General features: G+C 48.6%; 49 protein-coding genes (2 of these 49 cut by a window edge). 20 read left to right on the plus strand and 29 right to left on the minus strand.

Annotated features, from left to right (window positions below; translation table 11 throughout):
- On the minus strand, positions 1–626 hold the beginning of the coding sequence (locus LC084_RS07470; protein WP_226570554.1) for a YchO/YchP family invasin. It extends 763 nt beyond the left edge of the window; the window shows 626 of its 1,389 coding nt (coding positions 1–626); the start codon lies at positions 624–626; its stop codon lies beyond the left edge, outside the window.
- A gap of 185 nt (positions 627–811) precedes the next feature.
- On the opposite strand from LC084_RS07470, the gene LC084_RS07475 reads away from it, so the two are divergent.
- The 3 genes from LC084_RS07475 to LC084_RS07485 all read left to right on the plus strand — a co-directional run bounded on the left by LC084_RS07475 (position 812) and on the right by LC084_RS07485 (position 3,519).
- Positions 812–1,165, plus strand: coding sequence for a DsrE/DsrF/TusD sulfur relay family protein (locus tag LC084_RS07475; protein ID WP_226570555.1), 354 nt, complete (start codon positions 812–814; stop codon positions 1,163–1,165).
- A gap of 95 nt (positions 1,166–1,260) precedes the next feature.
- Positions 1,261–3,051, plus strand: a complete 1,791-nt coding sequence (locus tag LC084_RS07480) for a methyl-accepting chemotaxis protein (protein ID WP_226570556.1) — start codon at positions 1,261–1,263, stop codon at positions 3,049–3,051.
- Positions 3,052–3,273: 222 nt separating this feature from the next.
- Positions 3,274–3,519, plus strand: a complete 246-nt coding sequence (locus tag LC084_RS07485) for a DUF1883 domain-containing protein (protein ID WP_226570557.1) — start codon at positions 3,274–3,276, stop codon at positions 3,517–3,519.
- A 77-nt stretch (positions 3,520–3,596) separates the two neighbouring features.
- On the opposite strand, the gene LC084_RS07490 is transcribed toward LC084_RS07485, so the two are convergent.
- On the minus strand, positions 3,597–4,262 hold the full coding sequence (locus LC084_RS07490) for a gamma-glutamylcyclotransferase (RefSeq protein ID WP_226570558.1): 666 nt from the start codon (positions 4,260–4,262) through the stop codon (positions 3,597–3,599).
- A 471-nt stretch (positions 4,263–4,733) separates the two neighbouring features.
- Between LC084_RS07490 and chaA the strand changes: the two genes are divergently transcribed.
- Complete coding sequence (chaA, locus tag LC084_RS07495) at positions 4,734–5,831, plus strand: sodium-potassium/proton antiporter ChaA (protein ID WP_226570559.1); 1,098 nt, start codon at positions 4,734–4,736, stop codon at positions 5,829–5,831.
- Between the two features lie 74 nt (positions 5,832–5,905).
- On the opposite strand, the gene kdsA is transcribed toward chaA, so the two are convergent.
- Genes kdsA through hemA form a run of 6 tightly spaced genes read right to left on the minus strand, consistent with a single transcriptional unit; the run spans position 5,906 to position 11,225 of the window.
- Entirely contained in the window at positions 5,906–6,760 is an 855-nt protein-coding gene (gene kdsA / locus LC084_RS07500; RefSeq protein ID WP_226570560.1) for a 3-deoxy-8-phosphooctulonate synthase, read from the minus strand.
- A 40-nt stretch (positions 6,761–6,800) separates the two neighbouring features.
- Positions 6,801–7,610: an invasion regulator SirB1 gene (sirB1, locus tag LC084_RS07505; protein WP_226570561.1), complete on the minus strand. Its 810-nt coding sequence runs from the start codon at positions 7,608–7,610 to the stop codon at positions 6,801–6,803.
- Positions 7,607–7,999 carry a SirB2 family protein gene (locus LC084_RS07510; protein ID WP_226570562.1) on the minus strand — a complete coding sequence of 131 codons (393 nt, stop codon included), beginning with the start codon at positions 7,997–7,999 and terminating at the stop codon, positions 7,607–7,609. The genes sirB1 and LC084_RS07510 overlap by 4 nt, the downstream gene beginning before the upstream one ends.
- Before the next feature lie 2 nt (positions 8,000–8,001).
- Positions 8,002–8,844, minus strand: a complete 843-nt coding sequence (prmC, locus tag LC084_RS07515; protein WP_226570563.1) for a peptide chain release factor N(5)-glutamine methyltransferase — start codon at positions 8,842–8,844, stop codon at positions 8,002–8,004.
- Positions 8,844–9,926, minus strand: coding sequence for a peptide chain release factor 1 (gene prfA, locus LC084_RS07520; RefSeq protein ID WP_226570564.1), 1,083 nt, complete (start codon positions 9,924–9,926; stop codon positions 8,844–8,846). Before prfA ends, prmC begins: the two co-directional genes overlap by 1 nt.
- Before the next feature lie 42 nt (positions 9,927–9,968).
- Positions 9,969–11,225 carry a glutamyl-tRNA reductase gene (gene hemA, locus LC084_RS07525; protein WP_226570565.1) on the minus strand — a complete coding sequence of 419 codons (1,257 nt, stop codon included), beginning with the start codon at positions 11,223–11,225 and terminating at the stop codon, positions 9,969–9,971.
- A gap of 190 nt (positions 11,226–11,415) precedes the next feature.
- Between hemA and lolB the strand changes: the two genes are divergently transcribed.
- The 4 genes from lolB (at position 11,416) to dauA (ending at position 15,784) form a co-directional block, all read left to right on the plus strand.
- Positions 11,416–12,039 carry a lipoprotein insertase outer membrane protein LolB gene (lolB, locus tag LC084_RS07530; protein WP_226571165.1) on the plus strand — a complete coding sequence of 208 codons (624 nt, stop codon included), beginning with the start codon at positions 11,416–11,418 and terminating at the stop codon, positions 12,037–12,039.
- Complete coding sequence (gene ispE / locus LC084_RS07535; protein ID WP_226570566.1) at positions 12,036–12,893, plus strand: 4-(cytidine 5'-diphospho)-2-C-methyl-D-erythritol kinase; 858 nt, start codon at positions 12,036–12,038, stop codon at positions 12,891–12,893. Before lolB ends, ispE begins: the two co-directional genes overlap by 4 nt.
- Before the next feature lie 131 nt (positions 12,894–13,024).
- Positions 13,025–13,972, plus strand: a complete 948-nt coding sequence (gene prs / locus LC084_RS07540; protein ID WP_146211492.1) for a ribose-phosphate diphosphokinase — start codon at positions 13,025–13,027, stop codon at positions 13,970–13,972.
- Positions 13,973–14,092: 120 nt separating this feature from the next.
- Positions 14,093–15,784, plus strand: coding sequence for a C4-dicarboxylic acid transporter DauA (gene dauA, locus LC084_RS07545; protein ID WP_226570567.1), 1,692 nt, complete (start codon positions 14,093–14,095; stop codon positions 15,782–15,784).
- Positions 15,785–15,847: 63 nt separating this feature from the next.
- Here the strand turns inward: dauA and ychH are convergent, their stop codons facing one another.
- A complete protein-coding gene (ychH, locus tag LC084_RS07550) occupies positions 15,848–16,123 on the minus strand; it encodes a stress-induced protein YchH (protein WP_226570568.1) in 276 nt (91 codons plus the stop codon).
- A gap of 332 nt (positions 16,124–16,455) precedes the next feature.
- Here ychH and pth point away from each other — a divergent pair, with 332 nt between their 5' ends.
- The 3 genes from pth (at position 16,456) to LC084_RS07565 (ending at position 19,203) form a co-directional block, all read left to right on the plus strand.
- Positions 16,456–17,037, plus strand: coding sequence for an aminoacyl-tRNA hydrolase (gene pth, locus LC084_RS07555; RefSeq protein ID WP_226570569.1), 582 nt, complete (start codon positions 16,456–16,458; stop codon positions 17,035–17,037).
- Between the two features lie 155 nt (positions 17,038–17,192).
- On the plus strand, positions 17,193–18,287 hold the full coding sequence (gene ychF, locus LC084_RS07560; protein WP_226570570.1) for a redox-regulated ATPase YchF: 1,095 nt from the start codon (positions 17,193–17,195) through the stop codon (positions 18,285–18,287).
- A gap of 775 nt (positions 18,288–19,062) precedes the next feature.
- Entirely contained in the window at positions 19,063–19,203 is a 141-nt protein-coding gene (locus LC084_RS07565; RefSeq protein ID WP_226570571.1) for a hypothetical protein, read from the plus strand.
- A 217-nt stretch (positions 19,204–19,420) separates the two neighbouring features.
- Here LC084_RS07565 and LC084_RS07570 read toward each other — a convergent pair whose 3' ends face one another.
- From LC084_RS07570 to LC084_RS07640, 15 genes are all read right to left on the minus strand, one after another.
- Positions 19,421–20,785: an alpha-L-fucosidase gene (locus LC084_RS07570; protein ID WP_226570572.1), complete on the minus strand. Its 1,365-nt coding sequence runs from the start codon at positions 20,783–20,785 to the stop codon at positions 19,421–19,423.
- A gap of 66 nt (positions 20,786–20,851) precedes the next feature.
- Positions 20,852–22,462: an ABC transporter substrate-binding protein gene (locus tag LC084_RS07575; protein WP_404808338.1), complete on the minus strand. Its 1,611-nt coding sequence runs from the start codon at positions 22,460–22,462 to the stop codon at positions 20,852–20,854.
- Positions 22,463–22,474: 12 nt separating this feature from the next.
- Positions 22,475–23,542: an ABC transporter ATP-binding protein gene (locus LC084_RS07580; protein WP_226571166.1), complete on the minus strand. Its 1,068-nt coding sequence runs from the start codon at positions 23,540–23,542 to the stop codon at positions 22,475–22,477.
- A gap of 3 nt (positions 23,543–23,545) precedes the next feature.
- Positions 23,546–24,370 carry a carbohydrate ABC transporter permease gene (locus LC084_RS07585; protein ID WP_036107412.1) on the minus strand — a complete coding sequence of 275 codons (825 nt, stop codon included), beginning with the start codon at positions 24,368–24,370 and terminating at the stop codon, positions 23,546–23,548.
- A 9-nt stretch (positions 24,371–24,379) separates the two neighbouring features.
- On the minus strand, positions 24,380–25,306 hold the full coding sequence (locus LC084_RS07590; protein WP_226570574.1) for a carbohydrate ABC transporter permease: 927 nt from the start codon (positions 25,304–25,306) through the stop codon (positions 24,380–24,382).
- A 24-nt stretch (positions 25,307–25,330) separates the two neighbouring features.
- Positions 25,331–26,605 carry an ABC transporter substrate-binding protein gene (locus tag LC084_RS07595; RefSeq protein WP_226570575.1) on the minus strand — a complete coding sequence of 425 codons (1,275 nt, stop codon included), beginning with the start codon at positions 26,603–26,605 and terminating at the stop codon, positions 25,331–25,333.
- Between the two features lie 20 nt (positions 26,606–26,625).
- Positions 26,626–27,792, minus strand: coding sequence for a PLP-dependent transferase (locus LC084_RS07600; RefSeq protein ID WP_226570576.1), 1,167 nt, complete (start codon positions 27,790–27,792; stop codon positions 26,626–26,628).
- The gene (locus LC084_RS07605) at positions 27,779–28,489 is read right to left on the minus strand and encodes a FadR/GntR family transcriptional regulator (protein WP_226570577.1); all 711 of its coding nucleotides are present in this window, start codon (positions 28,487–28,489) and stop codon (positions 27,779–27,781) included. The genes LC084_RS07600 and LC084_RS07605 overlap by 14 nt, the downstream gene beginning before the upstream one ends.
- Before the next feature lie 310 nt (positions 28,490–28,799).
- Positions 28,800–29,669: a LysR family transcriptional regulator gene (locus tag LC084_RS07610; protein ID WP_226570578.1), complete on the minus strand. Its 870-nt coding sequence runs from the start codon at positions 29,667–29,669 to the stop codon at positions 28,800–28,802.
- A gap of 262 nt (positions 29,670–29,931) precedes the next feature.
- On the minus strand, positions 29,932–31,386 hold the full coding sequence (locus LC084_RS07615; RefSeq protein ID WP_226570579.1) for a CoA transferase: 1,455 nt from the start codon (positions 31,384–31,386) through the stop codon (positions 29,932–29,934).
- 76 nt (positions 31,387–31,462) lie between these two features.
- Positions 31,463–31,993, minus strand: coding sequence for a sodium:solute symporter family transporter (locus LC084_RS07620; RefSeq protein WP_264193414.1), 531 nt, complete (start codon positions 31,991–31,993; stop codon positions 31,463–31,465).
- Positions 31,994–32,282: 289 nt separating this feature from the next.
- Positions 32,283–33,731 (minus strand): alpha/beta hydrolase, encoded by a 1,449-nt coding sequence (locus LC084_RS07625; RefSeq protein WP_264193415.1) that lies wholly within the window; start codon positions 33,729–33,731, stop codon positions 32,283–32,285.
- 154 nt (positions 33,732–33,885) lie between these two features.
- Entirely contained in the window at positions 33,886–34,368 is a 483-nt protein-coding gene (locus LC084_RS07630) for a hypothetical protein (protein ID WP_226571168.1), read from the minus strand.
- A 283-nt stretch (positions 34,369–34,651) separates the two neighbouring features.
- Positions 34,652–37,339 (minus strand): cation-transporting P-type ATPase, encoded by a 2,688-nt coding sequence (locus LC084_RS07635; protein ID WP_226570581.1) that lies wholly within the window; start codon positions 37,337–37,339, stop codon positions 34,652–34,654.
- 57 nt (positions 37,340–37,396) lie between these two features.
- Positions 37,397–37,828: a universal stress protein gene (locus tag LC084_RS07640; RefSeq protein WP_226570582.1), complete on the minus strand. Its 432-nt coding sequence runs from the start codon at positions 37,826–37,828 to the stop codon at positions 37,397–37,399.
- Positions 37,829–38,394: 566 nt separating this feature from the next.
- Here LC084_RS07640 and LC084_RS07645 point away from each other — a divergent pair.
- From LC084_RS07645 to LC084_RS07655, 3 genes are read left to right on the plus strand one after another with little or no spacing between them, the layout of a single operon-like run.
- A complete protein-coding gene (locus tag LC084_RS07645; RefSeq protein ID WP_226570583.1) occupies positions 38,395–39,480 on the plus strand; it encodes an efflux RND transporter periplasmic adaptor subunit in 1,086 nt (361 codons plus the stop codon).
- On the plus strand, positions 39,480–42,542 hold the full coding sequence (locus LC084_RS07650) for an efflux RND transporter permease subunit (protein ID WP_226570584.1): 3,063 nt from the start codon (positions 39,480–39,482) through the stop codon (positions 42,540–42,542). Before LC084_RS07645 ends, LC084_RS07650 begins: the two co-directional genes overlap by 1 nt.
- Positions 42,539–43,501, plus strand: coding sequence for an acyltransferase (locus LC084_RS07655; protein WP_226570585.1), 963 nt, complete (start codon positions 42,539–42,541; stop codon positions 43,499–43,501). Before LC084_RS07650 ends, LC084_RS07655 begins: the two co-directional genes overlap by 4 nt.
- Before the next feature lie 295 nt (positions 43,502–43,796).
- Here the strand turns inward: LC084_RS07655 and dbpA are convergent, their stop codons facing one another.
- The gene (gene dbpA, locus LC084_RS07660; protein WP_226570586.1) at positions 43,797–45,170 is read right to left on the minus strand and encodes an ATP-dependent RNA helicase DbpA; all 1,374 of its coding nucleotides are present in this window, start codon (positions 45,168–45,170) and stop codon (positions 43,797–43,799) included.
- Between the two features lie 272 nt (positions 45,171–45,442).
- On the opposite strand from dbpA, the gene treA reads away from it, so the two are divergent.
- The gene (treA, locus tag LC084_RS07665; RefSeq protein ID WP_226570587.1) at positions 45,443–47,212 is read left to right on the plus strand and encodes an alpha,alpha-trehalase TreA; all 1,770 of its coding nucleotides are present in this window, start codon (positions 45,443–45,445) and stop codon (positions 47,210–47,212) included.
- Between the two features lie 215 nt (positions 47,213–47,427).
- Entirely contained in the window at positions 47,428–48,159 is a 732-nt protein-coding gene (locus tag LC084_RS07670; RefSeq protein WP_226570588.1) for a flagellar brake protein, read from the plus strand.
- 1 nt (position 48,160) lies between these two features.
- Here the strand turns inward: LC084_RS07670 and emtA are convergent, their stop codons facing one another.
- Complete coding sequence (emtA, locus tag LC084_RS07675) at positions 48,161–48,769, minus strand: membrane-bound lytic murein transglycosylase EmtA (protein WP_226571169.1); 609 nt, start codon at positions 48,767–48,769, stop codon at positions 48,161–48,163.
- A gap of 133 nt (positions 48,770–48,902) precedes the next feature.
- Between emtA and ldcA the strand changes: the two genes are divergently transcribed.
- Together ldcA and LC084_RS07685 are read left to right on the plus strand one after the other, a co-directional pair.
- On the plus strand, positions 48,903–49,820 hold the full coding sequence (gene ldcA, locus LC084_RS07680; RefSeq protein WP_226570589.1) for a muramoyltetrapeptide carboxypeptidase: 918 nt from the start codon (positions 48,903–48,905) through the stop codon (positions 49,818–49,820).
- An 87-nt stretch (positions 49,821–49,907) separates the two neighbouring features.
- Positions 49,908–51,644 (plus strand): potassium/proton antiporter, encoded by a 1,737-nt coding sequence (locus LC084_RS07685; protein ID WP_226571170.1) that lies wholly within the window; start codon positions 49,908–49,910, stop codon positions 51,642–51,644.
- Positions 51,645–51,718: 74 nt separating this feature from the next.
- Here LC084_RS07685 and dadX read toward each other — a convergent pair whose 3' ends face one another.
- Entirely contained in the window at positions 51,719–52,792 is a 1,074-nt protein-coding gene (gene dadX, locus LC084_RS07690) for a catabolic alanine racemase DadX (protein ID WP_226570590.1), read from the minus strand.
- Positions 52,789–54,105, minus strand: a complete 1,317-nt coding sequence (locus tag LC084_RS07695; protein ID WP_226570591.1) for a D-amino acid dehydrogenase — start codon at positions 54,103–54,105, stop codon at positions 52,789–52,791. The genes dadX and LC084_RS07695 overlap by 4 nt, the downstream gene beginning before the upstream one ends.
- A 322-nt stretch (positions 54,106–54,427) precedes the next feature.
- On the opposite strand from LC084_RS07695, the gene LC084_RS07700 reads away from it, so the two are divergent.
- The gene (locus LC084_RS07700; protein WP_226570592.1) at positions 54,428–55,960 is read left to right on the plus strand and encodes a SpoVR family protein; all 1,533 of its coding nucleotides are present in this window, start codon (positions 54,428–54,430) and stop codon (positions 55,958–55,960) included.
- A 352-nt stretch (positions 55,961–56,312) separates the two neighbouring features.
- Here the strand turns inward: LC084_RS07700 and fadR are convergent, their stop codons facing one another.
- Positions 56,313–57,032, minus strand: a complete 720-nt coding sequence (fadR, locus tag LC084_RS07705; RefSeq protein WP_226570593.1) for a fatty acid metabolism transcriptional regulator FadR — start codon at positions 57,030–57,032, stop codon at positions 56,313–56,315.
- Positions 57,033–57,261: 229 nt separating this feature from the next.
- Between fadR and nhaB the strand changes: the two genes are divergently transcribed.
- Positions 57,262–57,671: the 5' portion of a sodium/proton antiporter NhaB gene (gene nhaB, locus LC084_RS07710; protein WP_226570594.1), read on the plus strand. Its footprint extends 1,153 nt past the window's final position; only the first 410 of its 1,563 coding nucleotides appear in the window; the start codon lies at positions 57,262–57,264; its stop codon lies off the right edge, out of view.

Consider the following 57,671-nt stretch of genomic DNA (forward strand, 5'->3'; position numbering starts at 1 on the left):
CTGTTACTCCAGCCAGCCAAAGGATAGTAATAGTTTGCCGAAAGACGCAGTGACTGGCCCCATAGTTCAGCACCCAGCCCACCACGTTGTTCGTGCCCATGCATCAATAGATCATAAAAAGAATTATAACCAACCAGCCAGTTACCCTGGTTCCAGCGTTGCCCAATTCCGGCATTGCCCACCATCCCTTCATCCTGGTCACTGATACTCAGTTGCGTCCAGGTCAGGCCTTGCGCATCTTCATTCCAGGGGGTGAATAATGCTCCCTGAGTTCCAGCAAAGTTACCATCCTGGTCAACCAACAAACTAAAGCTCGCCTGCCCTGCAGGAGCAAGCAGGCTTTGTGCCTCTTTTGCCACACGGGAAGAAACGTAATCACGCGCATTATCAAATGCCCAGTCTTTGAACACAGCGGATGAATCATCGGTGGACGTATCGCTCGCCGAACTCAGCCCTTTCAGATATTGAGAGAGTGTTTGTTCAAATTCACTTTGAGAAGGAGTAGTACCGCCCAGGTCGGGTAAGTTTTCGCTAGCTGTAACACTCTGTGACCCCATCGAAACGGTATCAGTCGCAGCACTTGCGCCGTTTTCCCCGAAAGGAAGCCACACAAGCAAAAAAGTCATACAGAAAAAAAAATTAAAACGCATCAATCAGCTACAGCTAAAATTCAGCCTGTTATACCCATTTAAAATGTGGAAAGAGTCTTCAGTTTTACGTCTTTGCATCATGGTTACAGCATAACGTTAACCGCTATCATCATGCCATACAGATAATTCCAGAAACAATGCCTAATCCAGAGGGAAGTGTTATGCAAAGAATAACCCTGATTGCAAATGGTGCTGCCTATGGCAGTGAGTCACTGTTTAACTGCCTGCGCCTGGCAATTGCATTAAGTGAGCAGCAACCTCAACCGGTACTCAAGCTGTTTTTAATGTCTGATGCTGTAACTGCGGCACTCAGCCACCAAAGGCCCGGTGAAGGTTACAATATTCAGCAAATGCTCGAGATACTCACAGCCCAGAATATTCCAGTTCATATATGTAAAACCTGTGCTGATGGGCGTGGCGTAAGTGCATTACCGCTTATTGAAGGTATTGAGATAGGTACACTGGTTGAACTGGCTCAATGGACACTGGAAGCAGATAAAGTTCTGACATTTTGAACCTGCCCTGTCGCGAGTGAACAACTATGGTGGGCTCAAGTTTCCTGTATGGCTGGCCGATAACTGGCAACACAATGCAGTTAGGGTTAACCATAATGATAAGTTCAATTCGCGCACGTATTTTGCTGGCAGCAACAGGATGTTTGGTTATCGCACTGATATTAAATACAGTCATTAACTACCAAGTCACTCGTAAGGACAGTATTACCCAAAATAACCAAATTTTGCAGAGCACTGCAGACAGCCATGCACTGGCAATCCGTGACTGGGTCAGTAGCAAACTAACCATGATTTCATCATTGCAGTCTGTCGCACTGCAGGGCGATCCCCTGCCATTTTTTCGGCAAATTGCAACTGGCGGCGGTTTTACCAACGTGTACGTTGGGTATGCAAACAGAACGGCGAAGTTTACCGACCCAACCGGCGTGCCCGCAGACTACGACCCAACGGGGCGCCCCTGGTATAAACAAGCTGTCGCGGCTAATGCGCCAATTGTCACAGCGCCTTATGTTGACGCAGGCACGGGTAAACTGGTGGTGTCTTTCGCTGCCCCTGTTAGTGATGGCGGGCAGATAAAAGCCGTTGTTGCCGGTGATGTTTCCATGGACACTGTTGTGGACAATGTTCGCAGCATACACCCAACCAGCCACAGTTCAGGGATGCTGGTCAACCAGGATGGGACTTTAATTGCGTCCGCAAAAGCAGACCAGGCACTTAAACCCTTCGAGAACCTGGTAACAGGTATTTCCTTTGCTACATTGCGCCAGGCAAAAACACTACAGCAAGGGCGTATTGGAGAAGCAACCAAATATTTAGCGGCACAACAGGTTGGCGGCACACAATGGTACCTTGTGGTTGCTCTGGATAAACAAGATGCAACAGCAGGTATGAGATCACTCTTAAAGGCCTCTGCTTTTGCTTTGCTGGTACTGGCAGTTATCTCTGGCGGTCTGGTGCATATGCTAGTTTCAACGGTATTAAAACGGTTGTCTTCCATTCGCGATGCCATGCGCTCAATCAGTAGCGGTACGAATGATCTTTCACAACGCCTGCCGGATACCGGCAATGATGAGGTTTCTCAGATTGCCCATGCATTTAACGCATTCTGTGACAAACTGGCTGGCGCAATGGAACAAATCCGTGAATCCAGCGCATCGGTGAAAATAGCAGCTAATGAAATTGCCGCCGGTAACCAGGATCTCTCGATACGCACCGAACAGGCCGCCTCAAGTCTGCGTGAAACCGCCAGTGCTGTCGAACAAATTTCAGCATCTGTTTCTCATTCAACCGATGCTGCAGCCCAAGCCAACCAACAGGCAACATCAGCCTCGCAAGCCGCTGTCAGTGGCGGTGAGGTAGTTGCTCAGGCCATTTCCACCATGCAACAAATTGAAGATGCCTCCCAGCGTATTGGTCAAATTACCAGTGTGATTGATGGTATTGCCTTCCAGACAAATATTCTGGCATTGAATGCTGCCGTGGAAGCTGCGCGAGCCGGAGAGCAAGGTCGTGGATTTGCTGTTGTCGCGGGTGAAGTTCGCAGCCTCGCCCAGCGCAGTGCACAAGCCGCAAAAGAGATAAAATCCTTGATTGACGATACAACACAATGTGTTGAGAGCGGTGCTCACTTTGTCAGGCTGGCAGGAGACAGCATGAATGAAGTATCAGGTGGTATTTCCAATGTATCAGGGATTATGCGTGAAATTACCATTGCCACCAGCGAACAAATGCTTGGTATTCAGGAAATTAACCAGGCTGTCACCCGCCTTGATCAAATGGTGCAGCAAAATGCGGAGCTGGTTGTTGAGTCTGCCGCAGCAGCAGATGCTCTGCAAATGCAGGCTGGTGAACTGGCAGAAACAGCCAGCCTATTCCGAATTAAATAACGTTATTAAGCCAGTTGCTGGTCATATTCAGCACTGGCTGAATTGATTCAAGCATATTGTCATTAAAGTTTAAGCATTGCATTTTTTTTTGATCAAAATCAGAAATCCCCAACGTACTCTTTGGTGTTATGAGATGAGTGATTTGTGAGCAAATTCACGTACCGAGGGGGACGAATCAGACACGGAGGTCTGTTAATTTTATTCTGATGGGGTCAACTAACAATGGCTGTGGTAAAAACAACGTTAAAACTGTTTGGCGGCGATACTATCGTAGTACGTTGCTCAGACAACTGTCATATTCATCTAAGTGCAGATGATTGCGAGCAAGCCGGAATTGACGCTGAAATCAAGAGTGTTCAAAACCGCAACACGGCTTATCTTGCAGTACCTTTTAGCGGTATCTGGAATGTACTGATTGACAGTCACAGCCAGTCGCTTGAGCACGCGATTAGCTACGTACCCGCTTAATAACAGCCTGTTTCATTGGCTTGTTCTTCAGAAAATACCGGGCCGGTGCCCGGTATTTTAATGCACTACTGGAGCAATCAAGCACCAGCCTGGTGCAGCTGCTGAACCAAATTATTAAGCCTGTCCATACTCTCATCGACAATGCCTAATTCATGGCACTGTTGCGCCAGCGAAAACAGATACTGCGCGTTGGTTCCCAACGGGCCACTGGCTTCAGCTATTAGCGGAGCTATCACCTCTGGTCGGGTATCTCCTTCGAATAACGGGTGCTGTGCATCCATTATAAACACCAGCGCATCAATTTCGCGCCCATCATCCAGAGGAATATGGCACCAGGTCGGAAGATAACACCCGGTTATCATTTCCCGCTTCCAGAGCAGTGGCAGCTCGACATTCAATTCAGCTTCAGGTATTCGGAAAGCCATACCAACTGTTTCACCACCCTCTCGTAACGCCAGCATTCTGCCCGGTTTACAGGCTGTGCCCCGCCCGGCAGTGAGACGTAAACAAAATGCGCGGTGCCAACCGGTTAGTTTTCCTGCACAGGCATCATCAAATTCAAACGCGGGATTCCACATCAAAGAACCGTAACCAAAAACCCATACAGGCCCCTGGCCCGGACGACGCGCAAGTGTCTCACACAATGACGCGGCCCGCTGCTCACCTGTCCACAATAGTGTTTCTTCAATATCACCGAATGCAGTACGGCAATCGGCTTTTAATAAAAAATCTCGCGTTAACACGCCCCCTCCTGCAACCACTACACAGAACCGACAAACCGCGCCATAGTGAATCTGCCACTTCTGTTTACGTCAAATACCACCTAAATTTCATGCAAAACACATACCCGAATTGCTCTTGGCTGTATGCTGCTTACACTGGTTATATTTGATATCGGCGTTTTTTTCTGCTCCTACAGTACCCTTAATCAAAAAAACACGGATACACTAAAAACAGCAACAGAACGCCTTCCTCATGGTAGGGAAAAGTAGCGCCTCGTATTTTAATCATTGATACCATCAGGTAAAACAGAGTAAATATGGCAAGTTCTACCTGTCATTCTGCTAAGTTAGCGTTTTTCTACATTGTAGATCAGCGTTGTTAATCAACCGAAATATGAGCATCCAGACCCGACCTTTTTATGTCACCTGCAGCTGTCATGATGCCGGGTAACTGTCAGTCAATAGTCGCGCAATCACTTAAGGAAGTTAGCTATGGGAAACCAGGATGAGGTTAAAACCCGCCATAAAGAAACATCATTGCTCATGCCATTCATTGCTATTGGTGTGTTGCTTATTTGGGGAACAACAACCAACCTTAGTGCAATAATTGGCATTAATATTCTTGCCCTCGCAGGCATCCTGTTTAGCGCATTTAGTGTTGTCCGCCATGCGGATGTTCTTGCTCACCGGCTTGGGGAGCCTTTGGGCTCACTGATTCTGACTTTATCGGTGGTCATTCTTGAAGTAAGCCTGATATCCGCGTTAATGGCAACGGGCGACGCAGCGCCAACATTAATGCGCGATACCCTTTACTCAATTATCATGATTGTCACTGGAGGGCTGGTTGGTTTTTCACTACTTCTGGGCGGGAATAAATTTGCCACACAACACGTAAATTTGTATGGCATTAAGCAGTATCTGATGGCCATTCTGCCCCTCTCCGTCATTGTACTTATCTTTCCGGCAGCATTACCTGGGGGCGATTTTACAACCGGGCAGATGCTGCTAATTGCGTTAATCTCAGCAGCAATGTATGGCATTTTTTTACTGATCCAGACCCGCACGCATCAGAGTCTGTTTGTCTATGAACATGAAGATGACAGTGACGATGATGACCCCCACCACGGGAAACCTTCAGCCCACAGTAATGTTTGGCACGCATGTTGGCTGGTCATTCATCTTATTGCAGTTATATCAGTAACCAAATTGAATGCAGGGCCTTTAGAAGGGCTACTTACTCATTTAAACGCTCCAGTGGCGTTTACGGGCTTTTTGGTCGCGCTATTAATTTTGTCACCAGAAGGGCTGGGTGCTATCAAAGCGGTACTTAATAATCAGGTGCAACGTGCAATGAACCTATTTTTTGGCTCAGTGCTGGCAACCATTTCACTGACAGTGCCAACTGTTACGATTATTTCGTTACTCACAGGCCACGAGCTCACTTTTGCGCTGGGGCTACCGGAAATTGTGGTGATGTCTACAGTGCTGGTATTGTGCCATGTTTCATTCTCTACCGGGCGCACCAATGTACTGAATGGGTCTGCACATTTAGCGCTGTTTTTAACCTATTTGATGACTATTTTCGCCTGAGCATAACCAAAATAAAAACCCCGCCAGCATTGTTATTATGCTGCGGGGTTTTATTTTTAGCTTGAACGTAGAACTTAGTTGCTGGTATCAAGCTCAGGGAAACTTTTCACCAGATCGTCAATAGCTTTCATTTGTGCAAGGAACGGTTCCAGTTTATCCAACGGCAAGGCAGAAGGCCCATCACAGCGAGCATTCTCCGGGTCCGGGTGCGCTTCGATAAACAAACCAGCAATACCGGTTGCCATGCCTGCGCGGGCCAGCTCTGTTACCTGCGCACGACGGCCACTGGATGCAGCACCGAATGGGTCGCGGCATTGCAGTGAATGCGTTACGTCAAAAATTACCGGAGCATTGCCGGTAACTTTCTTCATCACACCAAAGCCCAGCATATCGACAACCAGGTTGTCATAGCCAAAGTTGCTCCCGCGGTCACACAGAATCACGTTTTCATTGCCGCCTTCACGGAATTTCTCAACGATATTTCCCATTTGCCCTGGGCTAATAAATTGTGGTTTTTTGACGTTAATAACTGCGCCCGTTTTCGCCATGGCTTCAACAAGGTCAGTCTGGCGTGCCAGAAATGCCGGAAGCTGGATCACGTCGACAACTTCAGATACTGGTTGAGCCTGCTGTGGTTCATGCACATCTGTAATAATTTTCACGCCAAAGGCAGCTTTCAGCTCCTGGAAGATTTTCATCCCTTCATCAAGCCCTGGGCCACGATATGAATTAATTGATGAACGGTTAGCTTTGTCGAATGACGCTTTAAAAACGTAAGGGATACCCAATTTTTCGGTAACCTTGACGTAGTATTCACAAATGCGCATCGCCAGGTCACGGGATTCCAGAACATTCATACCACCAAACAACACAAATGGCAGGTCATTAGCCACACTGATGTCACCAATATTAACCACTTTTTGCTTCATATCTTCGCCTTATTGAAGGTTTAAGCCACAACGTGCCACGTTAATGCAACGTAACTTGCTTGCGGGAAAGAGTATTTATTTGCACGCGAATCATCTCGCTTACCGGGTCTTCAGGGCACTGTTCGATAAAATAATTTAAATCGTTAAGAGCAATATGCTCGCAATCAAGTTGTGCGTAGATAAGCCCGCGGTCGCGTATTTCGTACGGGTCTTCCGGGTTAAACTGCAACAGCACTTCGCTGGCCCTGAGCGCCAAAATAAGTTGCTGCTCTTCCATCAACGCGGTTTTCAGCGTGTAGAGCATTTTATTGATAACCTGCACGTTATCCGCTTCAGTGAGGTCATCATCGAATAATTGAGCCACTGGGCTGATGTTACCTTTAAGCCAGACATCAAGCATGTGGCGATCGAGATGCTCCCCGTTAAAGGGGTTAATCAGCATCATTTCCCCGTCCATCCAGTCTGCGCGTAAGATAAGTTGGGTCGGGAAAACAACGGGCATTAAAGGCAAAGCCAGTTGCTCAGCAAGCCACAATAAAATAGCGCCGAGAGAAACCGCACTTCCTTGCCGATTTTTCAGGACATTATCCAGCCACAATGCATCGGACAGACGATAGACACCACTCGCATCTTTAAAACCCCACTCGCCATAAAACAGGCTGAGCAATTTCTCCATTTGCCTGTCAGCATCCCAGCCCATGCTAATTTCTTCACGCGCCTGGCTAACCAGTGCATCGAGTTGTTGCTGAACTTCCCAGGATGGAAAATCATCGCGTATTAGTTGAGAAATCAGAATCATACCATCGCATAACGAAGCATGATTAAACTCGAAATTGTCTAACAACTTCATAATATCCCCAGCAGTGGTACTTGAGTGGTAGCTATTCGAAAAATGATATAAAGCACCACCAGTGCCAGCAAAAAAGCAAACCAGCGAATCTGCGGGTTGCGTGGCCCACGGCCTAACGCGATAAACCCTAAAACAATGTAAATAATAACGCCAAATAGCTTTTCAGTCAGCCATGCGCCTTGTGGGGTAAATGGATACAGGTGCTTTAGCAGCATAAGAGCCACACCGCTTGCCAACAGTAACGTATCATTAATATGCGGGACAATGCGTACCCAACGCTTACGCATAACTGGAGCATTGTTATGCAACCACCAGTAACGTAGTACGAATAACCCGACAGAAATACACAAAGTAATAATATGCAACCGTAACACAGCAAGCTCAGCCATTATTATTCCTCCGGCATACCATAGCGCCCTAGAGTCAAGCGGTCGTTGTTCCCGTAATCTTTAACAGTCTCAATGTTGTTATAACCCGCGGCACTGAACAATGCCCGGACTGGTTCACCTTGCTTCCAGCCATGTTCGAGCAATAGCCAACCGCCGGGAATGAGCACACCACGAGCCTGCGACACCAGTTCAGCTAAATCTGCAAGCCCGTTGTCTTTTGCCACTAACGCACTGCGCGGCTCAAAGCGAACATCCCCTTGCACCAGATGCTCATCAGACTCATCAATATAGGGAGGGTTACTGACAACCAGGCTAAAACGTACAGACTTAATGGCGGAAAACCAGTTGCTCTGTAAAAACTGAGCATTAGAAATACTTGAACGCGCTGCGTTACGCCTGGCGAGTTCAACAGCCTCAGGGATAAGGTCCACCCCGGTTACCTGGCAGTCAGGGCGTTCACTGGCAATTGCCAGTGCAATCGCGCCGGTGCCCGTACCCGCGTCCAAAATTTGGCATGGCCCGGCAGGTATCCGCGCCAACGCTTGTTCAACCAGACATTCAGTATCGGGCCGTGGTATCAATGTATGCGGTGAAACATAGAGTGGTAACGACCAAAACTCACGCTCGCCAAGAATATAAGCAACTGGCTCGCCATTTATCCGGCGAGCCAGTAATGTTTCGACCTGTTGGTAGTGTTCCTGGCTAAGTTCCGTTTCACCAAATGCCAACAAGAAAGTGCGCCCTTTACCTGTTACGTGACTCAGTAATATTTCCGCGTCACGCCGCGGGCTGTCACTGCCACACAGGCGCTCAGCCGCACTGACAAGCCATTCACTAAGATCCATTATTCCTGCTCAGATAGTGCAGCAAGCTGGTCTGCCTGGTACTCTTGAATTACAGGCTCAATCAGCATATCCAGCTTACCTTCCATCACTTCGTCCAGACGATAAAGAGTGAGGTTGATACGGTGATCGGTCACCCTCCCCTGTGGAAAATTATAGGTCCGGTTGCGGTCAGAACGGTCCCCCGTTCCCAGCAGACTCCGCCGGGTCGAGGCTTCTTCTTGCTGACGTCGGGATTCTTCTTGTGCACGGATCCTCGCACCCAGCACGGATAATGCTTTCGCTTTGTTTTTGTGTTGGGAACGTTCATCCTGACATTCCACCACAATTCCCGTCGGTAAGTGAGTGATACGGATCGCGGAATCAGTGGTGTTTACGTGTTGCCCGCCCGCACCAGAAGAACGGAAGGTATCAATGCGCAAATCTCCAGGGTTAATATCTGGCATTTCCGCCTCAGGCAGTTCTGGCATAACTGCAACAGTGCAGGCCGAGGTATGAATGCGCCCCTGGGATTCCGTAGCAGGAACACGCTGAACGCGGTGCCCACCGGACTCAAACTTAAGCCGCCCATAAACGCCATCACCACTGACCCTGGCAATCACTTCTTTGTAGCCGCCATGTTCACCGTCATTGGCACTCATAATTTCAACCTGCCAACGGCGTGACTCGGCATAACGGCTATACATGCGGAACAAATCACCAGCAAAGATTGCTGCTTCATCACCACCAGTACCTGCGCGCACCTCTACAAATGCACTACGTTCATCGTCCGGGTCTTTAGGTAGCAACAGTAACTGGAGTTGTTGCTCCAGTATTTCCTGCTGCTGGCGAGCCTGGTCTAACTCTTCCTGCGCCATTTCGCGCATTTCAGGATCGCTCAGCATGCTTTCCGCTGTTTCAATATCTTCTGCGTTTTGCTGCCATTGCTGGAAACAACGCGACACATCAGCCAGTTGAGCATATTCACGCGACAGGGCCCGGAAACGATCCTGGTCCGCAATAGTAGCGGCATCGCCCAGCAACGCCTGAACTTCCTCGTGGCGCTCGTATAAGGCTTCCAGTTTGGCAACAATAGAAGGCTTCATGGATTGAAGATTACCTTTATAAAAAGAGAAATGAGAAAAGAACTAATCCAGCCCGAGGCTGTTGCGCAGGAGTTGCAGGCGTTCTTCATCGCCATCGCGGGCGGCCTGTTGTAAAGCTTTAGTTGGGGAATGGATCAGTTTTTGTGTCAGTTTACGGGCGAGGTCCTGAACCACAGCATTCGCATCTTCACCCTGAGCCAGGGCAGCGAGCGCACGTTCAGCCAGATCATCACGCACATGCTCAGCATGTGCACGGAAATCACGAATAGTTTCTGTCGCGCTTTGTGCACGCAACCACGACATAAATTCGCCAGTTTCTTGGGTAACAATAGCTTCGGCCTGCTGCGCTGCTGCCTGCCGTTGCGCCATGTTGTGCTCAATGATGGACTGGAGATCATCCACACTATAGAGATAAGCGTTGGGGACATTGCTTACTTCCGGCTCAACATCACGAGGGACGGCGATATCAACCAGCAATACCGGCTGATTTCTGCGTTTTTTCATCGCCCGCTCAACCATCCCTTTGCCGATAATGGGCAAAGGGCTGGCCGTAGAACTAATAATGATATCGGCCTGATATAACCGCTCATCCACTTCGCCAAGAGAGATAACCTCAGCCCCGACTTCCTGAGCCAGTAGCTGTGCTCTTTCCCTTGTACGGTTCGCGATTATCATCTGTTTGACTCTGTGTTCACGCAGATGCCTGGCAACCAGTTCGATGGTTTCGCCCGCGCCCACCAGCATTACAGTGACAGAAGCCAGAGACTCAAAAATTTGCCGCGCAAGCGTACAAGCAGCAAAAGCGACTGAGACAGCGCTGGCACCAATTTCTGTTTCAGTACGAACCCGTTTCGCCACAGAAAAAGACTTCTGGAACATTCTTTCCAGTTCGCCTGAAACCGAGTGTTCACGCTGAGAATCTGCGAACGCTTTTTTTACCTGGCCAAGAATTTGCGGTTCACCCAAAACCAGGGAATCCAGACCACTGGCAACTCGCATCAGGTGGCTTACCGCATCGTTATCTTTATGCCAGTAGAGGCTTTGCCGCACATCGGTTTCATTTAACTGGTGATAATCACACAGCCAGTGCACCAGTTGCTCTTGCAAGTCGCTTTGTTCTTCAACGCTCAAATACAGTTCTGTACGATTACACGTTGATAACACCACACCACCTTGTACCTTTGGCTGCGCAAGCAAACTATTGAGCGCATGATCAAGGGTCTCCGGCGTGAACGAAACACGTTCCCGCAATGAGACAGGGGCTGTTTTATGGTTAATACCTAACGCTAATAGAGTCATTTCTGGTGAGTAGTACCGACATTACTATGGCTTTCATTATGCATCATACAATATGCGTCATATCAATTAAAGTAAGCTACCGCTTTCGGAGTAATAGATAATTTCATGATTTATGACAACTTGCCCGTAGACGCTATGGCTCACTGGCGATAGCATGCGTGCAATTAACCGCAAAAGGGATGCCATTGTGATGACTTTTTCTTCTACCCGGCTGTTGCGCCTGGTCCCACTAGCCAGCCTGTTACTCACTGCCTGTGCGCTTAACGGCCCCCAAAAACCGGCGAAAAGCCCGGACTCCCCACAATGGGTTCAACGTGAAAACGCAATTAAATCTGTAACGCAATATCAAACTCGTGGTGCTTTTGCTTTTCTTACTGAACAGCAAAAAGTTTATGCGCGCTTTTTCTGGCAACAAACTGGTGCAGATAAGTACCGTCTGCTGCTTACTAACCCGCTGGGTAGTACCGAACTGGAGTTAAATGCCCAACCAGGCCAGGTGATTCTGGTTGATAACAAAGGCAAACGTTATGTTTCCGATGATGCCGAAGAGATGATTGAAAAACTGACAGGTATGTCGATTCCGTTGCAAAGCCTGCGTCAGTGGATGGTCGGTCTGCCCGGCGATGCTACCGATTATACTCTGGACAGCCAGTATCAGTTAAATTCACTTAATTACACAGTTAACGGCAAAACCTGGCACGTCACCTATTCAGGTTACAACACGAAAGTGACTCCTTCGATGCCAAACAATATGGAGTTAACGAATGGTGACCAGCGCATCAAACTGAAAATGGATAACTGGATTATTAAATGACAACATCCTGGCCTGCTCCCGCTAAACTGAATCTGTTTCTCTACATTACTGGCCGCCGCGCAGATGGTTACCACAATTTGCAAACGTTGTTCCAATTTCTGGACTATGGAGACACTGTCGGCATTACAGTAACGGATAATGGGCAGATACAGTTGCAAACACCGGTAACGGGTGTGCCTGAAGAAGAGAACCTGTTGGTGCGGGCCGGGCACTTGTTGTATGACTACGCTGTGCGCCAAAATCGAATCGCGCCTTCCTGTGGCGTGTTATTGTCCATAGACAAAAAACTCCCAATGGGTGGTGGGCTTGGCGGTGGTTCCTCCGATGCTGCCACTGTGCTGGTAGCGCTGAACGCGCTATGGCAGGCAAACCTTACTGAAGATGAATTAGCAGCGCTTGGTCTGCAACTGGGTGCCGATGTTCCTGTTTTTGTGCGCGGCCACGCAGCCTTTGCTGAAGGCATTGGTGAAAAGCTAACGCCTGCTAATCCCATAGAAAAATGGTATCTGGTTATTCACCCAGGAGTGAGCATACCCACACCAGTGATTTTCACTGATCCTGAGTTGCCCAGAAATACGCCATTAAGGTCTCTGGAAACGTTACTAAAATGTGAATTCAAGAATGATTGCGAAGTTATCGCAAGAAAACGTTTTGGCGAGGTTGATAGAGCGCTTTCCTGGCTGTTAGAATACGCGCCGTCGCGCCTGACTGGGACCGGTGCATGTGTTTATGCTGAATTTAACACAGAAACTGAGGCCCGCCAGGTTCTTGAGCAAGCCCCGCAATGGTTACAGGGTTTTGTGGCAAAAGGACAAAATCTTTCGCCACTCCTTCGCAGCCTTCGGGGAATCTGAGTGCAGGTGACAACGTCACCATTGTTCCAGACGTTGCATGCTGCGCTTAATTAATACACCGGATAGTGAAAAACTGCCCCCATAAGTTACTTTCACTGTCCCACACTGGACGCATGCCTGAGGTTCTTCTCGTGCCTGATATGAAGCTTTTTGCTGGTAACGCCACACCGGAACTAGCACAACGTATTGCCAACCGCCTGTATACTTCTCTCGGTGACGCAGCTGTAGGTCGTTTTAGCGACGGCGAAGTAAGTGTACAAATTAACGAAAATGTTCGCGGTGGTGATATTTTCATCATCCAGTCCACTTGTGCTCCCACCAACGATAATCTGATGGAGCTGGTTGTCATGGTCGACGCCCTGCGTCGTGCTTCTGCAGGTCGTATTACCGCCGTGATCCCCTACTTCGGTTATGCCCGTCAGGATCGTCGCGTGCGCTCCGCTCGTGTTCCTATCACAGCAAAAGTTGTTGCTGACTTCCTGTCCAGCGTTGGTGTTGACCGTGTTCTGACCGTCGACCTGCATGCTGAGCAAATTCAGGGTTTCTTTGATGTCCCAGTTGATAACGTTTTCGGTAGCCCAATTCTGCTCGAAGACATGCTGCAACTGGAACTGGATAACCCAATTGTGGTTTCTCCTGATATCGGTGGTGTGGTGCGTGCCCGTGCTATTGCGAAACTGCTGAACGATACCGATATGGCAATTATTGATAAACGTCGCCCGCGTGCTAACGTTTCTCAGGTAATGCACATTATTGGTGATGTTGCTGGCCGTGACTGTGTGCTGGTCGATGACATGATCGATACCGGTGGTACTCTGTGTAAAGCAGCTGAAGCGCTGAAAGAACGCGGTGCCAAACGTGTTTTCGCTTACGCCACCCATCCGATTTTCTCAGGTAACGCAGTAACGAACCTGAAAAACTCTGTCATTGATGAAGTGGTTGTGTGCGATACCATTCCTCTGGCTCCGGAAATCAAAGCATTGCCGAACGTACGTACTCTTACCTTGTCAGGCATGTTGGCTGAAGCTATTCGCCGTATCAGCAATGAAGAATCAATCTCTGCAATGTTTGAACATTGATAGCGAAATTTAAGTAAAACCCGCTCAGGCGGGTTTTTTTTGTTCCATAGTTATTTTGTAATACTAATTGCCTCCTTCACTGGTGTGACCACCTGGTGATGCGCATCTGGGTGCTGGATTGTGAAACGATCAATTTTTTCTCACCTTATGCCGTTCTATGCATTAAAAGAAGCATGTCTGCAGCAAAAATATACATTAGTGCGGTTTAATCGTGACCTGATAGCTGGCCTGACGGTTGGCATAATAGCCATACCATTGGCAATGGCTCTGGCTATTGGTAGTGGGGTTGCTCCACAATACGGGTTATATACATCAGCGATTGCCGGGATTGTCATTGCCATTACCGGTGGTTCACGGTTTAGTGTCTCCGGGCCAACGGCAGCATTTGTGGTAATCCTCTATCCGGTATCGCAACAATTTGGCCTGGCAGGCTTGTTGATTGCCACCATGCTCTCTGGCTTTTTCTTGATTTTATTTGGGCTGGCCCGTTTTGGCCGGCTCATTGAATACATTCCACTACCGGTTACTCTGGGTTTCACTTCGGGTATCGCCATCACCATTGCCACCATGCAAATCAAAGATTTCTTTGGTTTAACTCTGGCCCATGTCCCTGAGCATTACCTCAATAAACTCTTCGCACTGATAACTGCCCTTCCCACCCTTAACTGGGGCGATGCCCTGCCAGGGATTGTTACACTGGGTACGCTAATTCTGTGGCCGCGCTTAGGAGTCCGTTTGCCTGGTCATTTACCTGCACTGGTTGCCGGTTGCGCAGTTATGGCAGTGGTTAAAATGATGGGTGGGGATGTGGCAACCATCGGTTCGCGTTTTCACTACCTGCTGCCTGATGGCAGCCAGGGAAATGGTATTCCGCAGGTTTTACCTCAGCTAATGCTTCCCTGGACTCTGCCAGGTAGTAGCTTCACACTATCCTGGGCCACAATACAGGCCTTGCTACCTGCTGCCTTCTCAATGGCAATGCTGGGTGCCATTGAATCCCTGCTGTGCGCTGTTGTGCTCGATGGTATGACAGGGACCAAACATAATGCGAACAGTGAGTTACTCGGGCAGGGTTTTGGTAATGTAATTGCACCATTTTTCGGCGGTATTACCGCAACGGCGGCGATAGCCCGCTCTGCCGCTAATGTGCGTGCCGGTGCCACTTCACCTGTTGCCGCTATCATTCATGCTGTATTAGTGCTACTGGCGATTTTACTGCTTGCACCCTGGCTATCCTGGTTGCCTCTGGCATCAATGGCCGCTTTACTGCTAATCGTTGCCTGGAATATGAGCGAAGCACATAAAGTCATTAATTTATTTCGCCGGGCTCCACCGGATGACATTATCGTGATGCTTCTGTGTATGTCGCTCACGGTACTGTTCGATATGGTTATCGCCATCAGCGTGGGGATTGTGCTCGCTTCATTGTTATTTATGCGCCGCATAGCACAAATGACCCGGCTGGCTCCAGTTACTCAACCTTTCCCAGAAGCAGTCCTGGCCACTCGCATTACTGGCCCATTATTCTTCGCTGCAGCCGACGGCATTTTTGAGCAACTGGCAGTGCAACTGGCGGGTAAACGGGCGGTTGTGCTGAACTGGTACGGTGTCACCCTACTGGATGCTGGAGGGCTCGCAGCCCTTGAGAGGTTTATCAATCGCCTGCCTGAAGAGACAGAGTTACGGATTTGCGAACTGGGTTTTCAGCCATTACGAACTCTGGCTCGCGCGGGAGTAAAACCCATTGAGAGCAAGCTAACTTTCTTCGCCAGCTTTGAAGATGCAATAAAAGACATTCCTACCATGAAGTGATGTACTGAAACAACACGCCCCAGCAGAAACTCATGCTGGGGCGCAAAAAACCTGTAAAAATAATTAACTGTGGCGATGCTGTTTATGCTGGCAGCGTTTATCGAAATGACGAACCCACCAGTAACGATCCGCAACCGCCTCATGGCCGCTCACTCGAGCACCAACCAGCCAAAGAATAGCACCTGCGAATATGCCAAAAATAGCGCCATGGCCCAGCATCTCAGAAATATTCAGTTGAGGTAACTGATTCAGGACGGAAACACCAACCCCGGCAACCATCACCACGAGACCAAACCCCATTAAAAAATTGCCGAGTAACGAAGCGTTTTTACGTTTCATATGTCACCTCCGGTAAAAAAGTGGTTCGGTGGGGCTTCCCCCTCCTTTGGTTAAAGTATAAACAGAACATTCTCGCGTAGTGTGCGTACAGGATCACAATAATAACTTTAACATGACAAAATTTTACAAATAACTATTTGAATAAATGTATTTAATAATAATTAGCTCAATAAACTATCCGTTTTTACTCCCGTTATTTCCCTTTAAGTACGTTATCTGAGCGTGCTGTGAAAAATACACCAGCTAACAGAGCACACAACCTGAACGTACTTTGTCATCTACGCGCCGACCCGTTAAAATACGCCGCACTTATTTAATGCAGGAAGATGCATGTGGCTATTAAGTTAATTGTAGGGCTGGCGAACCCCGGCGCGGAATACGCCGCGACCCGCCATAATGCTGGTGCATGGTATGTTGATTTACTCGCACAACGTCATAACCAGTCTCTGAAAGATGACCCGAAGTTTTTTGGTTACTCTGCTCGTATTCAGATTAACGGGAATGATGTTCGATTGCTGGTTCCTACTACATTTATGAACCTGAGTGGCAAAGCAGTCCTGGCAATGGCGAGCTTTTACCGAATAATGCCAGATGAAATTTTGGTCGCACATGATGAGCTTGACCTGCCACCCGGCGTGGCGAAATTTAAAACAGGCGGTGGGCATGGCGGCCATAACGGCCTGAAAGATATTATCAGTAAACTGGGTAATAACCCCGGTTTTCATCGCCTGCGTGTTGGCATTGGCCACCCTGGCGATAAAAATAAAGTCACCGGTTTTGTGTTGGGGAAACCGCCATTATCTGAGCAACAGGCGATTGATGCAGCAATTGATGAAGCTGTTCGTTGTACCGATATTTTATTCAAAGATGGCCTCACCCTGGCAACAAACCGCCTGCACGCCTTCAAAGGCTAATTCTTTGTAATACTCAGGCGCAGTTACCAACTACGCCATACATGCAATTGCAGCCCTTACGCTGCGCTTTGTGTGTATAATAGGTATCAGACTGTTTTATTCTTCATCAGGTTAATTATAACCCTTTGATTTAAGTGATTAAGGTGATCTAAACCATGGGATTCAAATGCGGTATTGTCGGCTTGCCGAACGTGGGTAAGTCCACATTGTTCAACGCACTCACTAAAGCGGGAATTGAAGCCGCAAACTTTCCGTTTTGCACCATTGAGCCAAACACTGGTGTTGTGCCCATGCCAGACCCGCGCCTGGATAAACTGGCAGAAATTGTAAAACCACAGCGCATTCTGCCCACCACAATGGAATTTGTTGATATCGCCGGTCTGGTTAAAGGCGCATCCAAAGGTGAAGGCCTTGGTAACCAGTTCCTGACGAACATCCGTGAAACTGAAGCGATCGGCCACGTTGTGCGTTGTTTTGAGAATGACAATATCATCCATGTGAACAACAAAGTTGACCCTGCTGATGATATTGACGTTATTAATACTGAACTGGCGCTGTCTGACCTCGACACTTGCGAACGTGCCATTCATCGCGTTCAGAAAAAAGCGAAAGGCGGAGATAAAGACGCCAAAGCTGAACTGGCAGCACTGGAAAAATGCCTGCCACATCTGGAAAACGCCGGGATGTTGCGCGCCCTCAAAACGCTGACAGATGAAGACAAAGCGGCAATCAAATACCTGAGCTTCCTGACGCTGAAACCGACAATGTATATTGCCAACGTCAACGAAGATGGTTTTGAAAATAACCCATATCTGGACAAGGTGAAGGAAATTGCCGCAGCAGAAGGCTCTGTCGTGGTTGCCGTGTGTGCTTCTGTTGAATCAGACATCGCAGAACTGGATGACGAGGAACGCGACGAGTTTATGGCAGAACTGGGGCTGGAAGAGCCTGGTCTTAACCGTGTAATTCGCGCAGGCTACGAATTACTTAACCTGCAAACCTACTTCACTGCTGGTGTGAAAGAAGTCCGTGCATGGACTATACCGGTTGGTGCTACTGCTCCACAGGCGGCAGGTAAAATCCATACCGACTTCGAAAAAGGCTTTATCCGCGCACAAACCATCGCTTATGAAGATTTTATTACTTATAAGGGTGAACAGGGTGCGAAAGAAGCCGGTAAAATGCGCGCTGAAGGGAAAGACTATATCGTTAAAGATGGCGATGTTATGAACTTCCTGTTTAACGTGTAAATATAATTTATCGTCTTTTGAGGTTTCGCTGAATCTCATAAGAATCGCAAAGCCCTATAAAATCCACGCAATTGCGTGGATTTTTTTCAATGCACGGTGCTATCAGTTTGAACTCAACGGGTAAACCATCAGTTTGCGTTGGGTGAGTATCCAGTGGTAATACTTACCGTGGCTTTGGTATGGTATTAGCCGGTTGTGGCCAAAACAACTCGATGCTTTTTGTCCGGCTTAAAGGCTGGAGTAAGCGCCCCCAGGAGCGGCAAAGTGTTCAGACAATAGCCGCACGCTCAATGGCCTATTTGCCATACTCAAAGATGCCTGCGCATCATTCAGATTTTCATTTTATTAATATCAAAGTCTTCTATACCGCTAGGTTTCGCTTTCAACTGTAATAGCTGGCAGCGGAAGTACTGGATTTGCAGTAGATATCTTTGACAACCCGGCCTGCTTCGGCGCACTTCAGCACGGTGATAATCAGTTACTCAGTTAATCGAGCTTGTGCATGTCTCTCTGCCTAAAGGGCATATTCAACATGCCGGAAGATCTCTGAATGTGAACAGTTCGTTTTACTGGGTACTTACATATACACACGATGCGTTGGCACACTAAATGAACAATCTGGCTATCGGCGGCAACGCATTGACAAATGCAACATTGTTTAAAACCCATTAAAAGTGTGATGTGAATCACACTAATTCTTGTCGACGAGCGTATTTTTTGATTCGAAGGGTTTCTGAGACAGAAACTTATTAGGTTACAACAGGAGCAGTTTCGAATGTCTAAGAATAAAAAAACAAGTAAAGAAGTGGCTTCCAAGGCAAATGGGCAACTTAAAGACCCTAAATCAACCCCGAATCAGAAGTCTGTAGCTGAGTCTGCAGTAAGTCAGGCACCTGACAAGAAGAAAAAGAAATAAACTATCAGGTTATGAAACTGGAGGTAAAGCCTCCAGTTTCAGTCATCTAAAGAGTGACCTTACTGTTAATCTCCCCAATACAACCTGCCTATGCATCAGTGAAATTTCTCCAGGCCTGAATGCAGGAGATTTTGCTGAACCAGTGACACCGCTGCCGGGACGCAGCCAGGAATTCGGTATCACTAAAACCTCAGGAAGTTAGCCAGCAACACAGCCATCAATAGCTCAGCTTAAAGGTGTAGGCGAACGCCAGGCCGAGGTCGAAACACCAGGGCACAGGATGCACAATAACCAGACCGTCTTCGAACTCAAATGGCACCGGGAGTTGCTGCCCCTGGCACAGTAATGTGCAGGCGGTAGGAACAGCACCGGTAACAATACGTAAAGAGAGCGGCTGGGTAGGCCAGTCGGTGGCAATCAGGTAGTCATCTCCTCCCACAGAGGTCAGAAATGTGTGCTCATCAATGCTCTCTAAGCGAGTGCAGATTTCACTGCCATAAATCGCTTCACCGTTCACCGCCATCCAGCGGCCAATATCCCGTAACCGTTCCTGCTGTATCACAGGAATACGGCCATCTGCCGTGGGGCCAACGTTTAACAAAAAGTTACCCCCTTTGGAAACTATGCCAACAAGCTGCACAATGAGCTGTTGCGAAGTACAGTAGTCTTCCAGTTGTTCAGCACGGTTATAGCCGTATGATTTACCGATACCGCGGCTCTCTTCCCAGGGGTGAAGCTTGCCAAACCCCTCTTTGTCGTTGTATTCGGTGCTGTAATAATCCCCATGTTCACCTGGCATTTCTTTGCAGAAGCGGTCGTTGACCACCACTTCGTCTTTATTGGGCGCCTCATTATACAGCCAGCTCAGAAACTCTTTGGTTTGGCTATACTCTTCGCTAAAGTCCCACTCGCCGCCATCGGAGAAAATCAGGCACGGCTGATAATTGGTGACCAGTTCTTTTAACTGCGGAATCAGAATTTCATCAGGGTAACTTTGTTCAGCAATACCAAATTTTTCGCGGTCACGTTGCGGGATAAAATAACCGCTTTCTGGCCGATGACTGGAGTTGGTTTCCCAATCAACACTGGAGTAGTACACACCCATTTTCAGCCCACAGTCCCGCACGGCATGGGTGATATCGCCAAGCAAGTCGCGCTTCGGCCCTGTGTCGCCGCTGTTCCACCCTTTTTTGTGGCGGTTTTCAGTCGGCCACAGACAAAAACCGTCATGATGTTTTGTCGTCAACACCACATATTTTGCCCCAGAGGATTTAAACAGCTCGGCCCAGGCCTCTGGCTGGAACAGTTCGGCTTTAAACTGTGGGGCAAAATCACGATAGAGGAAATCGGGAGCGTAGTTTCTTTGGTGGAAATCATCGTCATTATTACGATACTGCCCATACACACTGGCGTAATACCACTCGGCATAAGAGCCAAACAGGGTATTATTAATTTTCCGCCATGAAGGCACTGAGTAGACTCCCCAGTGGATAAAAATGCCGAACTTGGCGTCATTATACCATTGAGGCATCTCGCGGCTATCGAGGCTGGCCCAGTCAGGCTGATAGGTTTTATTGCTCATTAATTGATGTTCCACTTTGTACTTCGGTTTAGAGCCTGATTAATCAGGCTCTGCCAATATTCGTTATTACTCCACAGAGACCTGCTCAAAGCGGTGACCGCCAACTGGCGAAATCATATAACCTTTTACTTTGTCACTAATGGGTTCATACACCGTTGAATGGCCAATCATTACAGCCGGAACCTGTTGTGCCATCAACTGCTGTGCCTGCTGGTAGAGCTGGCGGCGCTGGGCATGGTCCGGCTGACTCCGCGCGGTGTTGATCAGCGATTCGAAAGATTTATTGCACCAGCGCGAATAGTTCGCTCCACCGCTTACAGCCGCACAACTAAATAGCGGGCTAAAGAAGTTGTCAGGATCGCCATTATCGCCTCCCCAACCGATCAAAATCGCCTGGTGATCACCCTGTGATGCGCGTTTCAGGTATTCCCCCCATTCATAGGTAACGATTTTGGCCTTTACCCCAACCGCGGCCCAGTCGGCCTGGATCATTTCCGCCATCCGACGCGCATTCGGGTTATAAGGACGCTGAACTGGCATAGCCCAAAGTTCAGTGCTAAAACCCTTGGCATAGCCCGCTTCAGCAAGCAATTTGCGGGCTTTGTCCGGGTTGTAATCATTGCTTTCTTTATTCGGCATGTAGCCCCACATTGATGGCGGTAACAAACTGCTGGCTATCTGGCCCGTGCCCTGGTAAACCGCTTTGATAATATCGGGTTTGTTGATAGCCAACGCCAGCGCCTGGCGAACTTTCAGGTTATCAAATGGCTTCTTCTCGACATTGAATGACAGATAACCCGTGTTCAGGCCCGCCTGGTGGAGCAGAGTAATGTGCGCGTCTTTTTTGATAGACGGAATGTCCGCAGGATTCGGCGAGGTCATTATCTGGCATTCGTTTTTTTGCAGTTTAGCGAAGCGCACCGAGGCATCGGGCGTAATGCTGAAAACCAGGCGATCTATTTTATTTTTCTTTCCCCAGTAACCGGCAAAAGACTTGTACAGGATGCGTGAATCCTTCTGGTACTGAACGAGCTGAAATGGCCCGGTGCCAATGGGTTCAAGATCGAGTTTCTCTGGTGTTCCCGCCTTCATCATTTTATCGGCATATTCAGCCGAAGTAATCGATGCGAATCCCATCGCTAAATCTGCAAGGAACGGCACTTCCGGATGAAAAAGAGTGAAAACCACTCGCCTGTCGTCCAGTTTATGTACGCTGACAATCAGTTTATCCAGCCCCATGCCAGTGAAATAAGGGTAGTCACCGCCAGAAACCTTATGCCAGGGTGAGGACGCGTCTTTCTGGCGCATAAAACTGAACACCACGTCATCGGCATTGAAATCCCGGGTCGGGGTAAAGTCTTTATTGCTTTGCCATTTCACATGCTCACGCAGGTAAAACGTGTAGGTCTTACCATCAGGGCTAACATCCCAGCGCTCCGCAAGCGAGGGGATCAGTTCTGTTGTACCGTATTTAAAATCCATTAGCCGGTTGTATATAGGGTTAGCGCTGGCGTCATTAGTCACCCCGGTGGAAAAGAGCTGTGGATTAAACCCTTCAGGCGATGCCTCAGAACAGTAGACCAGGGTTTTCGCCTGTAATGCCGGCGCGATAGCCAGTGAGGCAACAAATGCAGGCAGCATTAATGCGTATTTTGTTTTACTCATAATACTCGACATCCTTTCGTCAATTTATACGCGTTTTTGCGAGATAGAATCGAATAACATCGCACGGCGGTTATCCAGCGCGACGAAAATGGTCTCTCCAGCTCGTGCACCGGAGCGCCTGGTGGTAAATAACATAATGTCATGGCCATACAGCGTGCCGTGAATCAGCTCAGATAGCCCAGTAGGTTCAACGAGTGATACTTGCAGTGGATGCGCATCCGCCGCGTCGGGACTGGCGAGGCTGATATTCTCAGGACGAATACCGTAAATCACCTCACGTCCGCTTGCTTGTTCCGCCCATTGTGGATTAAGCGGTAACTGAATATTGTCGCCAATAGAAATACCCTCGCCGCTGGTTTGGCCTTCAATGAAATTCATTGGCGGCGAGCCAATAAAACTGGCGACAAATTTATTGGCTGGTGTGTCATACAACTCCAGCGGCGTGCCCACCTGCTGAATGACCCCGTGGTTGAGCACTACAATTCTGTCGGCAAGGGTCATTGCTTCCACCTGATCGTGGGTAACGTAGACAATGGTGTTATTCATCTGTTGGTGTAGTTTTTTAATTTCTACCCGCATATGCCCGCGCAGCTGTGCATCGAGATTCGACAGCGGTTCATCGAACAGAAACACCTTCGGTTGACGAACGATCGCCCTGCCCATCGCAACGCGCTGCCGCTGGCCGCCAGAAAGCTCTTTTGGCCGCCGTTCCAGCAAATGGCTGAGGCTGAGAATTTCCGCCGCCCGACGTACCTTTTCGTCGATTTCGGCACGCGGGCGTTTCTTAATTTCCAGGCTAAACCCCATGTTACGTGCCACGGTCAGGTGGGGATAAAGCGCATAGCTCTGAAATACCATTGAAATGTCGCGATCTTTTGGCGGGACATCGTTCATTAGCTTATTGTCAATATGGATATCACCGCTGCTTGCCAGCTCAAGGCCTGCAATAGTGCGCAATAGTGTCGATTTCCCGCAACCAGACGGGCCAACCAGCACCACAAATTCACCATCCTGAATGGTGAGATTAATGTCGCGTAACACTTCGACATTGCCATAGCGCTTGTCGATTTGTTCCAGCGTAATTTCAGCCATCATTTACCCCTTAACCGCACCTGCGGTGAGTCCCTGAACTAAATAGCGTTGAATAACCGCAAAAAACAGACAGGCTGGAATCAGCGCCAGTACCGCCGCAGCCATCATCTCTCCCCAAGAAACCGCAAATTTAGAAACGAAGCTGAGTAGCCCGACAGGAAATGTCATCACCTCGTTCTTATTGATTAACATCAGCGAGAACAGCAATTCGCTCCAGGCAGCAGTAAAGACAAAGCCCAGCGTCGCTGCCATTCCCGGCAGTGTCAGTGGCATCAGCACGCGATACAGCGCCTGAAAACGAGTACAACCTTCCAGCATTGCCGACTCTTCCAGGTCTTTCGGGATGGCATCGAAAAACGACTGCATTAAAAACGTTGCGAAAGGCACATTAAACGCGGTGTAAATGAGGATTAAACCGGACAGGCTGTTAGTGAGCCCAAGTGGTGCCATCACGCGATAGATTGGCGCAATAATCATCACCAGTGGAAACATCTGGGTGAACAGCAGCAGCGCGGCAATAGCTATCTTGCCGCGAAACTGAAAACGTGAAAACGCATAGCCAGCAGCCGCGGCAATCAGTGAAGTCAGTAGCGCAGTCACCAGCGACACTATCAGGCTATTGGTAAAGAACGTTGGAAAATCGCTGTCCGTGAGCACCTTACTAAAATGGCTAAGCGTCAGCCCTCCCGGCAGCAAAGTGACCCCCTTACTGAATAGCAACTGATCCGGCGTGACAGCAATTTTGATGATCCAGTAGAGTGGAAACAGCGCGAACAGCAGATATGCCACAATACTAAGGCGATGCCCGATGAGCGGTAACAGTCGCATGATTCCTCCTTACTTCAGCAGTTGATGACGAATACGCAGCAGCACCAACGCATAACAAGTCATTAGCAGCAGCAGAAACACAGCCATCGCCGAGGCGTAACCAAAATCAAGCTTGCGGTAGGCGGTGGTGAAGATGTAGCTGGATAAAATGGAAGTGGAGCCCGCCGGGCCGCCATCGGTCATTACCACGATCAAATCTGCAAAGTTGGCAATCCAGATGGTGCGCAACATCACAGTTATGGCAATCATCGGCGCAAGGAATGGCAAGGTCACACGGCGAAATTGCTGCCAGCCGCTGGCCCCGTCCATGGCTGCTGCTTCGTATAAATCCTTTGGAATGGATTGCAGCGCAGCCAACAAGGTGATGGCAAAAAAAGGAATACCGAACCAGACGTTGGCTATCACCGGCCCCCACATCGCCAGGTGTGGATCGGACAATATGTTGTAGGGTTGACTCAGGATCCCTAAATCACTTAACCACTGCGGCAGCGGCCCAACTACTGGGTTGAATAACCATGACCATGTCAGGCCAGAGAGAAATGCCGGTACAGCCCACGGCAGAAACACCAGTGCCTGTACCCAGCGGCGAAAACGAAATTCCCTGTTGAGCAACAGCGCCAGCAGCAGCCCGAAAACGAACTGCAACAGGAGTGAACTCAGCGTCCAGTTAAGAGTGTGGCCCAGCGCTTTAAAAAAGCGCCGGTCATCGAGCATGGCAGAAAAATTATCCCAGCCCACCCAGCCGCTATCCATTGGGTTTAGCAAGTTCATGCTTTGAAACGCATACGAGATACCGACCGCCATAGGAACAAAGATAAATACGGCGATCAGCACCAGACCTGGAGACAAATAGTACCAGGGTTCCAGCACCCGCGACCATTTCTGAAAACCCTTACGCGTGTTCCTGGCTGGCAAAGAAGTATCAAGCATTGTCATCGTTCCCCCTTCCCCTTCAGGCGGTTATTTCTGCGCTGCAAGCCAGGCTTTCTGGTCTTTCGTGAGGTATTTCGCCCACGCTTTCACCATGCTTTCAGTGTCGTTTTCTCCCAGCAGAGTCTCCTGTGAGCTTTCTTTGACGAGCACTGAGTTGAAGTACCCCCAGCCTTTCAGATGGGTAGGCATAGTCAAAGGGACATAGTTGGGATCGTTAAGCTCTTTAAACCAACCAGAAAATTGCGGGGTTTTATAAAAGGGGTCCTGTTCAGCACCTTGATAAATCGGTAGCGTGCCAACAAATTTGGCCCACGCCAGATTGTTGGTTTTATTGCTGAGAAAAGTTATCAAAGACCAGGCAAGATCCTTCTGTTTACCCTGCTTGAACATCGCCCAGCCGGTGTAACCAATAGTCGGGAAAGCTTTACCCGATGGGCCTACAGGCATAGGGGCGACGGCGAAGTCATCCGCTGGCATACTCTTTTTGATGGCGATTAGCGCATCCGGATCCTGGTCGAGCATCGCGCATTTCCCGGAATAGAAGGCGGAGACTATCTCGTTGAAGCCCCAGTTAATGCTATCTTTTGGTGCTCCGCCTTGCTGGTACATATCCACCAGAAGTTGCGCACCTTTGACGGCACCAGGCTGCGTTAAGGTGCTGTTGCCATCTTTATCAAAAAACGCAGGCGAACCGTTCATGGCCGTCATAAACATCATCCAGGCATTGGTGCCACCCACACCGCCACGCAAACAGTAACCGCTAATACCGTTACCTAACGCACTAATCCGCTTAGCATCGTTGAAAAAGTCCTCCATGGTTTTCGGCGGTTCACTGAGGCCTGCCTGCTGGAACAGTTTCTTATTCCAGAACAGCGCCCGCATATAGAACCCATAAGGGATCATGGTGGCCTTGCCGTTAGCAGCACGTGCCATCGCTAAGGTTTTCGCGGTGAGTTGCCCGGTTCCTTCCCAATTTTTCAACCGTGGTTCGAGATTTTCCAACATGTTATTGCTGGCATACAGACCTTGCCAGGTATCAGGCATCTCCACCACATCAGGCACTTCACCGCTCTGCAGCATGGTGCCAAGTTTTTCAAAAGCCTGCCCCCAGGGAAGGGAAATCAGTTCGATTTCCGTACCCGGATGCTGCGCTTTATATTCGCCGAGCATTTTCTGTAGCAACTCGGTACGCGGCGGGCTGGTGATCACTTCAACCACGGTCAGTTTGGCGGCCAGGCTGCTCATCGCCACAGTCAGTCCTGTTGCCAGAATCAGCGCTTTCAGCGTGAAGGTATGTGTCATTGCATTCTCTCCTGGGTAGTTTATGCGTGAGTTGCAGCGGTGAGTGCTTGTTGCAGATCGGCCCACAAATCCTCGGTATCTTCCAGGCCGACTGAAATGCGGATTAAGCGTGGTGAAACGCCAAAGTCGACCGCGGAATTAAATTCGCTATCCTGGTTGATAACAGAAATGGCAGGCATCACCAGGCTTTCAAATCCCCCCCAGCTCACCCCCATATGGAACAGTTGTAAGGCGTTGCACAGCTGTGGAATATCGACAGATTCCGCCACGGCAAAGGAAAATAACCCACTGTAGCCAGTCAGGGTTGACCAGGACGGCGGTTGCAGACCGGGGTGATAAACGTCGGTCACAAGCGGATGTTCATGGAGTTTTTTCGCCAGCGCCAGCGCGCTAGCGTGATGCTGCTTCATTCGGAGCGGAAGTGTCCGTAGCCCACGCATTAGCAATGACGCTTCCTGGGCCGACAGCTTGCCCCCAAGGAACGGGCTTATGTGGCGGCTGATGTGGGCAATGTGCTGCTTGTTGGCAATCACCAGCCCCGCGACTACGTCACTATGGCCGCTGATGTATTTCGAGGCCGAGTGCACAACGATATCGATGCCACAAGCCAGCGGTTGCTGGAACAGTGGCGATGCCCAGCTGTTATCAATGATAGTGGTGACCCCGGCTTCACGTGCCAGGGTAGCGAGCTGTATAAGGTTCTGTTCACTCATCACCCAGCTGGACGGGCTTTCCAGATACAATAAGCTGGCGCCGGGCAGTGCAGCACGAATTGCTTCAGGGTCATCACCATCGACGAATTCAGTTTCAATCCCAAAGCGCAGGCAGAATCCACGCAAGAAGCGGTAAGTGTCGGGGTAGACATGATTAATGCAGACAACTTTTGCGCCAGGCGTGGCCACGCTCAAGATAGCATTACTAATTGCTGCCATTCCGCTACTGAAGGCGAGGCAAGCTTCACCGCCCTCCAGCTCCGCCACTTTATCCTGCAGCACTTTTACTGTTGGGTTATCGACACGGGAGTAAAGTGGTTGATCGCTCTCGCCACGAAAACGCGCGATCATGCTGTCATAGTCGCTGAAGGTGAAGAGCGATGATTGATAAATCGGTGTTGATACGGCTCCGTTTTCATGGCGCTGATCATGGGCGAGTAAGGTTTGTTTCTTGAATGGTTTAGCGTTTGGCATTAATCACATCCTTCATGTCGCGTTCAGTGATATCAAGAATCTGGTGGCAGATAGCGCGCGCAGCTTTGCTATCACGCTGGTGAATGGCGTTGAAAAGTTCACGATGCAACGGTAAGGAGTCGGCAAACAACGCCTGCTCTGGCGGCGATTCAAAAAAGGCGTGTAGTGAGTCGTAGATCCCGTTCAGCATCTGCAGCAGTAATGGGTTACCGGCTGCACGGTAAATGCTGGAGTGAAACGCCCAGTCTTCCGCACCGGCCGTTCCCACCGACAAGTGCACACGTTCCACCTCATTAAGGCACCGTTCTATGCTGGCAAGATCTTCCGCAGTGGCACGCTGTGCCGCCAGCGCACAGCATTCCGACTCAATAACGCGGCGTACTTCCAGCGCATGCAGCATATTGGCCGAGTCGTTTTTAAAGCGCAGTGAGAGAAAGCTATCGTTGATGCCGACATCCACTTGCAGGAAAGTGCCACTCCCTTTTTTGCGCAGGATAATACCCAACGCTTCCCAGCGCTTTAGGGCTTCACGCACCGTGTTGCGGCTGACACCTAACTTCTCCGCGAGTACCCGTTCAGGGGGCAGGCGGCTGCCAGGTTGGGCGCCTGATTGAGCGATATAGCGCGTCAACGCATCGAGGATAAGTGTGTCTATCTGCGGTGTGGAAATCGGGTGAAGCTCTGAGGGTGTCTCCATCGCTCTGCCTTAATTGGTCCAACATCTCTACCAATTAAGCAATAAGCACGCCATATTTTTCCTCACTGAATTTAAAGGAGTTTTTTAAATCATCACGCTGTGGCTGATTATTTTTGGTGCAAAATCATCAAGTTTGCACCAGTAGGTTCACTGTACAGACCGGGTGTTGAAGGATAAGTGTTAAAGGCCAGCTCTGGAATGCATCATGTGGGGATGCCGGGTTGGAATGGATTAATGATTGTGTTCGGAACCAGTATGCAGGGTAATGACAAAACGGTTAAAAATGGCGGGATCACCGAACACATAATACTTAGATTTCAGATACCAGAGACTCCATAAAGCATTTTAATGCCGTGGTTACATGAGCATCTCTTCTGCGTACAAATAACGTGGGGACGTGAGCAATTGAAGGGGCAATTTCATGTATGCCAAATCGTACCTGTAAGTCAGAACGTACCACAATTGATCGAGGTAATAGCGTTATACCTACACCAGCACTCACACACCCCATCATACCGTCAAGAGAACCCAGCTCCAGGCGCTGAAATGCGGGCCTGCCAATATAAACTAAAAATTGCTCCAGCCGTTGTCTGTAAGCACAACCTTGTTTAAACATCAGCGCAGTAATATCTTGCTTCTCGCTGATTAGTTGGTCAATGGATGTGTAATGCGGCGGCGTTATCAGCACTAATTCTTCTTCAAAAACCTTTTCAGCGACTAATAACGGATGTTCAAGTGGACCAGCAATAAATGCACCATCGACTTCATTATTCAGTACATTATCAACCAGACAGGCAGTGGCATTTATTTTCATTGCCAGGTTTACTGCCCGATAACGCTCTCTAAAGCTTGCAAGAATATCAGGCAACCTGACCGCCAATGTCGTCTCCATGGAACCAATCGCAAGCGTCCCTTTTGGTTCACCTTCATCACGGGCAACCTTAGCGGCTTCATCAAGAAGCGTTAACGCCTGTTGAACATAAGGCAGAAAGCGGACGCCTGCCAGGGTAAGTGTTACCCCCCTACTGTGGCGATCCAAAAGAGGCAAACCAATATGTTCTTCCAGAGAACGAATACGGTTAGTGACATTTGACTGAACGGTATTCAGTTCCCTTGCCGCGGCAGTAATGCTTGCGCACCTTGCCACGGCTGAAAACGTCAGCAAATCACAGATTTTCATTTTCACCTCCCATCTCAAAATTTATGCTTATTTACTTTTATCCATCGCGAAACCAGATGGTTATTGCAACATACAGGCCAGAGACAGAGTTAATAATTAATCATCTGAAATAAACGGAATAAAAGCCCACTCAAGTAATTGCCAAACAACAATTTGCACCACAACAGTGCCCCTGGTTATTTATTTGAGCGCTGTGGTCTGCCTAACAACGGGTTTCCTCAACAAGACACCAGTAACTCAGTTAACAGAGTGTCCGATTTGTCTACATACTATTTTTTGTCAGCCATTCTGGTTTATCACTTCCTGGTGATGGAGGAGGACATCGCCACTGACATGGTGTTTCTGACATCCAAAGCACCGGCCCCAGGCTTTTTAAGCCACCATAGCAGGTATCTTCATCGCAGATGGCTAACTCTTCAAACTCAGCTGGCGTCAAGCGCCCCTGGGCATGTTGAAACGCCTCCAGCACCCCTTGCCGTTGCAGCAGCATTGCAGACTGGCACAGTGAAACTTGCACTCGATAGCTTCCTCCCTCTTGTGCCCTGCGGGCCAGGGCAACCAGCCCACCAAAGGTTGCAAGGAAGCCTGTAAGAAAGTCGCAAGTAAAAACCGGCATCAGCTTAGGCGAGCCATTTCCATTTAATTTGCCCTCTGTGTCGCAGATACCGGTCACCGCCTGGGCAACCTGATCCCACCCAGCCCATGATGCAAAAGGGCCACCAGAACCAAAGCAGTTAACCGAAATATGAATCAACCCAGGTCGTATCTTCATCAGTTCTTCAACCCCAAACCCATTGGCGTCAAGCCGTCCTGGCCGGTAGCCATCAATAAAAACATCACTCTCACCCACTAACGTCTTGAGCTGTTGTGCTTGCAGTGGATTGTCGATATCCAGGAAACAACTTCTTTTGCCATGACTGGTATCACGAACAAAAGCCGGTATCTGAGGTAGGTGGGGAGCCGTAACCATCAACACATCTGCGCCATGTTCAGCAAACCCAATCCCGGCAGTGGGCCCGGCAAGAATGCGGGTTAAATCTAAAACTTTTATTCCAGATGCAGGTAAGTGCCCTTCAGGTAAAGGTTCAGGAGCACCATCAGCCACCCGCGTTATTTCCACTACCGGCCGGGAAGCAAGATAAGCACCCTGTGGATGTTGTAACCACTCTTCTGGCGTTCTGACCATACCACCGCAAGCAAACATGGCTGCAACAGCCTCTTCTAGTTCACCAGCATTCCACTTGCTCACACCTTCGCTAACAGACTCTGGCGTGCTGCTACACTGCAGAACATCCAGTATTTTTCTCTCCAGATGTGGCAGATTCGTGTGTGGCAGGAACCAGCGCCCATCGGCGGCTTGCCATGGCTGGGTAAGAGAGACCATATGTTTCATGGCCCTGGACACCGGTATAGGGTGAAATACCCCCTTATGATCACGCAGTTGCGTCATATCACCTCCTGCCAGTGAGGTTGCAGCGGCTGCGCGAGTATTAATGTGTATTTTCTGCCTTCTCCCTGTTTTCAATTCCCACAGATCATTGGCGGCAACACCCCGGGCTGCGAGCACTGCTGCGGCCGTCTCGCCCACTTTAAAAGGTGTCTGAAAAACAGGGGCTCCATCTGTTACCGTCACTTCATCTTTATCCAGAGCCTTTCCTCCCCGGATTGCCATTAGTTCAGCAAAAGCACTGGAGTCGTTAGTAAAATTGTTATGCATAATCAATAACCTCAAATTTCAATTCAGCACAGCTTATTTAACGCAGCACTGTGTCAGCAAAGACCGGGCAAAAAATTCAGCTAATTTTTGTCATTGGCTGAAGGGCGGGTTCGCGCTCCAGCAAAGAAGCCACAATACAAACTACAAATGCCAGGGGAACGGTGATAATTGCAGGTGGGTCGATAGCAAATATTGGCGCAGTATGGCCCAGCATTTTGACCCAAACAGAGGGGCCGGGCACAGTCAGAATCAGTGAAAATAACAGGCCAGCAGAACCACCCCACACTGCTCCGCGAGAAGTTAAGCGCCGCCAGTAAATAGCAAGTAATAACACCGGAAATGTGGATGAACATGAGATGGAGAATGCCAGGCTAATCATGTAAGCAATATTTTGCCCTTTAAAAGCGATACCAAGCATTACAGCCAGCCCACCCAAGAAAACTACCGCCCATTTCATTAGCTTCATTTCATTCTTTTCATTACCAGGCTTCTGTGCGCTCAAACAGCCATAAATGTCATGGCTGATAGCCGACGCGCCGGAAAGCGTTAGCCCTGCAACAACCGCAAGAATGGTTGAGAATGCTACTGCAGAAAGAAAGCCGAACAATGGTGCACCATGCATCAATATAGTGCGACACTAGTGCCTTTATGGTGCAATGAATTATTGAAATTGGCGTTATCATAAATAAGCGCAAACGTATAAAAATGATATTCAGCACTACATTATTTATACCAACTGGCAGCCCCAATCATTCCCCCCTACCTTCATAACTCGCGTGAATATAAAAACCAATCACACAATAATCACTAATTATTGAATAATATCGGTAAGGTATTTATTCGAATGCACCTTTCTCCCACCTTTTGTATTGCTCATTGGGCCGATAGCGAGACAACTAATTCAGCGTCTGATTAACTCGTTGCAGCATCCAGGGCCAGAAAGGATTAGAGGACTGTCGCATAATCATATCCAGACTGACTATCATCAGTACCGCTCTCTCCCCACGTGGAGTAAGTGTTCCTAAACTAATACCGAACTCATTTGGCGACTCAGGTGAACGCCCATATAAGGAATCACCAGGGGGAAATGGCAACGCCACATGGGACAAAGAATAAACATCGGGTGGGTAGTTAATACCCAGCGGCTCGCGAATGACGATAGTCGTTTTTGCGGCCGTAGTTTCTGCCACTGCAGCATTACTTTGCGGTGACGCATTGGTCACCAGAGTTGTTGTATAGTTTCGTGGTGCGGGGGGTAACAAGTGCTCAGCTGCATGACGGATGCTGCTGCGCATAAGTGGTGCAAACTGTACTGACTGATTCACGTCAAACAACACCAGTTCACTGCCGTTATCAGGCAGCAGGTTGTACAATGCACGGATAACGGCTGGCGTACTCACCGTTGCATCAGCCACTGACTGGAAAGTCAAAATCGGTGGTAATTTCTCCAGCCGCTTGTTTTCCCAGTCGCGTTGTAACTGCGTTTGTAATGCGCTGGTTAACAGCCATGACTGGCGGGCGGCTCTTACCGGGAATGAATTGTACTTAAACGGATTAAATTCAGGGAGAATGCTGAGCCATGCCGACCTCGCAAATGCCGGAAGCAAAGCGGGTAGCCCCGCCAGCCCGGCATAACGTGCATAGCTGCTGACACCTATCATGGGTGAAATGAGAATCACGTGGTTGGGTACTGCCAATGACGGGTTTTCAAGCGCATCCAGTGTATATTTCATTGCCAGTGCGCCACCGTTCGAGAACCCCATTATCTGTAGCGGAGCCCCAGCCGGGATACGCTTCCTGGCCTCACGAACTGCCAGCCGGGTGGCAGCCATCCAGTCCTCCCATGTTACACGGGTCAATGCCGCGGGCACCGTACCATGTCCGGGCAGACGAATGGCAACCACAACATATCCTTTTTGCTGATAATCGATGGCGAAATGGCGCAAGCTATAAGGGGAATCAGTCAATCCATGCAGCAAAACCACAGCACCGCGAGGGATGCCTTTGGGCAACAATTCGTATGAGCGGTTCCAGTCGGTCACGAAATGTTCCGGGTACACCCGGCTGTTCTGTGAGTAGCGATTGAGTGTTTCCGGCACATCCACCACTTTATCAGTAACATTACGTTTCATATCCACAAATATTGCCTGTTCATTTTGCAGATAATCAGCCCAGTCACTTCGGTCCATCTGACTTTTGCTCAGTTCTGTCGGAACCCATTTGTGCCAAAGCTGTAATTCAGGGCCACGTTCAGTTATGGCAATACGCAATATCAGCAGTGCTACCAGCACCAGTACTCCCACAATCAATGCACGTTTTAACCATATTCGCGTACTTCTCAGCATGATAATATTGCTCTCCTGGTCATCAGCCAGAAATACAGGTCAATATGGCTAATACCGCTGACATGGCGCTGTTGTACTTGCCCGCGCCTTATGGCGACACACATTGTCGGTAATTCCCTTTTCTGCATCAGTATCGCTGTTCTAATGGTAATGATTATCTGAAACTCCAGTGGGCAGTTACAACAAAAACCGATGGAATTATGATTCCGGTTTCAAGACCAAAGTAAGATGTGAAATTATATTGAAACCCGTGAAATATGTATGGTGAAAAACCAATGCCTGTTGCCTTTTTGAAATCATGGTATGAACCATGGTCTCCGCAGTCTCTGAAAGCATGAAAAAAGAATTCACCGGTATAACCATAGATACCGTTAAATACCCATCCGTTATCAAAATCTTTCCAGACGCGTCTTACACCAATCGCCAGACATCGGTCATCAAAACTGTTTTTCATGGTGCCAATCAGCAAACTGTACTTCGAATCCGCAGAGAATTTACGTTCACCAGAAAAAAAATTATTCTCAAAATTTTCGGTATATTGCCCGTGGTTGCCAGTTAAGTGATAGACATAAGAACCTGTATTTACCGAATAAAGATTTATCTCGCCTGCATTACACCAGCCTGGAAATAGTGCCATTACTGACAACAAAAACCATGATGGCACATTATTAGCATAAGTATATTCAGCCATTGTGTACTTCATATATCCTCACGGAGAAGACGTTCATGACGCAAGGCAACTCGTATTATGTTTGGCAGTCTTTCTTACCCACTGTCACAGCACCACTATAAATACGGAGTGGTTACTCTACCCAGAGCAATCTTGCGCACATAAAGCAACGCTTGTTGCCAGCCACACAGAACAGACATGCCCCATATGTAACGCTTGCAAGTCTGCTGCGCGGCCTCAACGAACGAATCTAGGATGTACGCCACTTCCTGGTTAAAGGCTTCTCGACTTCCACAATCAGGAACATAACAAAACCGATAACAAAGGTGATCACCCAGTAGCGGAACGGCAGTGATGCTGTACCAAACAGCATCTGCATGAATGGCGCATAGATGATCAGCAGTTGCAACACCAACAGCACACCAGTGACAATCCAGATCCCCCGATTTGCCAACAGTCCTTTACTCAATGAGAAACCATCAGAAATTCGGCAGTTAAGCATATAGAACCACTGAGCGGTGACTAAAGTCTGCAGTAACACTGTGCGAATAAGTTCAGGAGAATAACCACGAGGTTGTAGCCAGGCCTCCAGAACAAAGGCGCTGACGGCAATCATTGAACCAACAAAGATAACCCGCCAAATAGCAAAACCATCCATCACATGCAATTTAGGGTCACGTGGCGGACGGCGCATGATATTCTTTTCCCCGGCTTCAAAAGCCAGCCCAAATGAAAGCGTGGCCGAAGTCGCCATGTTCATCCACAAAATCAGCACAGGCGTCAAAGGAATTAAGCTCCCTGCCAGTAATGCGATAATGATTAACAGCCCTTGAGCAAGGTTGGTTGGCATAATAAACAGGATGGTTTTTTTCAGGTTATCGTAAACCCGACGCCCTTCCCTTACAGCAGTAGCGATAGTGGCGAAATTATCATCGGTCAGCACCATGTCAGCAGCTTCTTTGGTTACTTCAGTGCCTTTAATTCCCATTGCGACACCAACATCAGCCTGCTTCAGTGCCGGTGCATCATTGACTCCATCACCAGTCATACCAACAACTTCGTTCTTACTTTGTAACGCCTGCACCAGGCGAAACTTATCCTCCGGGCTGGTTCGGGCGAAAATATCAAATTTCTGCGCGGCTTCACTGAGCTGAATATCGTCCATAATCTCAAGCTCTCGCCCGGTAATCGCGTTTTCCGCATTGCCTATCCCCAACATCTTGCCGATACTCATTGCGGTTTGCGGATGGTCGCCAGTGATCATTTTTACGCGGATCCCCGCCTGCAGGCAGTCGCTTATCGCAGTGATCGCTTCTGGCCTTGGTGGGTCCATCATCCCGGCTATCCCCAGCAAAATGACCCCTTGCTGCAAATCCTGATGGGTTAGTTCCGTTTGGCCTTCGCCCGCGGGTTTCCAGGCTGCAGCCACCATCCGCAGTCCTTCCCGTGCGTACTCTTCTATTTTTGCTTCCCAGTAAGATGTATTGAGTGGCTCCAGTCCATGATCGGTCTGCTGATGCTGACAAATACGAAATAGCACATCGGGCGCTCCGGTAATAAAAATCGTGTCTTCATCACCAATGCGGTACAGCGTTGACATATATTTATACTGAGAATCAAAGGGAATTTTACTGAGCAACTGAGTATTTATAGGCTGGAGAGGAACCTTCGCTGCCAGCACTTTTAGCGCACCCTCCGTCGGTCCGCCAGTTATTTTCCACAATCCGGTTTCGTCTTTAATAAGCTGGCTGTCGTTACACAAATCTATGGTACGCAGATAACGTTCCAGTAATGTGCCCGGTGCCACAGTAACGGGCTCAGGCTCATCAACAGGATGGATATTGCCTGTTGGCTCGTAGCTGTCCCCTTCCACCCGATAGATTTTATCGGCAGTAATAACCGCTTTGACCGTCATCTCATTCATGGTCAGAGTCCCGGTTTTATCCGAGCAGATAACTGTCATGGCACCCAGTGTCTCGACGGTAGGCAGTTTACGAATAATTGCCTTCTGCCGTGCCATTGTCTGTACACCTAGCGAGAGAATAATTGAGATGATAGCGGGTAAACCTTCGGGTACCGAAGCCACAGCCAGACTAATCAGTGACAACATTAGTTCCGAAACCGGCATATCGCGGAACGCCAGGCTGAAGACAAACAGTACGGCCATCATTGCCAGGATAATGATAAAAATAGCTTTGCCGAGCTTATCCATTTGCACCAGGAGCGGGGTACGGTGTTTTTCAATATCCGACATCATCTGGTTGATGTGCCCAAGTTCAGTATCACCACCAGTCGCAACCACCAGCCCTTTTCCGGCACCAGAACTCACTGTAGTACCGGAAAATAGCAAATTGGTACGGTCGCCGAGTGGCAATTCTCCGGTGAGGGCTTCAGTACTTTTCTCCACTACCGTTGATTCACCCGTCAGAATCGCCTCTTCCACGCGCAGATTATGTGCTTCTATAACCCGCAGGTCGGCAGGAATACGGTCTCCCGCACGGATTATCACTATATCGCCAGGAACCAGGCCTGTTGTTGGGATCGTTTCATGTTGCCCCTGGCGAATCACTACCGCTTCACTGGACAACATATTGCGAATACTCTGGAGTGATTTCTCTGCGTTACTCTCCTGTATATGGCCAATTAAGGCATTAACTACCGCTACGCCAAGAATCACCAGGGTATCCACCCAGTGCCCCATAACCGCAGTGAGTAACGCTGCTGCCAGCAGGACATAGATGAGTACATCATTAAAATGTGCCAGAAAACGCAACCATGCAGGCTTTCCCGCTTTTTGTGGCAACGCGTTCTCACCGTATTGTTGCAAACGTGCTTGTGCTTCGGTGCTGCTAATACCATCCGGAGTACTGTTGGTGCTTGTCAGGGTCTCGTCTACAGAAAGTTGATAGACCCGGTTATCCTTTTTCTCTGTGTTCATAGTTTCTCCTAACTCCTGTAACGGAAGTAAAAACAGGGACAGACTGCCCTTATGCTCTTAACGCACCACAAAAACCGGAACATGAGCATAACGAACGATACCTGCCGCCTCCGACCCCAAAAGGTGAGTTTGGATATTAGGGTTACGCGAACCAATAATTATTACACTGGCTTTCAGCTCATCTGCCAGTTTGATAACTTCATCTCGAATGTTTCCACTGCGGATGTGAATCTGAACATCACTCTCCCCCAGTGAACACTTTTTGATGAGCGTGGTCAGTTTTTCCTTAGAAGTATTAATAAGATATTCTTCCATTTTTTTTGCATCAGAAATAAAACCACGAGTGAGTGACGGGGAAAAATATGGATTCACATGTAACAAATGAATTGCCCCAGAGGAGCTTTTCGCAAGAAATTGAGCATGAGATAGCGCTTTATCTGAAAGACCCATTTCGAATACATCAACCGGGACGAGGATATTTTCGTACATAGCAATATTCCTTTTATATCTTGAAACTTAGTGGCAAAACAGCCCTTTCATTACCCATTAAATTAGTAGTGAAAATAGCCACAGCAATAGCAAAGAAGAGGAATTCTCGAGAAAACGCCATCCAACGAATGAATACCATTAAACGTAGCACACCACGATTAATATGATTAAACAACAAATTAATATACCAATAGATACCATAGATAATCAAAAAAACAGCATATAGTACTATTAAAATGCCAAAATATCAGAATTTAACGCAAATTAAACTATTTTTTACATTTGTTTTTTTATACAGCTATGCTCATTATCAGCATCATTCACATGTTTCAACACTGTTCGATTATTATTTGATAAAGATTAGTCTTAACGAAACATTTATGTATGCAGAAGGAGGAACAATGCCCGCTTATAGCTTGTTCAGACTGATGTTTCTTGTTGTCATTGCAATAATAACTTGCTCAGCCGTGGGGGTATTTACCTATGTAGTTGTTTCTGCTCTTGCAGAATAAAAATACCTTTCTGAATAATATACAAAAAACACTTTTAACGCCGAGGGGAATACAGTGAGTCGTTATTTTTATCTCATCACAGTTATTATTCTAATAACAACAGGTTGCGATCAAAAGACACCACAAATCACCTCTGGCCCAAAGATGGTCAAAGTCGTTGAGGTAATTGCTACGGATGATTCATTACAACGGGTTTTTCCTGCTCGTATTGAATCAGGGGATTCTACGGTTTTATCTTTTAAACGCAGCGGGCAAATTGAATCCCTTGATATCCGCCAGGGCGCACCTGTTACTCAGGGGCAACCCCTTGCCAGACTTAATTCACGGGAAGCACAACAGCGAGTTAACGAACGCCAGACCGCCGCCACACTCGCTCAACGGCAGTTCAACCGTTTTCAAACCCTGGCCGGTAGCCAGGCAATTTCAAAAGCGGAAATGGATATCCAACGGGCAAACCGTGACTCAGCCAACGCCGCACTGAAAATTGCACGCGAAGAGCTTTCCCAGATGACACTGACAGCTCCATTCAGCGGGATAGCCGCCAGCGTGCCGGTCCGTAACCATCAGGTAGTAACCGTAGGCCAACCAATCGTTACTCTGACACGCACTGATCTGCTCGATGTAGTGTTCAGCATTCCAGAGAATCTCTTTACCACTCTGGATATCCGCAATGCACAATACCGCCCGGTAGTAAGAATCAATTCTATGCCTGACAGGCAGTTCACCGCCGAGTACAAAGAGCACTCAGGGAGTAGCGACAGCAGCACACTCACCTGGCAAATCATTCTTACTATGCCAAGGCCACCTGACTTTCCATCGGTTGGAGGGGTAAGCGGTACAGTTACAGTCAACCTGGCAAATTTGCCAACCAGTAATGGGAAATCTGCAGTCGTGGTTCCGGTGGAGGCAGTATTTAACCCAGATAATCACCCACGCAATGAGCCTCACGTCTGGGTGGTTAAAGGCCATGGCGACCAACTCCATTTAGAAGACAGAAAAGTCAGCGTTGGGCAGGTTACCTCTCAGGGTGTAGTCATTACCGACGGATTGAGTGTTGGCGAACGGGTTGTAGCAGCAGGAGTCAATGAATTGCATGCACAGCAATCTGTTCGAATCTGGACACGTGAACGAGGTTTGTAATGGATATATCTCGCCAGTTTATCAACAATCCGATTCGCGTCTGGCTGACCATTTTATTGCTGAGCATAGGTGGAGTATTTGCTTTGCTGAACATTGGCCGCCTGGAAGACCCGGCATTTACTATAAAAACCGCGGTTATTGTTACCCATTATCCCGGTGCATCCGCACAACAGGTTGAAGAGGAAGTAACCCTGCCTTTGGAGAACGCGCTGCAACAACTGCCGTATCTCGATAATGTCAGTTCAATTTCTTCTAATGGCCTGTCACAAATCACCGTGAATATTGCTTCACACTATCACTCCAGCGAACTACCACAAATCTGGGACGAGCTGCGGCGGCGGGTTGGCGATGCGTCCCGACAGTTCCCTCCTGGCGTCGCTTCTCCTTTTGTGAATGATGATTTTGGCGACGTTTATGGCTTTTTCTTTGCCATTTCTGGAAACAATTTTACCAACCCAGAACTGGTTCGCTACGCTGAACAACTTCGCCGTGAACTGGTACTTGTTCCCGGTGTAGGCAAAGTTGCTATTGGTGGTGAGATCCCTCAGCAAGTCAACATTGATGTATCCCTGACTAAAATGGCTGCCCGTGGCATCACTCTAAACCAGTTGACGACTATCCTCAGTCGTCTGAACGTGGTGTCTAACGCTGGTGAGATTAAATCCGGTAGCGAGTCTATTCGCCTGCACCCACTTGGCGAGTTTGAGAATCTTAACGAACTCAGTGATCTGCTCATCAGCCCACATGGATCCGGGTCGGCTACACGGTTACGCGATATCGCTACGGTGTCACGTGGGCTCAGTGAATCTCCAACCAGTATTTACCATGCTAATGGCCGTCAGGCAGTCACAATGGGCGTTTCATTTATTCCGGGCGTTAACGTGATCGATGTTGGCCATGCGCTGGAAAATAAACTTAAGCAAATGTCGGCCGACAAACCCGCAGGGATTAAAATCGACCTTTTTTACGACCAGGCTGCAGAAGTTGCACACTCGGTAAACGGGTTTATTACTAACTTTTTTATGGCTCTGGCCATTGTCGTTGGCGTACTACTTATTTTCATGGGTATACGTAGCGGGGTCATTATTGCCGTGTCGCTGGCACTCAACGTGCTCGGCACACTACTTATCATGTACTTGTGCGGTATTGAGCTTCAGCGTATTTCACTGGGCGCGCTGATTATTGCACTCAGTATGCTGGTTGATAATGCCATTGTCATAGTCGAAGGGGTGTTGATTTCCCGCCAGCAGGGGTCAACTCTCTTTATGTCGATAAACTACGTGATCCGGCGTTCCGCTTTGCCACTACTCGGAGCGACGGTCATTGCAATTCTCGCCTTTGCACCAATAGGGCTATCTCAGGACTCTACAGGGGAGTACTGTAAATCACTGTTCCAGGTGTTATTAATTTCACTCATGCTTAGTTGGGCTTCCGCCCTGACCATCACACCGGTATTAATTAAATGGTGGTTATTTAAAGCACAGTCGCAACCTGCAGAGAGTTCCGCAGCCAACCCATACAATGGGCGATTTTATCGTTTGTATCAGCATATACTGTCTGCATTGCTGATGCGCAAGACTATTACTTTGACCGTCATGGCTGCACTTCTCGCCGCTGCTATCTGGGGGTTTGGTTCAGTTCGGCAAAACTTTTTCCCTTCTTCAAACACGCCCATTTTTTTTGTTGACCTGTGGCTTCCCTATGGTACCGATATAGCGACAACTGAGAAAATTACCAGTGATATTGAGACAGCAATTAACGGCCAGCCAGGTGTTGTGACCACCGTAGCGACTATTGGTCAGGGCAGTATGCGATTTATCCTCACCTACAGCGGGCAGCGGCAGTACAGCAACTATGCGCAAATCATGGTGCGGATGGAGAATCAACGCAATATTGCTGCTCTGATGCGCCATGTTGATACTTATGTTGCGCGTAACTATCCACAAGTTAATGCCAGCACTAAGCGTGTCATGTTTGGTCCATCCGGCGACAGTCCAATAGAGGTGAGGATAAAAGGTCCGGATCCAGACAGGCTGCGCCAGATAGCCAGCCAGGTGAGCACGATTCTTTCTGCTGACCCAGCAACGGACAGTGTGCGCAATGACTGGCAAAACCGCAGTAAAGTCCTTCGCCCGCAGTATTCTCCCACTTTGGGTCGTGAGCTTGGGGTGGATAAACAGGATATCGACAACGCGTTACAAATGAATTTCTCCGGAAGCCGTGTAGGTTTGTACCGCGAAGGAGCGGATTTGTTGCCAGTGATAGTCCGCCCGCCAGATGCAGAGCGCCAGGATGCTAATCACCTGAATAACGTGCTGGTCTGGAGCCAAAGTCAACAACAATATATTCCGCTCAGTAACGTTGTTAGTGGTTTTAAACTCGAATGGGAAGACCCGCTAATTCTCCGCCGTGACCGTAGCCGCGTGCTAACAGTACAGACCGGCCCCGATCCACTGACAGACCAAACGTCCGGGGATATACTTGCTCGGGTGAAACCGCAAATTGATGCGCTATCTCTTCCGCACGGCTACAGTATCGAATGGGGGGGAGATGCAGAGAACTCCAGCGAAGCACAACAAGGGCTGTTTACGACCCTACCATTGGGTTTTCTGGTTATGTTTGTTATCACCGTGCTGATGTTCAGTTCCATGAAAAACGCGATTGCCATTTGGCTGACAGTTCCATTGGCATTGATTGGTGTCACTCCAGGATTTTTGATAACCGGGATACCTTTTGGCTTTATGGCGTTAATCGGTTTACTCAGCCTGAGTGGTATGCTCATTCGTAACGGTATTGTGCTGGTTGAAGAGATTGAGCAACAGAAGCAGGAAAAACAGCAGCAGGAAGCGATTGTTTATGCTGCCACGTCCCGTCTGCGCCCTATCCTGCTAACCGCATTTACCACTGTACTCGGCCTGGCTCCGTTATTACTTGATGTCTTCTTCCAAAGTATGGCGGTTGTCATTATGTTTGGCCTTGGTTTTGCGACAGTCCTGACACTGCTGGTTCTGCCAGTCATTTATGCCTGTTTCCATAAAAAGGATATGAAGCCACAGCCATGAACAGTACCGGACTGAATATTATTAAAACACTGGGATGCATGACCGCAGTCACTTTCTTTACCATTTATAATACGGTAGATAACTATGACTACGGTTATCACTGGATACTCGGTTTCTTAACGTTTATTTCAACTATTGCGACACCGCTTTTTTTTGTCGTGGCAGGCTACCTGGACTCACAATCGCGCCATGATTCTCAATGGCAAATGAACAAAATCAAAAGCATAATAATTGTCTTTCTATTCTGGATGACGGTTTACTACCTCTGGGCGCCCTACCAACGCGGCTATCTTATCCAACCCTGGTTTGTGTTTGCATTTATCGTTATTTACACCCTCCATCCGGTTATTGAATGGCTCAGTCACAGACGCATGCTATTTGTTAGCGTGATTATTACACTACTGCTCTCGTATGGGTACGATCTGCTGTCAGCACTACGCCCTGATATTCATGCACTAAGCCTGCCACCACAGTACCGTCTATGGACATGGCTGCTATTTTATTTGACGGGGCAGATGTTTAGTGACCCGCTGGTGACCAAGTGGCTGACACATGAAAAAGTAGTCAAAGGCGCAATGTTCGCCATACCCTTTATTTATCTTTTCACCTGGTTTTATGAACGCTATTTCTTTTTTGCTCTGTTTAAAGCAGACAGAAATGCATTCATTCTTACTGGCTCACAGATTTATATTCTGGTAGTAGCTCTGGTTATTGCGGCTAACGGCGTTCAGTTTCGTAAGAACTGTGAGTTAAAAGAGACTATCCTCGCCACCATCAGCAAAACGATGACCGGCGTATATATTCTTCACTACTCTGTATTTCACCTGCTCACCACGTTGATACCGATTACGTCATTGGGAACCAAATTAATGCTGATCGTACTGACGTTTATCACCTCGGTGCTGATCTCTATGTTGATACTGTCAAATTCTGTGCTGAAGAAAGTGATCACAATTTAATTACATGGACGTTGCGTGGTTGAACCATTACCGTATTGCTATAACTCTGCCTGGTACGCCTGACCAGGCAGTAAACCATTTTTGTGAAAGCGCGTATGAACCAGAAATAGCACGGCGGGATAACCAGGAAACCTTTTCATCGCCCTGTTGACGACCAAACTGTATACACTTTTAATAACTCCACGCCAGCACGTGGAGTTATTTTGTTTGTAACTATGTGGCCCAAAATATGGCCCAAACGGCGGCTATAGACCGCAAAAAACACAACGTTTGCTCAGGGTAAATCAAAGATTACCTATTTCAGCAAGCGCACCTTAACGGATTTCCCTTTGATTTTACCTTGCTGCAATTGCTTCCAGGCGTGACGGGCAACCGACTGTTTCACCGCTACGTAAGCATGCATGGGGTGAATGGCAATTTTGCCGATATCAGCGCCATCCAGCCCAATATCACCGGTTAATGCACCCAGAATATCACCGGGGCGCATTTTAGCTTTTTTACCGCCATCAATAGCCAGGGTTGCCATTTCCGCTTCAAGTGGCAGAACCCTGCCAGTAGCAGGTGCCGGGCTCCAGTCCAGTTTCATGTGGAGCATTTCTTCCAGCACATTTGCGCGAGTGGCCTCTTCAGGCGCGCACAGACTCACCGCTACGCCACTTTCACCGGCACGCGCGGTTCGCCCAATACGGTGAACATGAACTTCCGGGTCCCAGGCCAATTCGAAATTCACGACCATTGCCAGCGCTTTAATATCAAGCCCACGAGCAGCAACGTCGGTTGCCACCAGCACACGGCTACTGCCATTGGCAAAACGTACCAGTGTCTGATCCCTGTCGCGCTGCTCCATGTCACCATGCAAAGCCAACACGCTCTGATTACTGGCAGTCAGCGCATCACAAACAGACTGGCAATCTTTTTTGGTATTACAAAACACCACACAAGAGGCTGGTTGTTCACGGCTCAATAACGCCTGTAACACAGCAATTTTTTGGTGCCGGGGAACTTCATAAAACTGCTGTTGTACCGCCGGTAACGCTTCTGCTGTGTCAATTTCAATCGCCAGTGGTTCATGCTGATAACGTTGGCTGATGGCCGTAATAGCCGCAGGCCAGGTGGCAGAAAACAACAGGGTTTGCCGCTGTGCGGGTGCAAATGCAACCACTTCATCAATGGCATCTGCAAACCCCATATCCAACATGCGGTCGGCTTCATCCAGTACCAGTGTGCGCAAACCTTCCAGGTTCACGGTTTGCTTGTTAAGGTGATCAAGCAACCGGCCAGGCGTCGCCACAATAATATGTGGCGCATGAGTCAGCGAATCACGTTGTGCGTTAAATGGCACACCCCCGCAGAGTGTCAGAACCTTAATATTCGGCATACCGCGAGCCAGTCGACGTAATTCACCCGCAACCTGGTCGGCTAATTCGCGCGTTGGGCATAGCACCAGAGCCTGGGTATTAAAGTGAGTTGAATCAATATGCTGTAACAGGCCAAGTCCAAATGCTGCTGTTTTACCACTCCCCGTTTTCGCCTGGGCGCGAACATCTTTTCCACCAAGAATGGCGGGTAATGCCGCAGCCTGAACTGGCGTCATAGCCAGGTAGCCGAGGGTTTCAAGTGTCGCGAGTTGTTCAGGAGACAGTGCGTTAAGTTCAGCAAATGAGGTCACAGTGATAATTCCGGATAAAAGCCAGTGGGCGGCAATAATACCATCCCTCGACTGAATTGCATGGCGAATTATTTACTCAGGCGCGAGTGAGCCTTTCAGGTACTTAACACAAACTTTTTAATGAATGGATGCTGTAACGAAATGCATCAAAGGTAAATTTTCCGGAAATTTCCTTTTTTACCCTGATAACTGCCTGTTCTCTTTTATAATCAATTAAGGTTTTTCATATGTTTGAACACAGTTGATGGCAATAACCAGGAGGAGACCGGTTGATGATGAAGTCCGTTCTGCGTCGCCCACGAACACTTTTTCTTGCCATCCAAGTTGCCCTTAGTGGCGCAATACTTGGTTTAAGCCCCGCCCCAGCACTGGCTGAAGAAGGGCTGAATAATTACCCACAAACACCCGATCAAACACTTGGGCCACTGTTTACTGAGGTCCAGCGTTCCAAACTGTTTGCGGATCAAAAAACCTTTACTGATGCAATTGCTAAAGGCGACCCGCTGATGATCCTTGCGGATTACCGCATGCAACAGCATCAGTCCGGGTTTGATTTACGCCACTTTGTTGCGCTTAACTTCGTTATGCCCCATGAGAGTGAAAAGTATGTTCCACCGAGCGGACAGTCGCTACGTGAACATATCGACAGCCTGTGGCCTGTACTGACGCGCAGCACCGATAATGTCGATGAACGGGATTCATTACTACCGCTTCCCAAACCTTATGTCGTGCCTGGTGGCCGGTTCCGGGAAGTTTATTACTGGGACAGTTATTTCACTATGCTGGGGCTCGCTGAAAGTGGCCACTGGGACAAAATCCGCGATATGGTAGAAAACTTCGCCTCTGAGATAGACAAGTGGGGGCATATTCCTAATGGCAACAGAACCTACTATCTCAGTCGTTCCCAACCGCCGTTCTTTCCATTGATGGTTTCATTACTGGCGAGCCATGATGGCGATGAAGCCCTGGTTAAGTGGTTGCCAGAAATGAAAAAAGAATATGCATACTGGATGGCAGGTAGCAATCAACTGGCACCAGGCGAAGCACACCGCCGCGTGGTCAAACTTGCTGATGGCGCGGTTCTTAACCGCTACTGGGATGACGAAGATACACCTCGCCCGGAATCCTGGCTGGATGACGTGACAACCGCGAAACATTACCCTTCGCGTCCTGCTACTGATATTTATCGGGATTTACGCGCCGGTGCGGAATCTGGCTGGGATTTCAGTTCCCGCTGGATGGATGATCCAGAACAGTTAGGCTCCATCCGTACAACCAGTATTGTTCCGGTTGACCTTAATGCCATGATGTACCAGATGGAGAAAATACTGTTCCGGGCCAGTAAAGCCGCTGGCGACAACACAGAGGCCAGCCGCTATGACAGTCTTGCTGAGAAACGCCAGCAAGCTATTGAATCACATATGTGGAATAACAAAGAAGGTTGGTATGCCGACTACGATTTGCAAACCCATAAAGTGCGTAATCAACTAACGGCAGCCGCACTTTTTCCATTGTATGTTAAAGCAGCTGCTACAGACCGTGCCCAAAAAATGGCTAAAGTCACTGAGGAAAAACTACTGAAATCTGGCGGCATTGCTACAACACTTGTGCGCAGTGGCCAGCAGTGGGACCTGCCAAACGGTTGGGCACCGTTGCAATGGGTAGCCGTCGAAGGGCTGAAAAACTATAACCAGCCCAGCCTTGCAATGGAAATAACCTGGCGTTTTCTGACTAATGTTCAACATACCTACAACCGTGAACACAAATTACTGGAGAAATATGATGTCACCACTACAGGGGTTGGCGGTGGAGGCGGTGAATATCCACTCCAGGATGGTTTTGGTTGGACCAATGGCGTCACGCTAAAAATGCTGGACTTGTTGTGCGGTAAAAAATCACCGTGCAATGATGTACCAGAGACTCGCTCCACTGTAGCGGGCTCTGATATGGGCGCTACACCTGCCAGCACAACTGTTGCCACTCCAGCAAACGTCGTAACGCCCCAACCAGATACGGTGAGTAACGTGGCAAACAGCAAGTAATTTTTCACCGCTACAGGCCCAGGCGGGCCTGTACTTTCTTCACTTATAGCTCCCATCTTCACACTCCAGCAGCCTTTACACTGGAAGTGGCAACTTTGCTTATTTCCATTAATACTGATGAATACTCACAGCTATGCGTAAGTTTGCCTTAAGTTTCTGGCAACCACGCCGATAACAAAAAAACATCTGTCAGGTGTAACTACAAGGAATTACCGGTGGGCAATTATAGTGAACAATTTTTAAAACAAGGGCAGCTTGCTGTTCTTGGTGTACTTAAGGATTTGGTTAAATCCCAGGCACCTGTGTGCGTGTCCTGGTCTAAGGGGCAATTTATTAGCCGTATGCTGTCCGTAGATACGGGTGGGCTGGTTATTGATTATGGTAGTCAGGACCGGGAAAACCAGGAAGTATTAAAAGCCACTTCTGTCACGGTTACCGCAGAAACACAAGGTGCCAAAGTCGAATTTACGCTTAATGGAATGGTTGATGAAACTTACCAGGAGCTGCCTGCGTTCACCAGCCCATTGCCCGATAGCCTTTGGTATGTACAACGCCGTGAATTCTTTCGTATTACGCCCCCCGCTCACCCACCTTATTTCTGCAATTTTTCACTACCAGGTGAAGATAAACTCTCCGGTGTGATTCAGGATATTTCCCTTGGGGGCATGGGCATTTTATTACGCCAAAATTTACCTGATACCGTTACAGCCGGCATGATGATCCCACAGGTCGAAATCGATATGCAGGAATGGGGGATTTTTAAGTTTGATACTCAACTGCTGTCGTTGTCAGAGCGAAAAATTATCGACAATAAAAATGAAACCGTGACAATGCCGCGTTTGAGCTTCCGCTTTCTGAATCTGGGGCCTGCTCAGGAACGAGATTTGCAAAAAGTGATATACGAGCTTGAGCGGGCAGCCCGGCAAAAGGCTGACCGCGTCAAATAAGTTACATGGCATCCAGCGCTTTATTTATTTTCCATAAATAACGCGGCGCTTGTGCTGCAGGGTGTTTTTTTACCACATGCTGAAAAAAAGCGTCGCGGTCAAGTTTGTTGATTTTCTCAATTGCCGTTGCTCTGTCAGAAGAAAACGAACGCAGTAGCGCTCCCGCGCCATTGGCATAGGAGACAGCCAGTGCATCCTGCATCACTTCCGGATCCTGGATGCCTGCCAATGGCCCTTTTTCAAGAATGCTGAGGTAAGCCGCCCCCACAGATATATTCCGCTCTGGGTTCTTCAACTCACTGTCGGTTGGTTGCCCTGCCCACCCCATACGCCGCCAGACATCTTTCCCGGCGGTAGAAGCTTTGATTTGCATAAGCCCAACGGCGTTAGAAGCACTGACTACATTTGGATTGCCACCGGATTCAACGGCAATAATTGCGGTAATCAACTCGGGGCTGACACCCCATGAACTCCCTGCCTGCTGGCTTATTGGCATCCACTGTTTTGCCCGTGCGACAGGCAATTCAGGATCCCAGGGTTGTTGTTTATATTCATGGCCAGAACAGCCAACTAATAGCACCACCAAAAACAGTAACCACCTGGACTTCACATACCGCATCCGTCTTCCCTTCATCCTGTTCATAATTGCACCAACTACGCTGGTAACGAACACCTGTTGATGACAACACAAGGTGTACGCGGCATCATACTCAAATACGTCGCCAAGTCAGCAAGGAATTAGCATGCCAGTTATTCATCTCATCGCCCCTTCAGGTTATTGTGTTAAGCAGGAAGCCGCACGCCGTGGCGTGGAAAGGCTGGTCAGTTCAGGGCATGAGGTACAAAACCAGGCAGTACTTCCACGCCGTTTCCAGCGTTTTGCGGGAGATGACAATGCCCGACTTTCCGATCTTTCTGAAATTGCCCAACTGAGCAATAGCACCGACATTGTGTTAGCTGTTCGGGGTGGATACGGCATGACCCGCCTGGTTGAATCCATCGATTTTGACGCCATTGCCCAACGCCTTGAACAAGCACCTCTGGCTATCTGTGGGCACAGCGATTTTACTGCTTTTCAAATGGCATTACTGGCCAAACACCCGCAGGCCATCACCTTTAGTGGCCCAATGCTTACGGGTAATTTTGGTGCTGAAGACCTCAATACGTTCACCTGGAACCATTTCTGGCAGGCCTTGCAAGAACCAGAGTTCACATTGCAGTGGGTAAGCGAAAGTACGCCTTTCGAAACTAGCGGCACTCTGTGGGGTGGCAACCTTTCCATGATAGCATCTATGGTTGGCTCATCCTGGTTACCCAATATTGACGGGGGAATTCTGGTTCTGGAAGATGTGAATGAACACCCTTTCCGGGTCGAACGCATGCTGATACAACTCCTGCGTGCTGGCATTCTCAATAAGCAACGTGCCATTATTCTCGGCAGTTTTAACGGAACTACACTTAATAGCTATGATGACGGCTACAATTTCGATGTTATGTGTGATTTCCTGCGCAGCAAACTGACCGTGCCGCTGGTTACCGGGCTGAATTTCGGCCATGAAGCCCGCACAGTAACACTGCCGCTGGGTGCGACGGCACGTTTATCACACCAGGGAGACATGGCGATGTTAACGATCTCAGGTCATCCAGTGTTACGCCGTTAAAAATAAACGCTATTTCACGGGTTTCATTGATGAAAACTGTGGTAGCGTTTAAGAAACGAACACTTCACTATAAGGAGATATGTGGTCTTGGACGCTGATGTCATTTTTAAGCTTTTTATACTGGGATCGTTGCTGGTTACCTGTAGCATTTTATTGAGCTCCTTCTCATCGCGTCTTGGCATTCCCATTCTGATTATTTTCCTCGCTATCGGGATGCTGGCTGGGGTAGATGGTATCGGTGGAATTCCTTTCGATAATTACCCCTTCGCATATCTCATCAGTAACCTTGCTCTTGCGATGATACTGCTTGATGGCGGAATGCGAACCCAGGCCAGTTCATTCAGGGTTGCGCTCTGGCCTTCCCTTTCTCTCGCCACTGTGGGGGTTCTGATAACCTCCGGCCTTACAGGTATTGCAGCCGCATGGCTGTTCAACCTCGATTTAATGCAAGGATTATTGATAGGCGCGATTGTTGGCTCGACCGATGCCGCCGCTGTCTTTTCCATGCTCGGGGGTAAAGGGTTGAATGAGCGCGTCAGTTCAACACTGGAAATCGAATCCGGCAGCAACGACCCAATGGCGGTGTTTTTAACCATAACCTTGATAGAGATGATTCAACGCCACCAGACCGGGCTTGACTTAATGTTTGTGGTACACATTATCCAGCAATTTGGTTTAGGTATTACCCTTGGGCTGGGCGGTGGCTGGGTATTACTCCAAACCATTAACCGTATCAGCCTGCCGCATGGGTTGTATCCGCTATTGGCACTCAGCGGTGGAATAATGATTTTCGCCATTACCACAGAACTTAATGGTAGCGGGATCCTCGCCGTTTATTTGTGTGGTTTCCTGCTGGGTAACCGGCCAATTCGCAGCCGCTTTGGTATCCTGCAAACTTTCGATGGCCTGGCCTGGCTGGCACAGATTGGCATGTTCCTGGTGTTGGGGTTACTCGTCACGCCATCTAATTTGTGGGCCATTGCCCTGCCTGCATTGTTATTGTCTTTATGGATGATTTTTTTCGCCCGCCCCCTGTCCGTGCTTATTGGGTTGCTACCTTTCCGTGGCTTCAACTTACGCGAGCGGGTTTTCATCAGTTGGGTTGGCTTGCGAGGTGCCGTGCCGATTATTTTGGCCGTATTCCCGATGATGGCAGGCCTGGACAACGCATCACTGTTCTTCAATGTGGCCTTTTTTGTGGTGCTGGTATCACTCTTTTTGCAGGGTAGTACCTTAGGGTTCGCGGCAAAGAAGGCCAAAGTTATCGTGCCACTGACTGGCTGGCCTATTTCACGCATCGGGCTGGATATTCACCCACGTAACCCTTGGGAGCAGTTTGTTTACCAACTCAGCGCCGAAAAATGGTGCATCGGTGCGGCATTGCGAGACCTGCAAATGCCACCAGAAACCCGGATTGCCGCGCTGTTTCGCGATAATACGCTGCTTCATCCTTCCGGCAGTACCCGCCTTGAAGAAGGCGATATCTTGTGCGTTATTGGACGCGAGCGCGATTTGCCTGCCCTGGGGAAATTATTCAGCCGCACACCACCTGAATCTGTCTCGCTGGATCAGCGCTTCTTTGGTGACTTTGTTCTGGATGCCAGTGCTCGCCTGGGCGATGTTGCGGTTATTTATGATTTGGACCTGTCAGGGGATACAAATCACGAGCAAAGCGTGGGAGAAATGTTTGTTCATATTTTGGGTGCAGAACCCGTTGTGGGCGATCAGATTGAATATGCAGGCATGATCTGGACCATAGCAGAGAAAGAAAATAACCGTATCAGTAAGCTCGGCTTGCGTTTTGCCGACGAAGAGTCGCAGTAAGCTTGTTTGCAAGATAACAATGCCCCTGGATATGAACGTTACATACCAGGGGCGAGTGATGAACCGGGTTTACGTTACAGTGTCACAACTGGTACACGCGGTGCCAACGCGCACATCAGCTCATAGCCAATAGTTCCTGCTGCACGGGCAACATCATCTACCAATACATTGCGCCCCCACAGTTCAACAGGCGAGCCAATATCAGCATGTGGGCAAGGCGTTAAATCAACTGCCAGCATATCCATGCTCACGGCCCCTGCTAATGTTGTCATAACACCATCGACCCAAATGGGTGTAGCGTCTGTCGCCGTTCTTGGGTAACCATCGGCATATCCTGCAGCAACAATACCTATACGCTGTTTTTTTGTAGCGCGATAACGGCTGCCGTACCCTACGGTGTCGCCAGCATTAAGGTGCTGGATAGCAATGATTCGGCTGTTCACCGTCATTGCAGGTTGGAGCCCAAAGGGGGCAATATCCTGAGGGTGGCTCGATGGTGATGCACCATACAAAACAATGCCAGGCCTGACCCAATCATAATGGGCTTCAGGGCACCACAGTACGGCTGCTGAGTTTGCCAGTGAACGGGGTATATCCAAACCTTCCGCCGCCTGGTTGATACATACCATTGCGTCGTCAATGCCACCCGGCTGGTCGGCCCTTGCAAAGTGCGCCATCAGGGTAATTTCACCCACCTGCGTTAGTGAAACTAATTGCTGCCAGACGGAATTCACCTGTTCAGGACGAAAACCCAGTCGGTTCATACCACTATTTGTTTTCAGGTAGACATTGACCGGTTTTTTACCCGAACTGGCTGCCAGCATTGCCAGTTGCCAGTCACTGTGAACACTGGTAGTCAACCCGTACTCATGGCACAAGGCCAGTTCCTGAGCATCAAAAAAGCCCTCAAGGAGCAGGATTGGCCCTCTCCAGCCCGCTTGTCTTAACCACAATGCATCTTCAATATTCAGCAAAGCAAATCCGTCAGTCCCGCTAGCCAGTGCCGGCCAGATACGCTTCAGCCCATGCCCGTAGGCATCGGCTTTCACAACACTCCAGATTTTCGTATGGGCTGCCTGCTGACGCACCTGGCACAAATTATGGCTGATGGCCTGTAAATCAATAGTGGCACTAATTGGGCGGGTCATACACCCTCCCCGTGGTGCACACCAGGATTGACAGATGAACGAGCCGGACGTGCTGAGAATCCTGGCTGATAACGTATCACCCCAAGATCAGCGGATTCGATGTCCGGTTGGCGGCCGGAAACCAGGTCAGTAATTAGCTTCCCTGACCCACATGCCATTGTCCATCCGAGAGTGCCATGCCCGGTATTAAGCCACAAATTACGCAACCTCGTAGGCCCAATAACGGGCGTGCCGTCCGGTGTCATTGGGCGCAAACCCGTCCAGAATGTTGCCTGCTCAACATGGCCACCCTGTGGGTACAGATCCCGGACAACCATTTCCAGGGTTTTGCGCCGGCGTTCCGGTAAGTCCATGTTGAACCCAACAATCTCAGCCATACCGCCAACCCGAATCCGTTCATCGAAACGCGTTATGGCAATTTTATAGGTTTCATCCAACACCGTTGAAACCGGTGCGCCAGACTCGTTGGCAACTGGGATAGTCAGTGAATATCCTTTCAGTGGATAAACAGGAATGGAAACAATGTCATTAAGCATTGATGTCGACCAGGCACCAAGAGCAAGTACCCAGGCATCGGCTTGCAAAATTTCCTCGCCACAACGCACACCAGCAAGCCTGTCACCTTCAACCAGTAACTGGTCAATAGCCGTATTGAACCTGAAATTAACCCCTGCATTCACAGCCATTTTGGCAAGGTTTTTCGTAAAGAGCTGGCAGTCACCTGTTTCATCATTCGGTAACCGCAGACCACCTGTGAGTTTATATGCAACATTAGCCAGTGCTGGTTCTATTGTTGCCAACTCTGCAGACTCCAGTAACTGATACGGTACCCCCGCTTCCCGAAGTACAGCGATATCTTTCTCTGCACTGGCAAACTGTGCCGCTGTTCTAAATAGCTGCAGTGTTCCTCCCTGACGCCCTTCATACTCAATCCCGGTGTCCTCACGCAATCCACGCAAACAATCACGGCTATATTCAGCAAGACGTACCATCCGCGCTTTATTCTGTGCATAGTGTGCCGCATCACAGTTGCGTAGCATCTGCCACATCCACTTTAACTGTGCTGCGGAACCATCCAGGTGAATAGCAAGCGGTGCATGGCGCTGAAACATCCATTTAACCGCTTTCAACGGGATCCCCGGAGCCGCCCAAGGCGCAGCATAACCTGGTGAAACCTGCCCGGCATTCCCGGCACTGGTTTCTTCTGCTGCATCAGGCTGACGGTCAACGACTGTGACATCGTGGCCTGCCTGGCGTAAATACCAGGCGCTTGCAACACCAACCACTCCACTTCCAAGCACCACCACTCGCATATCCAACCTCAATAGTCGATAAAGAATAATCATCTGGTCACAAATTGATAACCCAGATGAAAATGTTATTCAACATATGACTTTTTTATGGTGAGCACTCTCACAACATCAGGATGCAGCTATATGTAGCGCTTAATGCCAAAAAGTTATCGGCGCTATTTTTTTACAGAGGAAAATGCTGCATCCGCAGTTTTAACCGAAAAAAATTGCGTATATCTGATGATGAAAAATATACGTCAGCACTCCCTAAGTTGCTGGTGTGTTCTATGCTTAAGAAGACGGTTCCCTTTATTACCGGAACTGAAACTTGAGGGGCGCGCTTATGGTCACACTGACAGCATCCGAGACACGGAAAGAAAAACGTCTGAGTGATGGGCCAGACTGGACGTTTGAGTTACTGGATAGCTATTTGCAAGAAATTGACAGAGTTGCAAAGCATTACCGGCTTAGCACCTATCCACACCAAATTGAGATTATTACTTCAGAACAAATGATGGATGCCTATTCCAGTGTTGGTATGCCTATCAATTACCCTCATTGGTCATTTGGTAAAAAATTCATTGAAACAGAGCGTATGTACAAGCATGGGCAGCAAGGGCTCGCCTATGAAATTGTGATTAACTCCAATCCCTGTATTGCTTACCTGATGGAAGAAAATACCATGACCATGCAGGCGTTGGTTATGGCGCATGCCTGTTATGGGCATAACTCTTTCTTTAAAAATAACTATCTGTTCCGTAGCTGGACAGATGCCAGTTCTATTATCGACTACCTTATCTTTGCCCGGAAATACATTACCGAGTGTGAAGAACGCCACGGGGTGGAAGAAGTAGAGAAGCTGCTCGACTCCTGCCATGCACTGATGAACTATGGTGTGGATCGCTACAAACGCCCACAGAAAATTTCGTTGCAGGAAGAGAAAGCCCGCCAGAAAAGCCGGGAAGAATACCTGCAAAGCCAGGTCAACATGCTATGGCGAACACTGCCACGTAAAGAGGATGAAGAAAAACTGGCTGATACTCAACGCCGGTTCCCAGCCGAACCACAAGAAAACTTACTGTATTTTATGGAAAAAAACGCGCCATTGTTAGAGCCATGGCAGCGTGAAATTTTACGCATTGTTCGTAAAGTCAGTCAGTATTTCTACCCGCAAAAACAAACCCAGGTTATGAATGAAGGCTGGGCAACATTCTGGCACTACAGTATTTTGAATCATTTGTATGATGAGGGAAAACTCACCGACCGCTTTATGCTTGAGTTTTTGCACAGCCATACTAACGTTGTGTACCAGCCTCCCTATAACAGCCCTTGGTATAATGGCATCAACCCTTATGCTCTGGGTTTTGCTATGTTCCAGGATATTAAGCGTATTTGCCAAACGCCGACGGAGGAGGATAAGTATTGGTTCCCGGATATTGCAGGGAAAGACTGGCTGGATACACTTCATTTCGCCATGCGTGATTTTAAAGATGAAAGCTTTATCAGCCAGTTTATGTCGCCCAAGCTTATGCGCGATTTTCGCTTCTTTGCCGTGTTGGATGATGACAGAAATAATTTTCTTGAGATCTCTGCCATTCATAATGAAGAAGGCTACCGCGACATACGTAACCGTTTATCAGCCCAGTACAACCTGAGTAACCTTGAACCTAATATTCAGGTCTGGAATGTTGACTTGCGTGGCGACCGTTCACTGACATTGCGCTATATACCGCAAAGCCGGGCTCCACTCGATAAAAGCCGCAGAGAGGTAATGAAGCATGTTCACCGCTTATGGGGTTTTGATGTGAACCTGGAGCAGCAAAATGAAGATGGTAGCGTAGAATTGTTGGAGCGCTGCCCACAACGTAACACGTAATATGTGTTGTGAGTGAAATGGCAGAATAGAAAGCGAAACGCCAGCATTAGCTGGCGTAAGATTGATGAAAAAGAAGGGAAAATCGTGGTTTTCCCTTCTTTTTAGTTAGCAGCCGAAAATCAATCAATTGATTTTCCAGGTTTTTTATTAGGTGACATCTTCTCGTTCTGTACGAACATGATGTTTGTCATAAGACTCACGCCAGCATTAGCTGGCATTTTTATATTTACATCCTGCGCTTTAAACCAGGCTCTTTTACGCAACGGCCACGAGTCATAACTGGGCTAACATCTTGAGTTGCATGGTTATACAAACACCTGCCACCAACTACTCATCTTAATTACGGGCTTAATTATCGGCTGTGAATGGCAAGGTCGCCCGGCATGGTTTTATGCATACGGTGCCAAATTTCACCACTTTCCCGTCCGTAGGTACGCACAACGTCATAGACCTGGTCTACCAGGCCATCTTTACAGATAGTGGCTAATTTGTGGTAGAAACCTAACGCAAGATTACGGGCTTCCGGGCTCGAGAAATAATGGCGGCCAATGCGGGTATACAACCCCTTCATCCCATTAAGGATCAAACCATAAATGGGGTTGCCGGAAGCAAATGCCAGGCCACGAAATATGTTGTAATCCAAATCAGCAAACGCGTCAGCATGGTCTTCCACCGCATTGGCTTTATCCAGAACCTGCGTTGCCTGGTCCGGATGCTGACGAAATGCTGTGCGAATAAAAATAGTCGCAATATTGGTACGCACTGACAGCAGGTTATCAATTAGCTGTGGCACGCTGTCGTGATCGAGGCGGGCCAGCGTTTCCAGGATATTGAGCCCGGACGTTTCCCAGAAATTGTTCACTTTGGTTGGCTTACCATGTTGGATAGTTAACCAACCATCCCGAGCCAGGCGTTGCAAGACTTCACGCAGAGTCGTTCGCGTTACGCCAATAAGCTCTGACAGCTCACGCTCTGCTGGTAAGATGGAGCCGGGTGGAAACCGATTATTCCAGATACTTTCAATGATGTACTCTTCAGCGAAACCCGCCGGGCTTTGCGCCTTAATGACCATAGAGTTATTTCCAGTTACACAAGTTCTGCAAAATACACTCATCATACCAGATGCCAGTAACGCCAGATACCCTGGCACCACGGTAAAAAAGGGATCTCAGTATTATTTCCGCCAACTTTACGTTGCGGCCAATCTGGCTTCGCCCTTGATCCAGCGATGGCTGCCGGGTAACCTGAGCAAAGTAAAAAAAACAACTCAATATTTTATGTCGAGGAATAACATTTAATCCATGGAAATATCTATTGGCCGTGCGTTATACCGCAATTTTCTTGGCCAGTCCCCAGACTGGTATAAGTTGGCGCTACTCATCTTCTTGGTTATCAACCCCCTTTGTTTCTTTTTCATCAGCCCGTTTGTTGCTGGCTGGTTATTAGTAGCAGAGTTTATATTCACCCTGGCTATGGCCCTGAAATGCTATCCGTTATTACCTGGTGGTTTGCTGGCTTTCGAAGCCCTGGTAATTGGGATGACAACGCCCGAGCGTGTACGCCATGAAATAGCAGGTAACCTGGAAGTCATTCTGCTGCTGATTTTTATGGTGGCAGGTATCTATTTTATGAAACAGCTGCTGTTAACGATTTTTACCCGGTTGCTGCTCGGTATTCGTTCTAAAGTCATCTTGTCTATGGCTTTCTGCCT

The organism is Mangrovibacter yixingensis (assembly GCF_020523985.1).
Taxonomy (GTDB): Bacteria; Pseudomonadota; Gammaproteobacteria; order Enterobacterales; family Enterobacteriaceae; genus Mangrovibacter; species Mangrovibacter yixingensis.

Coding starts and splice junctions, on each gene's coding strand:
- LC084_RS07475 (WP_226570555.1), top strand. CDS start 812: ATGCAAAGAATAACCCTGATTGCAAATGGTGCTGCCTATGGCAGTGAG.
- LC084_RS07480 (WP_226570556.1), top strand. CDS start 1,261: ATGATAAGTTCAATTCGCGCACGTATTTTGCTGGCAGCAACAGGATGT.
- LC084_RS07485 (WP_226570557.1), top strand. CDS start 3,274: ATGGCTGTGGTAAAAACAACGTTAAAACTGTTTGGCGGCGATACTATC.
- chaA (WP_226570559.1), top strand. CDS start 4,734: ATGGGAAACCAGGATGAGGTTAAAACCCGCCATAAAGAAACATCATTG.
- kdsA (WP_226570560.1), bottom strand. CDS start 6,760: ATGAAGCAAAAAGTGGTTAATATTGGTGACATCAGTGTGGCTAATGAC.
- sirB1 (WP_226570561.1), bottom strand. CDS start 7,610: ATGAAGTTGTTAGACAATTTCGAGTTTAATCATGCTTCGTTATGCGAT.
- LC084_RS07510 (WP_226570562.1), bottom strand. CDS start 7,999: ATGGCTGAGCTTGCTGTGTTACGGTTGCATATTATTACTTTGTGTATT.
- prmC (WP_226570563.1), bottom strand. CDS start 8,844: ATGGATCTTAGTGAATGGCTTGTCAGTGCGGCTGAGCGCCTGTGTGGC.
- prfA (WP_226570564.1), bottom strand. CDS start 9,926: ATGAAGCCTTCTATTGTTGCCAAACTGGAAGCCTTATACGAGCGCCAC.
- hemA (WP_226570565.1), bottom strand. CDS start 11,225: ATGACTCTATTAGCGTTAGGTATTAACCATAAAACAGCCCCTGTCTCA.
- lolB (WP_226571165.1), top strand. CDS start 11,416: ATGACTTTTTCTTCTACCCGGCTGTTGCGCCTGGTCCCACTAGCCAGC.
- ispE (WP_226570566.1), top strand. CDS start 12,036: ATGACAACATCCTGGCCTGCTCCCGCTAAACTGAATCTGTTTCTCTAC.
- ychH (WP_226570568.1), bottom strand. CDS start 16,123: ATGAAACGTAAAAACGCTTCGTTACTCGGCAATTTTTTAATGGGGTTT.
- ychF (WP_226570570.1), top strand. CDS start 17,193: ATGGGATTCAAATGCGGTATTGTCGGCTTGCCGAACGTGGGTAAGTCC.
- LC084_RS07565 (WP_226570571.1), top strand. CDS start 19,063: ATGTCTAAGAATAAAAAAACAAGTAAAGAAGTGGCTTCCAAGGCAAAT.
- LC084_RS07570 (WP_226570572.1), bottom strand. CDS start 20,785: ATGAGCAATAAAACCTATCAGCCTGACTGGGCCAGCCTCGATAGCCGC.
- LC084_RS07575 (WP_404808338.1), bottom strand. CDS start 22,462: ATGTCGAGTATTATGAGTAAAACAAAATACGCATTAATGCTGCCTGCA.
- LC084_RS07580 (WP_226571166.1), bottom strand. CDS start 23,542: ATGGCTGAAATTACGCTGGAACAAATCGACAAGCGCTATGGCAATGTC.
- LC084_RS07585 (WP_036107412.1), bottom strand. CDS start 24,370: ATGCGACTGTTACCGCTCATCGGGCATCGCCTTAGTATTGTGGCATAT.
- LC084_RS07590 (WP_226570574.1), bottom strand. CDS start 25,306: ATGACAATGCTTGATACTTCTTTGCCAGCCAGGAACACGCGTAAGGGT.
- LC084_RS07595 (WP_226570575.1), bottom strand. CDS start 26,605: ATGACACATACCTTCACGCTGAAAGCGCTGATTCTGGCAACAGGACTG.
- LC084_RS07600 (WP_226570576.1), bottom strand. CDS start 27,792: ATGCCAAACGCTAAACCATTCAAGAAACAAACCTTACTCGCCCATGAT.
- LC084_RS07605 (WP_226570577.1), bottom strand. CDS start 28,489: ATGGAGACACCCTCAGAGCTTCACCCGATTTCCACACCGCAGATAGAC.
- LC084_RS07610 (WP_226570578.1), bottom strand. CDS start 29,669: ATGAAAATCTGTGATTTGCTGACGTTTTCAGCCGTGGCAAGGTGCGCA.
- LC084_RS07615 (WP_226570579.1), bottom strand. CDS start 31,386: ATGCATAACAATTTTACTAACGACTCCAGTGCTTTTGCTGAACTAATG.
- LC084_RS07625 (WP_264193415.1), bottom strand. CDS start 33,731: ATGCTGAGAAGTACGCGAATATGGTTAAAACGTGCATTGATTGTGGGA.
- LC084_RS07630 (WP_226571168.1), bottom strand. CDS start 34,368: ATGGCACTATTTCCAGGCTGGTGTAATGCAGGCGAGATAAATCTTTAT.
- LC084_RS07635 (WP_226570581.1), bottom strand. CDS start 37,339: ATGAACACAGAGAAAAAGGATAACCGGGTCTATCAACTTTCTGTAGAC.
- LC084_RS07640 (WP_226570582.1), bottom strand. CDS start 37,828: ATGTACGAAAATATCCTCGTCCCGGTTGATGTATTCGAAATGGGTCTT.
- LC084_RS07650 (WP_226570584.1), top strand. CDS start 39,480: ATGGATATATCTCGCCAGTTTATCAACAATCCGATTCGCGTCTGGCTG.
- LC084_RS07655 (WP_226570585.1), top strand. CDS start 42,539: ATGAACAGTACCGGACTGAATATTATTAAAACACTGGGATGCATGACC.
- treA (WP_226570587.1), top strand. CDS start 45,443: ATGATGAAGTCCGTTCTGCGTCGCCCACGAACACTTTTTCTTGCCATC.
- ldcA (WP_226570589.1), top strand. CDS start 48,903: ATGCCAGTTATTCATCTCATCGCCCCTTCAGGTTATTGTGTTAAGCAG.
- dadX (WP_226570590.1), bottom strand. CDS start 52,792: ATGACCCGCCCAATTAGTGCCACTATTGATTTACAGGCCATCAGCCAT.
- LC084_RS07695 (WP_226570591.1), bottom strand. CDS start 54,105: ATGCGAGTGGTGGTGCTTGGAAGTGGAGTGGTTGGTGTTGCAAGCGCC.
- LC084_RS07700 (WP_226570592.1), top strand. CDS start 54,428: ATGGTCACACTGACAGCATCCGAGACACGGAAAGAAAAACGTCTGAGT.
- fadR (WP_226570593.1), bottom strand. CDS start 57,032: ATGGTCATTAAGGCGCAAAGCCCGGCGGGTTTCGCTGAAGAGTACATC.